This window comes from Ralstonia sp. 22111 (genome assembly GCF_052045895.1).
GTDB lineage: Bacteria > Pseudomonadota > Gammaproteobacteria > Burkholderiales > Burkholderiaceae > Ralstonia > Ralstonia wenshanensis.
Window position 1 is genome coordinate 1 of record NZ_JBQEPR010000008.1, and the last position, 55749, is coordinate 55749.

Annotated in this window: 54 protein-coding genes (1 of these 54 only partly in view); 28 read left to right on the forward strand and 26 right to left on the reverse strand. The window is 64.0% G+C overall.

The window, feature by feature from the left end; genetic code table 11:
* Positions 1-31: 31 nt before the first annotated feature.
* The 4 genes from ACTJK4_RS19080 to ACTJK4_RS19095 form a co-directional block, all read right to left on the reverse strand.
* On the reverse strand, positions 32-580 hold the full coding sequence (locus tag ACTJK4_RS19080; protein ID WP_440818050.1) for a hypothetical protein: 549 nt from the start codon (positions 578-580) through the stop codon (positions 32-34).
* Positions 581-772: 192 nt separating this feature from the next.
* The gene (locus ACTJK4_RS19085; RefSeq protein ID WP_440818049.1) at positions 773-1114 is read right to left on the reverse strand and encodes a hypothetical protein; all 342 of its coding nucleotides are present in this window, start codon (positions 1112-1114) and stop codon (positions 773-775) included.
* Between the two features lie 929 nt (positions 1115-2043).
* Positions 2044-2520: a GCN5 family acetyltransferase gene (locus ACTJK4_RS19090; RefSeq protein ID WP_440818672.1), complete on the reverse strand. Its 477-nt coding sequence runs from the start codon at positions 2518-2520 to the stop codon at positions 2044-2046.
* An 89-nt stretch (positions 2521-2609) separates the two neighbouring features.
* On the reverse strand, positions 2610-2972 hold the full coding sequence (locus ACTJK4_RS19095; protein ID WP_440818673.1) for a hypothetical protein: 363 nt from the start codon (positions 2970-2972) through the stop codon (positions 2610-2612).
* A gap of 395 nt (positions 2973-3367) precedes the next feature.
* On the opposite strand from ACTJK4_RS19095, the gene ACTJK4_RS19100 reads away from it, so the two are divergent.
* Positions 3368-4006, forward strand: a complete 639-nt coding sequence (locus ACTJK4_RS19100) for a BRO-N domain-containing protein (RefSeq protein ID WP_440818674.1) — start codon at positions 3368-3370, stop codon at positions 4004-4006.
* Positions 4007-4548: 542 nt separating this feature from the next.
* Here ACTJK4_RS19100 and ACTJK4_RS19105 read toward each other — a convergent pair.
* The 3 genes from ACTJK4_RS19105 to ACTJK4_RS19115 all read right to left on the reverse strand — a co-directional run bounded on the left by ACTJK4_RS19105 (position 4549) and on the right by ACTJK4_RS19115 (position 6527).
* Positions 4549-5064, reverse strand: a complete 516-nt coding sequence (locus ACTJK4_RS19105) for a hypothetical protein (protein WP_440818675.1) — start codon at positions 5062-5064, stop codon at positions 4549-4551.
* 8 nt (positions 5065-5072) lie between these two features.
* Entirely contained in the window at positions 5073-5789 is a 717-nt protein-coding gene (locus ACTJK4_RS19110; protein WP_440818676.1) for a DUF5343 domain-containing protein, read from the reverse strand.
* 216 nt (positions 5790-6005) lie between these two features.
* Positions 6006-6527 (reverse strand): lysis system i-spanin subunit Rz, encoded by a 522-nt coding sequence (locus ACTJK4_RS19115; RefSeq protein WP_440818677.1) that lies wholly within the window; start codon positions 6525-6527, stop codon positions 6006-6008.
* An 18-nt stretch (positions 6528-6545) separates the two neighbouring features.
* On the opposite strand from ACTJK4_RS19115, the gene ACTJK4_RS19120 reads away from it, so the two are divergent.
* From ACTJK4_RS19120 to ACTJK4_RS19135, 4 genes are all read left to right on the forward strand, one after another.
* On the forward strand, positions 6546-6710 hold the full coding sequence (locus tag ACTJK4_RS19120; RefSeq protein ID WP_440818678.1) for a hypothetical protein: 165 nt from the start codon (positions 6546-6548) through the stop codon (positions 6708-6710).
* 67 nt (positions 6711-6777) lie between these two features.
* On the forward strand, positions 6778-7374 hold the full coding sequence (locus tag ACTJK4_RS19125; RefSeq protein WP_440818679.1) for a TetR/AcrR family transcriptional regulator: 597 nt from the start codon (positions 6778-6780) through the stop codon (positions 7372-7374).
* Positions 7375-7422: 48 nt separating this feature from the next.
* Complete coding sequence (locus tag ACTJK4_RS19130) at positions 7423-8898, forward strand: MFS transporter (RefSeq protein ID WP_440818680.1); 1476 nt, start codon at positions 7423-7425, stop codon at positions 8896-8898.
* A 116-nt stretch (positions 8899-9014) separates the two neighbouring features.
* Complete coding sequence (locus tag ACTJK4_RS19135; RefSeq protein WP_440818681.1) at positions 9015-9980, forward strand: MBL fold metallo-hydrolase; 966 nt, start codon at positions 9015-9017, stop codon at positions 9978-9980.
* Positions 9981-10020: 40 nt separating this feature from the next.
* On the opposite strand, the gene gcvA is transcribed toward ACTJK4_RS19135, so the two are convergent.
* Complete coding sequence (gene gcvA / locus ACTJK4_RS19140; RefSeq protein ID WP_440818682.1) at positions 10021-10941, reverse strand: transcriptional regulator GcvA; 921 nt, start codon at positions 10939-10941, stop codon at positions 10021-10023.
* Between the two features lie 135 nt (positions 10942-11076).
* Here gcvA and hglS point away from each other — a divergent pair, with 135 nt between their 5' ends.
* Genes hglS through ACTJK4_RS19155 form a run of 3 tightly spaced genes read left to right on the forward strand, consistent with a single transcriptional unit; the run spans position 11077 to position 15211 of the window.
* Positions 11077-12486, forward strand: a complete 1410-nt coding sequence (gene hglS / locus ACTJK4_RS19145; protein ID WP_440818683.1) for a 2-oxoadipate dioxygenase/decarboxylase HglS — start codon at positions 11077-11079, stop codon at positions 12484-12486.
* A complete protein-coding gene (locus ACTJK4_RS19150; RefSeq protein WP_440818684.1) occupies positions 12483-13733 on the forward strand; it encodes a PLP-dependent aminotransferase family protein in 1251 nt (416 codons plus the stop codon). The genes hglS and ACTJK4_RS19150 overlap by 4 nt, the downstream gene beginning before the upstream one ends.
* Positions 13734-13771: 38 nt before the next feature.
* The gene (locus ACTJK4_RS19155; protein WP_316869076.1) at positions 13772-15211 is read left to right on the forward strand and encodes an FAD-binding oxidoreductase; all 1440 of its coding nucleotides are present in this window, start codon (positions 13772-13774) and stop codon (positions 15209-15211) included.
* Here ACTJK4_RS19155 and ACTJK4_RS19160 read toward each other — a convergent pair.
* Complete coding sequence (locus ACTJK4_RS19160; protein ID WP_232039000.1) at positions 15196-16038, reverse strand: IclR family transcriptional regulator; 843 nt, start codon at positions 16036-16038, stop codon at positions 15196-15198. The genes ACTJK4_RS19155 and ACTJK4_RS19160 overlap by 16 nt on opposite strands.
* A 187-nt stretch (positions 16039-16225) precedes the next feature.
* Here ACTJK4_RS19160 and ACTJK4_RS19165 point away from each other — a divergent pair, with 187 nt between their 5' ends.
* The 8 genes from ACTJK4_RS19165 (at position 16226) to amaB (ending at position 24536) form a co-directional block, all read left to right on the forward strand.
* On the forward strand, positions 16226-17290 hold the full coding sequence (locus tag ACTJK4_RS19165) for an ABC transporter ATP-binding protein (protein ID WP_440818685.1): 1065 nt from the start codon (positions 16226-16228) through the stop codon (positions 17288-17290).
* Positions 17287-18144 (forward strand): ABC transporter permease, encoded by an 858-nt coding sequence (locus ACTJK4_RS19170; RefSeq protein WP_440818686.1) that lies wholly within the window; start codon positions 17287-17289, stop codon positions 18142-18144. The genes ACTJK4_RS19165 and ACTJK4_RS19170 overlap by 4 nt, the downstream gene beginning before the upstream one ends.
* Positions 18145-18154: 10 nt before the next feature.
* Positions 18155-18949 (forward strand): ABC transporter permease, encoded by a 795-nt coding sequence (locus tag ACTJK4_RS19175; RefSeq protein ID WP_440818687.1) that lies wholly within the window; start codon positions 18155-18157, stop codon positions 18947-18949.
* 13 nt (positions 18950-18962) lie between these two features.
* Positions 18963-19289, forward strand: a complete 327-nt coding sequence (locus ACTJK4_RS19180) for a (2Fe-2S)-binding protein (RefSeq protein ID WP_440818688.1) — start codon at positions 18963-18965, stop codon at positions 19287-19289.
* Positions 19289-20719 carry an FAD-dependent oxidoreductase gene (locus ACTJK4_RS19185; protein ID WP_440818689.1) on the forward strand — a complete coding sequence of 477 codons (1431 nt, stop codon included), beginning with the start codon at positions 19289-19291 and terminating at the stop codon, positions 20717-20719. The genes ACTJK4_RS19180 and ACTJK4_RS19185 overlap by 1 nt, the downstream gene beginning before the upstream one ends.
* Entirely contained in the window at positions 20712-21845 is a 1134-nt protein-coding gene (locus tag ACTJK4_RS19190; protein ID WP_433868299.1) for an NAD(P)/FAD-dependent oxidoreductase, read from the forward strand. Before ACTJK4_RS19185 ends, ACTJK4_RS19190 begins: the two co-directional genes overlap by 8 nt.
* A 26-nt stretch (positions 21846-21871) precedes the next feature.
* Positions 21872-22936 (forward strand): ABC transporter substrate-binding protein, encoded by a 1065-nt coding sequence (locus ACTJK4_RS19195; protein ID WP_232038994.1) that lies wholly within the window; start codon positions 21872-21874, stop codon positions 22934-22936.
* Positions 22937-23003: 67 nt separating this feature from the next.
* Positions 23004-24536 carry an L-piperidine-6-carboxylate dehydrogenase gene (amaB, locus tag ACTJK4_RS19200; protein ID WP_440818690.1) on the forward strand — a complete coding sequence of 511 codons (1533 nt, stop codon included), beginning with the start codon at positions 23004-23006 and terminating at the stop codon, positions 24534-24536.
* Between the two features lie 71 nt (positions 24537-24607).
* Here amaB and ACTJK4_RS19205 read toward each other — a convergent pair whose 3' ends face one another.
* A complete protein-coding gene (locus ACTJK4_RS19205; protein WP_440818691.1) occupies positions 24608-25873 on the reverse strand; it encodes a serine hydrolase domain-containing protein in 1266 nt (421 codons plus the stop codon).
* Positions 25874-26057: 184 nt separating this feature from the next.
* Between ACTJK4_RS19205 and ACTJK4_RS19210 the strand changes: the two genes are divergently transcribed.
* Positions 26058-26975, forward strand: coding sequence for a LysR family transcriptional regulator (locus ACTJK4_RS19210; RefSeq protein ID WP_232038991.1), 918 nt, complete (start codon positions 26058-26060; stop codon positions 26973-26975).
* A 9-nt stretch (positions 26976-26984) separates the two neighbouring features.
* On the opposite strand, the gene ACTJK4_RS19215 is transcribed toward ACTJK4_RS19210, so the two are convergent.
* Positions 26985-27893, reverse strand: a complete 909-nt coding sequence (locus ACTJK4_RS19215; protein WP_440818692.1) for an alpha/beta fold hydrolase — start codon at positions 27891-27893, stop codon at positions 26985-26987.
* Between the two features lie 171 nt (positions 27894-28064).
* Positions 28065-29135, reverse strand: coding sequence for an NAD(P)H-dependent flavin oxidoreductase (locus ACTJK4_RS19220; protein ID WP_440818693.1), 1071 nt, complete (start codon positions 29133-29135; stop codon positions 28065-28067).
* Between the two features lie 147 nt (positions 29136-29282).
* Here ACTJK4_RS19220 and ACTJK4_RS19225 point away from each other — a divergent pair, with 147 nt between their 5' ends.
* Both ACTJK4_RS19225 and ACTJK4_RS19230 read left to right on the forward strand, forming a co-directional pair.
* Entirely contained in the window at positions 29283-29864 is a 582-nt protein-coding gene (locus tag ACTJK4_RS19225; protein WP_440818694.1) for a CGNR zinc finger domain-containing protein, read from the forward strand.
* A 116-nt stretch (positions 29865-29980) separates the two neighbouring features.
* Positions 29981-30754, forward strand: coding sequence for an SDR family NAD(P)-dependent oxidoreductase (locus ACTJK4_RS19230; RefSeq protein ID WP_440818695.1), 774 nt, complete (start codon positions 29981-29983; stop codon positions 30752-30754).
* 328 nt (positions 30755-31082) lie between these two features.
* Here ACTJK4_RS19230 and ACTJK4_RS19235 read toward each other — a convergent pair whose 3' ends face one another.
* The 5 genes from ACTJK4_RS19235 to ACTJK4_RS19255 form a co-directional block, all read right to left on the reverse strand.
* Entirely contained in the window at positions 31083-32519 is a 1437-nt protein-coding gene (locus ACTJK4_RS19235) for a M20/M25/M40 family metallo-hydrolase (protein WP_260803413.1), read from the reverse strand.
* Positions 32520-32710: 191 nt separating this feature from the next.
* Positions 32711-34258, reverse strand: a complete 1548-nt coding sequence (locus tag ACTJK4_RS19240) for a methyl-accepting chemotaxis protein (protein ID WP_440818696.1) — start codon at positions 34256-34258, stop codon at positions 32711-32713.
* Positions 34259-34433: 175 nt separating this feature from the next.
* Positions 34434-34946 (reverse strand): GNAT family N-acetyltransferase, encoded by a 513-nt coding sequence (locus ACTJK4_RS19245; RefSeq protein ID WP_440818697.1) that lies wholly within the window; start codon positions 34944-34946, stop codon positions 34434-34436.
* A complete protein-coding gene (locus ACTJK4_RS19250) occupies positions 34943-36349 on the reverse strand; it encodes an alkaline phosphatase family protein (protein WP_440818698.1) in 1407 nt (468 codons plus the stop codon). Before ACTJK4_RS19250 ends, ACTJK4_RS19245 begins: the two co-directional genes overlap by 4 nt.
* A gap of 104 nt (positions 36350-36453) precedes the next feature.
* Positions 36454-37713 (reverse strand): MFS transporter, encoded by a 1260-nt coding sequence (locus tag ACTJK4_RS19255; RefSeq protein ID WP_440818699.1) that lies wholly within the window; start codon positions 37711-37713, stop codon positions 36454-36456.
* Between the two features lie 89 nt (positions 37714-37802).
* Here ACTJK4_RS19255 and ACTJK4_RS19260 point away from each other — a divergent pair, with 89 nt between their 5' ends.
* The 3 genes from ACTJK4_RS19260 to ACTJK4_RS19270 are packed head-to-tail and all read left to right on the forward strand — an operon-like array spanning position 37803 to position 40388.
* A complete protein-coding gene (locus tag ACTJK4_RS19260; protein ID WP_440818700.1) occupies positions 37803-38804 on the forward strand; it encodes a GlxA family transcriptional regulator in 1002 nt (333 codons plus the stop codon).
* Between the two features lie 25 nt (positions 38805-38829).
* Positions 38830-39495 (forward strand): glutathione S-transferase, encoded by a 666-nt coding sequence (locus tag ACTJK4_RS19265; protein ID WP_440477420.1) that lies wholly within the window; start codon positions 38830-38832, stop codon positions 39493-39495.
* Positions 39496-39527: 32 nt separating this feature from the next.
* Positions 39528-40388: a class I SAM-dependent methyltransferase gene (locus tag ACTJK4_RS19270; RefSeq protein WP_414563091.1), complete on the forward strand. Its 861-nt coding sequence runs from the start codon at positions 39528-39530 to the stop codon at positions 40386-40388.
* A 12-nt stretch (positions 40389-40400) separates the two neighbouring features.
* On the opposite strand, the gene ACTJK4_RS19275 is transcribed toward ACTJK4_RS19270, so the two are convergent.
* The 5 genes from ACTJK4_RS19275 to ACTJK4_RS19295 all read right to left on the reverse strand — a co-directional run bounded on the left by ACTJK4_RS19275 (position 40401) and on the right by ACTJK4_RS19295 (position 44893).
* Positions 40401-40733: a hypothetical protein gene (locus ACTJK4_RS19275; protein WP_147217811.1), complete on the reverse strand. Its 333-nt coding sequence runs from the start codon at positions 40731-40733 to the stop codon at positions 40401-40403.
* 119 nt (positions 40734-40852) lie between these two features.
* Positions 40853-41218: a response regulator gene (locus ACTJK4_RS19280; RefSeq protein WP_440818701.1), complete on the reverse strand. Its 366-nt coding sequence runs from the start codon at positions 41216-41218 to the stop codon at positions 40853-40855.
* A gap of 29 nt (positions 41219-41247) precedes the next feature.
* Positions 41248-41781 (reverse strand): hypothetical protein, encoded by a 534-nt coding sequence (locus ACTJK4_RS19285; RefSeq protein WP_440818702.1) that lies wholly within the window; start codon positions 41779-41781, stop codon positions 41248-41250.
* 11 nt (positions 41782-41792) lie between these two features.
* Positions 41793-42509: a methyl-accepting chemotaxis protein gene (locus tag ACTJK4_RS19290; protein ID WP_343621284.1), complete on the reverse strand. Its 717-nt coding sequence runs from the start codon at positions 42507-42509 to the stop codon at positions 41793-41795.
* Positions 42509-44893, reverse strand: a complete 2385-nt coding sequence (locus ACTJK4_RS19295; RefSeq protein ID WP_440818703.1) for an ATP-binding protein — start codon at positions 44891-44893, stop codon at positions 42509-42511. Before ACTJK4_RS19295 ends, ACTJK4_RS19290 begins: the two co-directional genes overlap by 1 nt.
* A gap of 457 nt (positions 44894-45350) precedes the next feature.
* Here ACTJK4_RS19295 and ACTJK4_RS19300 point away from each other — a divergent pair, with 457 nt between their 5' ends.
* From ACTJK4_RS19300 to ACTJK4_RS19310, 3 genes are all read left to right on the forward strand, one after another.
* Positions 45351-45746: a DUF1801 domain-containing protein gene (locus ACTJK4_RS19300; protein ID WP_260803425.1), complete on the forward strand. Its 396-nt coding sequence runs from the start codon at positions 45351-45353 to the stop codon at positions 45744-45746.
* A 77-nt stretch (positions 45747-45823) separates the two neighbouring features.
* Complete coding sequence (locus ACTJK4_RS19305; protein WP_116575053.1) at positions 45824-46153, forward strand: DUF2322 family protein; 330 nt, start codon at positions 45824-45826, stop codon at positions 46151-46153.
* Between the two features lie 159 nt (positions 46154-46312).
* Positions 46313-51235 (forward strand): NAD-glutamate dehydrogenase, encoded by a 4923-nt coding sequence (locus ACTJK4_RS19310; protein ID WP_440818704.1) that lies wholly within the window; start codon positions 46313-46315, stop codon positions 51233-51235.
* On the opposite strand, the gene ACTJK4_RS19315 is transcribed toward ACTJK4_RS19310, so the two are convergent.
* Positions 51236-52513 (reverse strand): phosphatidylserine decarboxylase family protein, encoded by a 1278-nt coding sequence (locus ACTJK4_RS19315; protein ID WP_440818705.1) that lies wholly within the window; start codon positions 52511-52513, stop codon positions 51236-51238. It lies immediately after the preceding gene.
* An 84-nt stretch (positions 52514-52597) separates the two neighbouring features.
* Between ACTJK4_RS19315 and ACTJK4_RS19320 the strand changes: the two genes are divergently transcribed.
* Genes ACTJK4_RS19320 through ACTJK4_RS19330 form a run of 3 tightly spaced genes read left to right on the forward strand, consistent with a single transcriptional unit; the run spans position 52598 to position 53905 of the window.
* Complete coding sequence (locus ACTJK4_RS19320) at positions 52598-53230, forward strand: UdgX family uracil-DNA binding protein (protein WP_440818706.1); 633 nt, start codon at positions 52598-52600, stop codon at positions 53228-53230.
* Positions 53231-53287: 57 nt separating this feature from the next.
* Positions 53288-53671: a hypothetical protein gene (locus ACTJK4_RS19325; protein ID WP_440818707.1), complete on the forward strand. Its 384-nt coding sequence runs from the start codon at positions 53288-53290 to the stop codon at positions 53669-53671.
* Positions 53672-53710: 39 nt separating this feature from the next.
* Positions 53711-53905 carry a hypothetical protein gene (locus ACTJK4_RS19330; protein ID WP_253540313.1) on the forward strand — a complete coding sequence of 65 codons (195 nt, stop codon included), beginning with the start codon at positions 53711-53713 and terminating at the stop codon, positions 53903-53905.
* Positions 53906-54016: 111 nt separating this feature from the next.
* On the opposite strand, the gene ACTJK4_RS19335 is transcribed toward ACTJK4_RS19330, so the two are convergent.
* From ACTJK4_RS19335 to pgaC, 3 genes are all read right to left on the reverse strand, one after another.
* A complete protein-coding gene (locus ACTJK4_RS19335) occupies positions 54017-54247 on the reverse strand; it encodes a hypothetical protein (RefSeq protein ID WP_232038967.1) in 231 nt (76 codons plus the stop codon).
* A gap of 381 nt (positions 54248-54628) precedes the next feature.
* Positions 54629-55645: a poly-beta-1,6-N-acetyl-D-glucosamine biosynthesis protein PgaD gene (locus tag ACTJK4_RS19340; RefSeq protein WP_322018026.1), complete on the reverse strand. Its 1017-nt coding sequence runs from the start codon at positions 55643-55645 to the stop codon at positions 54629-54631.
* On the reverse strand, positions 55642-55749 hold the final stretch of the coding sequence (gene pgaC, locus ACTJK4_RS19345) for a poly-beta-1,6-N-acetyl-D-glucosamine synthase (RefSeq protein WP_232038965.1). The gene runs 1176 nt beyond the window's last position; only the last 108 of its 1284 coding nucleotides appear in the window; its start codon lies off the right edge, out of view; its stop codon occupies positions 55642-55644. Before pgaC ends, ACTJK4_RS19340 begins: the two co-directional genes overlap by 4 nt.

The following is a 55749-nucleotide window of genomic DNA, read 5'->3' on the forward strand; positions in this document are numbered from 1 at the left end:
TAAGGTGTCCGTTTCGATTGACCGCTTAAGCCTAAGCACGCCGCCCCCCGCCGCCGATTAGGTTCGGGAGCTTGCCGCCACGCGCGCCTTGAAGAAGCGCATATGCTTCATCTGAGCACCTTTCGCGCGGGACGTGTACGAGCACCAGGCGGGCAAACTCGGGCAGGCCCATCAACATGGTCGAAATGCGCGCGACATATCCGGAGCCGAGCTCAAGTTTGAACCACCCCATGTCTCGCGAGTAGCGCACGGTCCTCACTTCAGACCAAGCAAAGGTGCGGCGCGCCCCGAACATTTCCCCGTAGTCCATGCCGGAGTGGGAAACACGGTGGCGGCTCAAGTAGAAGCCCAAAATCAAGGGCATCGAAGCGATGGCAAATGCGCAAAAGAGCAGCGTCGTTCCGAGAGTGCTTGTGCTGTTCTTTCCTACTGTAATGGAGACGACCGCAAGGCCAAAAAAGAAGACGGCAGACACAACCCCGATAATAAGGATTGAAGTTGGTTGAACGAGAACGCCTGCTTGATATGGCGGGCGCGCACGGGAGCGGCTGCGAGATACCCAGCCCATCACCAAAGCCATGCCCACGACCCAAACGAGCCACTTGATGGCGGAAGCCAAAACGTGAGTTGACACTAGACCTCCTCCTGAAGCCTCAATGCAGCGCTGTGTGGGAGAGTGCGGCCGAGACGCGCGCGATCGGCTTCACCGTAGCATCGGACCGTGGCGGATGCCACACTTGCGAAGTGGGGTGCAGTACTCAAACATGGAGCCTTAGGTGATATGGCAGGCTGGAAGCACTTCGCGATACTCGTCTCGTTGTTGACGTTTGGGTTCGCAAATATCTTCATTCTGTTTGGGGGGCTGGTGTACGGATACGCCCTTCGAAACGTGCTCTTTCTCGGCTCCGCCGGATTCTTTCTGGGTGCAATCGGCGCGCCAGAAATTGAGCCAAAGTTGTTTCGATTCCCACGGCTTTGGCAGATTTTCTTCTCGATGCTTGGCTGCGTTCTTGTCGCAGTACATCTTCAGGCAGGTGCGCTCGGCTATTCCATTGCCGTGGTTGTGGGCCTGGCGCTTCGCTACCTGGCGCCTTTTTGGGTTGGTCACGTTCACCTCCCATGACTCATATCGGGGCGCCGAGCGTCCGCTACTGGCCGGAAACGGACGATGGAGGTTTCGCTATCCACCGGTTGCTGTCGACTCGCAGCGGCACTAGCCGCAATGGAAAGCGGACAGTCAGAAACTAGGTAAGTGGACTGCCACACCCAAGCGGCGGAGGAAGCTGAGGTGGGTGTTCGGCAGGTTCGCCTAAGTGGATTGTTGGGCAGATTTTGCCGTCGAGCTATTTTGCGCATTATCTTGCACTGAAGATAAGCAATCCAGTGAGGATGACTAAAATTGTTACGGCTATTTTGAAGCCCAGGCTCCACGCGCCGCGAAATCCCTGAGTCGTTGTGGAAATAGTTACGGCTTTCCGAGGGATTAGCTTCCCGGTGGACTGACTAATAAAGCATACAGAAAAAAATAAAACAAATAGCGCTGAAAATAAAACCATATGATTGTAGCGCGCGGCCCATGCGAGCAATATAACAATAGCAATCAAAAGTGTCGTGACGCCAATTAAAAATCTTCTCGGAATTTTCACGAAACATAGGCCGCCGCATGCGGGGCAGCAAATGCGAGCAGGCATGAGGAGGCGGCGAAAGTAATGAATAGATTCACCGCAATGAGGACAAGCGCTCGGATTCGATGGCATCACTTTGGGGCGCAGAAGAATTTTGAAGTGGGGAAATTTCTATCTGGCGGGCATCGTGCCGCAATTCAATTTGAATAGCAAGCGAGCCATTTTTCTAATGGAAACTGAGTGCTAACAGTTATTAGATGGACGCCGGGAAATCGCCTGGGACGTCCGCTATCGCGACCAATCATCAATGGCCGGTTGTGGCCGGTAGTGGCCAGTCAAACTTCTACGAAACAACCATTCGCGCCGACTATGAGGCAGTTCGACTAGCGCGGATGGTTACAGCTCCAGCACCCAGAGGCTATCCAGTACGGCCGCTTCTCGGGGCAAGGCCGCGAATGATATCGAGGCGGTTCGCAGGGGCATCCTCCGCAAGGAAAGCAGGAATAGTGTGTGGGTCACGCTTCGGTCTCCGTAGAAAGGCGACCGGCCACTCGGTGATGCGCTCCTCACGAACATGTACGTACTTTCCAGGTTCGGGCTCGTCGATATATTCTCGTTGCAGAACGAGGGCCAGCGGCTCTTCCGCGCCGACGCTTGTGCGAAAAAACGCTTCCGCGTCTTCATAACTACCGAAAGCGTAGTAGTAATCCGACCCATCCGCCTCGTCTGGCGCACCACGTTCCGGATGACACCACACCCGATATTCAAGGACGGCGTCCCAAACGAATCCACCGCCGGCCTTGGCCCCGGCAGGATATTCGCCGACCTTTGACAAATTCAGTACAGGCGGAAAATTCACGATAGAGGTCTCGCGCAATCTGATAGTCGATAGCATGACATGTCGCCGCTATGTCAATCGCCGCTCATGGAAGTCAACCGCCGGTTGAGGTCGATCGAATTAGGGTGTCCAAATGGACGTTCAATCTATGCAGTGAAAATGCACACGTCGCGCTCGAAGTCGGCATTCAGCTTGGGGATCCCAGCTGCGCTACGAATGGATGCCACCAAGTCTACAGAAGCAGGCGCCGCGGGCGTGGCAATCCGAACATAAGCCCGCCGACTATCGTCCCAGTCGTAAACATAGAGCCCCACGGCAGCGTAGCTCTGCCAGACCTCGTTCGTTCCCCAATTTGCAACTTCGATGTGACTGCCCAATGCGTCGTGAACATCCACGGACGCGAGAGCCTCAGGCGGAACTGGGCCTTCCCCACCCGTTGCAACAAGTGCAATACGGCCCTTCTGATCGGTGCAGAACCAGTCGAACTCCCTGCCTCGGACGTCGGTCATGACAACGGCTCCCCCTTTCTTTGCGGCGTCAGCGTATCCGCACATTATCAGCAGAAACGGCGCGGCACCTCCGAGAAATGGGTACGGTCGAGCGCGTCGAGCTGGTCGGTAAGCCGCCGGTTTGCACGTAACTGCAGCCCGCCGTATACTCGGCCGGTCGCCGGAAACACCGGCACACGGGCTTGGCGGCCCGGGATACTCGGGCGCACATTAGCCGCGCTTGCTTTCACGCGCGGCTTTTTGTTTGCGCACGTCTGGCACTCCCATGGGCGGGCCGGATAGGAGGGCTTCGGCCCTGCCGGTTCCTGAGTTCCGGTCCGCCAACCTGTTCGGTTCCGCCCCACCTCGCTTGGCGGCGAGGCGGCGGTCTACTCACCGCAACTCAGGGATCTGCTATGACTGGAAATCTCAGCAGCGCGTCCGCGCTCGCCTTCACCCCAAACACCTTTAATTTCGAATCGCACGCGGTGCGCGTTGTCATGCGCGACGACGAGCCGTGGTTTGTCGCGACCGACATCTGCGACGCGCTCAACATTCAAAACGCCTCCCAAGTCATTGCCCGGCTTGATCAAGATGAACGGTCTATGTTCAACATAGGTCGTCAGGGCGCAGCCCATATCGTCAGCGAATCCGGCATGTACACCCTCGTCCTGCGCTGCCGCGACGCCATGAAACCCGGCACCGTGCCACACCGCTTCCGCAAGTGGGTCACGTCCATCGTCCTGCCGGCCATCCGCAAGACCGGCCAGTTCACGGCACAACCGTGCATCGACGCCGCGCCCGCCACCGCCCGCACACCCGCCGACCTCGCCAGCCTCTACCCCGCCGACGTCGAGCGCGCGCTGCAACTGCTCAACAAACACATCTACCAGGCAGACCGCTACACCGGCATGCTCATCGTCCTGCAGGACGACGAAGCCAAGGAACCCGTCGTCATCTCCGCCGGCAGCTATCGGCACAAGCGCGCCCGCGCGCTGACTGACTTCGCGCGGGCGTCGGTGCAGATTTCGGATTTGATTGAGGCGGGTGTGTAGAGCGGGTGGGATGGGACTCGCATCGCCGGCCGGGTTGGCGGTGGTGCGCGCGATCACCATGTCACGGGCCCGCCCCTTCAAAGGCAAAGGGTTCGATTGGCGAAAGGGACCAAGCCATGATCCTTCTGCCCAACTCGTTCAGTGACGCGGCCTCCGTTGGAACCGCAAACCGGACGGACGAAGAAGTCAGAGCATCGCCTCGCGATTCCGCCTTGAACTCAATTGCGCAATGGCCCACGCCGTCGTAGACGAACGCTCGCACTAGCAAGTAGTCAACGTACATTGGGTCCATTGAACCCAACTCCAGCTTGACTTCATCGGAGGTCGAGGTCGGGAAGCCTATTAGCGCCTGCCCGAACTCTGAGACGGCCTCTGGATAGCAGTAGGCTTCGCCCCAGGACTGGCGCTCGTTGCTCACCAAAGACACGCGCACCCGCATGAGGCCGTCATCGTCGGTCCAAACTGGCTTTATCTGTAGTTGCATTCGAAGGGGTCTAACGGCTCGACGCAGTGCCAAGGACGCTGACAAGATCCAGCGCTCATTATGGTTTTTTCAGGTTTGCCAGCGTCACGAGCTCCTGAATCACGACCCGTAGATCATCAATTAGCTTGTCAATGTCCTGCCGGTGGGCGACGAAATAGCGGCTATGGGCTGATTGGTCGCCTACATCCTTCAACCGAGGAAGCGCCGCCTTGGTGTTGCGCGTAAGATTCCAGCTCGGTTCGGCGATCAGCGCGCTAATCAGATCTCGCAGATAAAGAAAGTCGCCTTTGGGATTCTTGATTTTCCCCGCGATCCCGCGCGCCTCAAATAGCTCGATGATCAGCGTTTCAACAAGACGACGGGTCATGACCGCCGAAGCGTCATACCAACCGCCCTCATATGAGCCGTTTATCTGGTGAACAATCTTTTCCAAGTAAGGCCGCGTCCCCCTCACCAGCGAAAAATAGACCACGGGTTCGGCTGAGCTCGGCTCTCCTTCCTCTGCAGGCGGGTTTTTCTCCCGCACCGCGTCACGCAGTTGCTTCGCAACTTGGAGCGTCTTGGCAATATCCATACTCTTGCTCAGGAGCGGAAGTCCTTGAGGTGCTTCGCCATGCTTTCAAAAATCTTGTCGATTTGCTCGGGACTACTTTCAGGCGAAATATGAATCTGAACATCGATGTGCAGCTTGGGCGAAAAGGTATGGCCTTTTTCTCCTTCTGGCCGCTGCTGTGACAGAGGCGCGGCGCTCTCAAAGCCGTTGGCCACAACCGGAGCTGACGATTGGCTGCGTTTCGCCGATACAGCACTGGCCGGCGAAGGTGACGACTTAGATGCCGGCTTTCTCTTGGGATTCGTGCCTCCCTTAGCATTTTCCAGATTCGCCTCAAGCAACATCAAATACGTCGTCGCGTACATTCTTGCCGCAGCCTCGCCGACCTTCACGTCGCGCGCGAACCATGACGTAACCTTGTTGGGCTCGGCCTCCGGCGTGTGGAATAGGTCGCGAAGCTCTTGAGGATAAGTATTCTGCAAAATGATTGCGCAGACTTCGGAGTATTTCGCGTCATCGCGCCACTCGTATGCCAAGTCTGTGGGCTTGCCGCCGTCATCCACGAGCCCAAACGTCCTCAACGGCGTGATAACGTTCGAACTCGCTGAGGCGGGGCTCATATTCATCGCCGATGCCAGATAGTTTGGTGAGACTTCCGCTGGCACCTTCTGCTTGAACTTTTCACGAAGCCCAAACCAATTGTTTTTTGCGATCTTCGGATAGCTGCGCTTCTTTTCCTCTGCCACGTTACACCCCCGCTCGGTGGACGCTCATTTACCTGCCCGGCCGTGTTTGTTGTTAGACCACTGCGACCGGGCGCTCTCGATAGCGCTAAATAGTGACACAAAATAATACCGGCATGCAGGTGTAAAGAACTCGGGCACAAGTACGTCGTTTTCAGTAAGGCAGTAAGGAAGGGGGCCGGCCCGTCCGTGCATTCCCCTATTTTCGACAGCAGCCCATCACGGCAAAACACAAACACCCGCCACCTCCAGCATCCGCTCCCTCCCCTGCAAATACCTCAGTTTCTCCCCATCCCGCTCTGCCCCGGCGAAGAGATCGACAAGATCCGCTGCATCCTCTCCAGATAGCTCACATCGGCCGGGGGCTCCATCGCCCATGCCGGCGCCGGGCTGATCTTCACCTGCGCCGGCACGGGCGTCGGGCTGGCAACGGGCGCGCACTGACATCCGTACATCGCCAGCAGCAAGGGCGCGCTGCAGGCGCGTGTTTTCAGCGGTGGCACGTTGCATCTCCGAGAAATGGGTACGGTCGAGCGCGTCGAGCTGGTCGGTAAGCTGCTGGTGTTTGGCGATGCCAGCCTGCAGCGCGGTCACGACCGTATCGACGGCGGTCTGGCGCTCGATGGCGTGGTCGCGCTGGATCTGCGCGATGGCGGTTTCGTAGCGGTTGGCCTGCCAGCCCCACGCCGCTGCTGCAGCCACCGCTGCCACTGCCAGGAGCCGGACGGTTGCGAAGTTCATTGGCGTTGCCTTTTTTTTATGATGTACGTGACCCACAGCCCCGCCACCGCCAGCGCGCAATGCAGTTGCACGGTGGCGATGTCGTGGTTGGCGCCGAATGAGGCAGCCGCCGTTGACCGTGGCCGTCGCGCCGTACTGACGCGCAAGGCGGGTGATGAAGTGCATATCGTTTACGCGCGTTGACATCGGAACCGATCAGTCCATATAATCGACCGCACTTTCAAGCATGCATCGTTTGCGAAACAGATCGATGGCAAATTCGGCTGGCGTGGGTCGCCCCCGCGAATTCGAACTCGGCGATGCCGTGCGCGACGCCATGGATGTTTTTTGGGACCGCGGATATGAAGGCGCGTCCCTGCCGGATTTGATAGCCGGCACCGGCTTGTCGCGCGGCAGTCTCTACAAGGCATTTGGCGACAAGAAGACGCTGCTGCTGGCGGCGCTCGACCTGTACATGGCCGACGGGCTCAAGGCGACAGCGGACATCCTCTCGCAACCTGGCCCCGTAAAGGATGCAATTCGCGACTCGCTGCTGCGCTATGCGCGCCTGTCCGTCGGCGAAGAGGGCCGGCGCGGGTGCCTCGCAGTCGCGATGACCACCGAACTGGCCGCGCGCGACGCGGATGTCGCAGAGCGCACTGGGCGCATGTTCCGGCGCCTGCAGCAGCTCTATGCGGGCGCGATCGTCCGCGGGCAAGCGAGCGGCGAAATTTCCGAGCAGGACGAGCAGGTGCTGGCGCGTTTGCTTGTGTGCCAAGTCGAAGGCATGCGCGTGCTGGGGAAAACCGGTGTGCCAGAGCGCGACATGCTCGCGCTGGTCGACCGCACGATGCGCCTCCTCGACTAAATTTTTTTACTCAATTTGGAACTGCTTGGTTCCGTATTGGAGAGGTCCATGCTACGAAATGATCCCGTCTCACCCGACCCACGTCGCTGGGCCATGTTTTCCATCCTGCTCGTCGGCGCCTTCTTGCCACCGCTCGACTTCTTCATCATCAACGTCGCGCTGCCGTCGATCCGCACGGACCTTGGGGCCTCGTCATCGGCCGAGCAACTCGTCATTTCGTCATATGCCGGCCTGTACGCAGTGACGCTGATCACCGGCGGGCGGTTGGGCGACCTGTTCGGCCGAGGCCGCATGTTCTTTCTCGGGCTGATCGGATTTGCGACAGCCTCGATGCTATGCGGCTTTGCGAACTCGCCATGGACGCTCATCGTCGGTCGCGCGTTGCAGGGCGTGACCGCCGCGATCATGGCGCCGCAGGCGCTCGCTTCGATCCAGGCGATCTTCCCGGAAGCGGAAAAGCCGCGCGCGCTCAGCTTGTATGGCGCCGTGTTCGGCCTCGCCGCCGTGGTCGGCCAGGCGCTGGGCGGGGTCTTGATCTCGCTGAACCTGTTCAATCTGGGTTGGCGCACGATCTTCCTCGTCAACCTGCCGCTGGCAGTTCTGGTCGTGCTGTTCGGCGTTCCTCTGCTGAAGGAAACACGTGCGCAGCATGCGCGCAAGCTCGACCTCGGGGGCACCGCGCTATCGATGCTGACGCTGGGCGCGCTGATCGTGCCGCTCATCGAGGGGCGCGAAGCCGGCTGGCCCGTATGGGCATGGTTGTCGTTGATCGCGGTGCCGGTGCTCGCTGGGTTCTTCTGGCGCTACGAGCGCAGGCTAGGCAGCCGCGGAGGCGCCCCGCTGCTCGATCCGGCCGCGCTGCGTGCGCCGGGGCTGGGACGAGCCTTGCTGATCGCGCTGCTGCTATACGCGATCGGCGCATTCTTCCTGCTGTTCTCGGTGTATCTGCAGAATGCATTGCACGTTGACGCGCTGAGCGCAGGCCTCGTGTTCTTGCCGTTCGGCGTGGGGTTCCTGCTCGGGCCGTTGTCGACTCCGTTCTGTGCGCGGCTCATCGGCGCCTACGTCAACCCGTTCGGCATTGGGTTGGAGGTCGTGGGGCTCGTCAGCCTCGCATGGTTAATCGATGCTACGCCGATCGAGATGCCGCTCGCAGCCGTGCCGCTCGCCGCAGCACTGTTCATCATCGGGTTCGGGCAGGGGCTCGCGCTGCCCACGCTGATGCGCATGGTGACGGGGCGCGTCGCACCGGCGCTGTCCGGCATGATCGCCGGCATCGCCAGTTCGACCCTGCAGGTCAGCACGTCGCTCAGCGTCGCGATCATCGGCGGAATTTTCTATACGGTCCTCGGGACGCGCCAGGATCCGGCCGCCATTGCGCACGCGTTCGTCGTCGCGCTTTTCTCGATGTCGTTGTTCCTCGCCGCCGGCGCCGCGCTTGGCATCTCGCTCGCACGAGCGCCCGCCGTGCCTGGCACAAGCCGAGCGCCTCGCGCATCTAGCCCGAGTGGTACGCGCTCGTGATGGCCAGGGACAACGGCTGGGGCGTCATCAAGCCGGACTGCACTCCTGCAGCGCCGTACCGACGCCGAGACAGACACACCGATACAGAAGAGACAACCATGAGATATCGACATCCAATGACCAAGCTGTTTGCGCTCTGTAGCCTTCTGGCAATGTCCCTGCTGCTGCAGTGCGCAGCCCACGCTGCCGCACCTTTTGCACGTACCTCAGCACCAGGCTTCTACCGTTTCATGTTGGGTGGTTATGAAATCACCGCACTCAATGACGGCACACTGGACTTGCCCGTTGACCAGTTTCTAACGAACACCACATCGCAAAAGGTCAACGAAGCGCTGGCCCAGAATGACCTGCAAAGTCCGCTCGAAACGTCCTACAACGCGTTCCTCATCAATACTGGCGCCAAACTGCTTCTGGTCGATACCGGCGCAGGCAACATCTTCGGCCCGCAACTGGGGCGGCTGTCAGCCAACATGAAGACCTCCGGTTACACGCCGTCGCAGGTCGATGAAATCTACATCACGCATATGCACGCAGACCACATTGGCGGGCTGACAACGGATGGAGAGATGCGCTTTCCCAATGCGATCATCCGCATCAATCGTCGTGAACTGGATTACTGGCTGAGCGAAGCGAACATGGCCAAGGCGCCGGAGGGCAATCGCGGCGACCAAAAGGGCACCTATCGTCGCGCCATGACGATCATGGAGCCCTACATCAAAGCGGGCCGCGTACAGCCCTTTGATGGCGAGCAAGAGCTGAGCCCCGGCATCCATGCGTACCAGAGCGCCGGACATACACCCGGGCACGTGGGCTACATGATCGAGAGCCAGGGAAATCGCTTGATGGTGGTAGGCGACATCGTTCATGTCGCGGCCGTCCAGTTTGAGGATCCGACAGTTACCGTTTCGTTCGATAGCGACAGCCAGTTGGCTGAACAGGAACGCATCAAGGAATTCAACCGCATCGCCAAGGACAAGATGCTCTTCGCCGCCGCGCATGTGCCTTTTCCGGGACTGGGACGCTTGCAGCCGGATAAGCATGGCTTCCGCTGGATTCCGGTCAACTACTCGGCGGGGAAATAAGCGCCAACGCGTTTCTACCCCTTCGCGAAAACACCGCACCTCACTCGGCGCCCTGCGTTGGCATGAAATCCTGTGCCGCCTTGACCAACCATGTCCGCAGCGCCTGGAGCGGCGGATAGTCAGCGCGGCTCGTGGGCCAGGCGAGGTAGTAACGCTCCGCGCTCTCCATCTCGGGTACATGCGGCAACGCCTGCACCAGGTCGCCTTGCTGCAGCTCGTGGGTGATCAGAAAACGCGGCAGTAACGCCACGCCCAGGCCCGCAACGGCAGCTTGCGCGGCGGTGGCAAATTGGTCGAACAGCATGCCCTGGGGTTCTGCCCCTGTTACCTGATGACTGGCCAGCCAGCGCGGCCAGGCATCGGGGCGCGAGGCCAGGTGCAACAGCGGCGCGTGCAGCAGATCGCGCGGCTGCGCAAAGTCGTAGCGGGCCAGCAGCGCCGGGCTGCAAGCGGGTACGACGGTTTCGCTCATCAGCAAGGCCAGTTCTGCCCCCGGCCAGTGCGGCGTACCGAAGTGAATGGCCGCATCCACCGCTTCCAGTTGAAAGTCGAACTGCGACAGCCGCGTCGTCAAATTGATGGTGATGCCGGGGTGCTCGTCGAAAAAAGCCGGCAGGCGCGGTGCCAGCCAGCGGGTGCCGAACGTCGGCAGGATGGCCAGATTCAAGCTGCCGCCCTGCGGATTGGCTCGGAACCCAACCGTGGCGCTGGAGATGCGCATCAACGCGGCGCGTATTTCCTCCGCATACGCCTGACCCGCCGCGCTCAGGCGCACGGTCTGGCGTTCGCGCACGAACAGTTCTGCACCCAGGCGGTCTTCCAGCGCGCGGATCTGGCGACTGACGGCACTTTGCGTGAGATGCAGTTCAGCGGCGGCAGCCGTGAAGCTCTGGTGCCGCGCGGCGGCCTCAAACGCGCATAGCAGGGACATCGGCGGCAGAAAGCGGCGGGACAGGAACATGGGAGCGCAGAAATTGTGCGATGCGAAAGTCGCCAAGTCATTCTCGATTGGAATGACCTACGCCCGGATTATCGTTTGACCGGGCTTCATTGGCCACCCTAGCATCGCTTTGCCCCTGCCAAACTGAACCCAGTCATGAGTGCTTTGCATCAACCTTCGGCGTTCCACTTCGTCAACGCCAACGAAATACGCTCGCGCTTTTCGCGTGCCATGTCCGCCATGTATCGCGAGGAGGTGCCGCAGTACGGCACCCTGGTCGAGTTGGTGGCTGACATCAACGCTCGCACGCTGGACGCCCAGCCCGCACAGCGCGCGCAGATGGCGCAGTCCGGCGAGTTGGAGCGGCTGGACGTCGAGCGCCACGGCGCCATCCGCGTCGGCACGGCCGCCGAGCTGGCCACGCTGCGCCGGCTGTTTGCCGTCATGGGCATGGAACCGGTGGGCTACTACGATCTGTCGGTGGCTGGGGTGCCAGTGCATTCGACGGCGTTCCGCCCGGTGGGCGATGCCGCGTTGCTGGCCAACCCGTTCCGCGTGTTCACGTCGTTGCTGCGGCTTGAGCTGATTGCCGACGCTGCCCTGCGCGAGAAGGCCGCTGCCATCCTGGCGCGTCGGCAGATCTTTACGCCGCGCGTGCTGGAACTGATGGCCCAATGCGAAGCCGACGGCGGCCTTGCCGACGCAGATGCTGACGCGTTCGTACGCGAGGCGCTGGAGACCTTCCGCTGGCACAGCACCGCCACGGTCGACGCCGAGACGTATCGCGCGCTGCAAGCCGCCCACCGCTTGGTGGCCGACGTGGTGTGCTTCCGCGGCCCTCACATCAACCACCTCACACCACGCACGCTCGACATCGACGCCGCCCAGGCCGCGATGCCCACACGCGGCATGGACGCCAAGGATGTGGTGGAAGGTCCGCCGCGCCGCGACTGCCCCATCCTGCTGCGCCAGACCAGCTTCAAGGCACTGCAAGAAGCGGTGCGCTTTACTGACGATGCAGGCGCCCACACGGCGCGCTTTGGCGAAATCGAGCAGCGCGGCGTGGCCCTGACGCGCAAGGGTCGCGCGCTATACGACCAACTGCTCGCCGAAGTGCGCAACATGGGCAATGCCGGCAGTGCCGCACCCGACTACGGAAGCCGGTTGGCCCAGGCATTCCGCGCCTTTCCCGACAGCCATGACGTGCTGCGTGCGCAAGGGCTGGCGTTCTATCGATACACCCTCACGCCATTGGGCCAGGCACACGCCGACACCGCAGCGGCGGCCGAAGCGTCATTGGATGAACTGCTGGCCAAGGGCTGGGTGCAAGCGGACCCCATCACCTATGAAGATTTCTTGCCGGTCAGCGCGGCCGGCATCTTCCAGTCCAACCTGGGCGGCGAGGAGCAGAAGCAATATCAGGCGCACGCCGCGCAGCAGGCCTTCGAGGCCGCACTGGGCGCGCGCGTGCACGACGAAATCGCGCTGTACGAAGCGGCGCAGCAACGCTCCATCGATCAGGTGCGCGCCGTGCTGCGCGGCACGCCCGTGGTGGATGCCGTATGACCGGCCTGCACACACCAGCCGCCATGCCGGGCTTTGCCGCCCCGTTTGCAAACCCCGCCGGCTCTCCCATCCGTGAACTGTTTCCGTACCTCAGCCAGCCGGGGATGATCTCGCTGGCGGGCGGTTACCCGTCGCCCAGCCTGTTCGACGCCGAAGGGCTGGCGCACGCCACCGCCCAAGCCATGGCGGGCGACGCCCAGGCCTTGCAGTACGGCGCGACTGAAGGACTGCCTATCCTGCGCTCGGCGCTCGCGGCATTGATGGATGCGCGCGGCATCCAGGCCAGCGCTGAACAGATGATGGTCACCACAGGCTCGCAGCAAGCGTTCGACCTGCTGGTGCGTACGTTGATCGAACCGGGGGATACGGTGCTGGTGGAGGTGCCCGCCTACCCTGCCACGCTGCAAGCCTTGCGCCTGGCGCAGGCCCGCATCGTGCCCGTGCCGATGGACGAACACGGCCTGCAAACCGATGCGCTGGCCGACCTGCTGCATCAGTTGCCCGCCACGCAGCGCCCCAAGCTGCTCTACACCGTCCCGAATTTTTCCAACCCGCGCGGCACGCTGCTCGCTGCCCAGCGGCGCGAAGCCCTGGTGCAGTTGGCCTGCACGCACGGCTTTCGGGTGGTGGAAGACGATCCCTACGGCGAGCTGCGCTTTGATACGGCAGGGGGCGACGCCTCTGCCATGCCACCCACGCTGCGCGCAGTGGGTGATCGGCTTGCCGCAGGCGGCATGAACCCGGTGGTGTATCTCTCCAGCCTATCCAAGACCGTCGCGCCTGCACTGCGGATCGGCTGGATGCTGGCCGACAGCAGCCTGCTGCGCCGCTGCGCCATCGCCAAGCAGACGGTGGATTTGTGTACGTCTCCGCTGGCGCAGATGGTGGCCGCGCGCTATCTGGAAAGCGGCCGCTATCCGGCCACGGTGCGGCGCGCACGCATCGAGTATCAGCGGCGCATGCAGGCCCTGGTGCAAGGTATCGCTACGCAGTTGAATGGCTATGTGCAGTGCGCCACGCCGGCGGGCGGCATGTTTGTCTGGGCCACGTTCGCGCCGTCGATCGACCCGCAGGCGCTTTTCGAGGCCGCCGTGTCGCAGCAGGTGCTCTATGTGCCGGGCAAGGCGTTCTACCCGGACAACGCGCAACTCAACACCATGCGCCTGTCGTTTGCCGCGCCCGAGGTGCCGCAAATCGAGCAGGCCGTGCAGCGGCTGGCGGCCGCCGTGGCGCTGGCCATGCGTTGACGCCGCCTCTGATAGAGACAACCTTCATCGCAATCGCCATGACACCCGACAACCTGATTCCGGCCTTGCGCGACATCGTGGGGCCCGCCCATGTTCTGACCGGCGATGACTGCGCCGAATACGAATCCGACTGGCGCCAACGCGTGCGCGGCAAGGCGCTGTGCGTGGTGCGGCCGGGCCGCACGGCGGAGGTGGCCGCGGTCGTGCGTGCGTGCGCTCAAGCGGGTGCATCCATCGTGCCGCAGGGTGGCAATACGGGCCTGGTGGAAGGCTCGGTGCCCGATGCCAGCGGCGAGCAGATCATCGTGAGCCTGCGCCGCATGCAAGCCGTGCGCGCCATCGACACCGCCAACTTGACGATGACGGTGGAAGCCGGTTGCGTACTCCAATCGCTGCAGGACGTTGCGCGCGAAGCCGGCATGCTGTTCCCGCTGAGTCTGGGTGCGGAAGGCAGTTGCACCATCGGCGGCAATCTGGCGACCAATGCCGGCGGCACGCAGGTGCTGCGCTATGGCAATGCGCGCGAGCTGTGCCTGGGGCTCGAAGTCGTGCTGGCCGACGGGCAAATCTGGGAGAGCCTGCAAGGCCTGCGCAAGGACAACACCGGCTATGACCTGCGCAATCTGTTCATCGGCAGCGAGGGCACGCTGGGCATCATCACGGCGGCCACGCTGCGGCTGTATCCGCAACCGGCCGCGCAATTGACGGCGTGGGCCGCCGTGCCTTCGCTGCAAGCCGCCACGGCGTTGCTGGCCTTGTCGCACCGGCATCTGTCTGCGGCGCTCACGGGTTTTGAGGTCATGAGCCAGGAAGGGCTCAGGCTGGTCGACACGCATTATCCGCAGTTGCGCGTGCCGATGTGGCGCGAAACGATGTGGTGCGTGCTGCTGGAAGCGTCCGACAGTGAATCCGAAGCGCACGCCCGGGCGCAGTTTGAGCACTTGCTGGAAACCGCGATGGAAGACGGCATCGTGACCGACGCGATCATCGCCGAGAACATGCGGCAGGCGCACGACTTGTGGCACATCCGCGAGAGCATCACCCTGGCCCAGGCCGCCGAAGGTCCCAACATCAAACACGATGTCTCGGTGCCGATCTCACGCATTCCCGAGTTTGTGGCGCAGACCGATGCACAACTGCAGGCGCTTGCGCCCGGGCTGAGGCTCATCAACTTCGGGCACCTGGGCGATGGGAACCTGCACTACAACGTGCAGCCGCCAGCGGGTGCGGACGCGGCTGCGTTCGTTGCCGCGCATGAGGCTGCGATTGGCGATGCGGTGTACCAGTCCGTCCACCGCTTTGGCGGCTCGATCTCGGCTGAGCATGGCATCGGCGCGCTCAAGCGCGACCACCTTCCGCACTACAAGGCGCCGGTGGCCCTGCACTTGATGCGCACCATCAAACAGGCGCTCGACCCGAAATGCCTGCTGAACCCGGGACGCGTGCTCGAACGGCCGCCGGGTCAGATGGCGCGATAGGTATCGCTCACGGCCATCGATTGCATCGGGCGACGCAGCGTCGGATCGAACGGGTTGATCTGCGTGGTCAGGCGATTCGCTTCGCGCAGCAGCATGTCGTAGACGATGGGCAGGCGCTCGGGGCTCAGGCGGTTGGCGAGCGTGCCGACGGAAAGCGCGGCGACGACGTTGCCATTGCGATCGAACACGGGCACCGCAATGCCCGCCATGCCTTCGAGCAGCCCGTCCGTCTTGGCGCTGTAGCCGCGCTCGCGTGCCTTCCTGACCTCGGAGCGCAGATAGACCTCGTCGTAGACGCTGTAGTGCCGGATGCGCGGCAGGTTGTAGCGCAGCACCTCCTCCTGCTCGGCGTCGGGCAGGTGCGCGAGGATCACCAGCGCGCCCTGGCCGACACCGAGTTCGATGCGTCCGCCCACATCGCCGGTGAAGGTGCGAATTGGGTACTGCCCTTCCACGCGATCCAGACACACGGCGTCGAAACCCGAGCGCACCAGCAGCAGCACGGTGTCGCCCAGGCTGGCGTTCAGGCGCAAGAGCGCCGGCCGGGCGACGGAGCGCAAGTCGTTCACCGCGCCCGCCTGGGCCGCCAGGCAGAAAAGATCCAGGCTGAGCCGGTACAGCTTGTTCTGCTGATCCTGCTCGACCATGCCCTCCTGCGTCAGCCCCTGCAGCAGGCGGTGTGTGGTGGCGGGCGTCATGCCCAGCGTCTTGGCCAGGTAGGTGACGCGCACACCTTGGTGCTGCTGCTCCGCCATGGTGCGCAGGATCTGGAAAGTGCGGTGCATGGCGCTGCGCTGATGCGCATCGTCGTCGGAATCTACGGACATAAAGCTGGAATGGACTGAATTTGGTGGATCGATTGTATTCCGCCAGACGGAATAAATACGATAAAAATTCCAATCACAGCGTATACACCTAGGATTGATCGATGTTTTGGCACACCTGTTGCAATAGCATAGCCATATTGTTCAATTGGAAGAGTCTGGCGACGCCCCCGATCGCAAAGGATCACCGATGAGTTTTCTGCGCCTGAACCATGTCTCCAAGCAGTACGGCGACCTACGGGTCGTACAGGACTTCAACCTGAACGTGCACAAGGGCGAGTTTGTCTCGCTGCTGGGTCCGTCGGGCTGCGGCAAGACGACGACGCTGCAGATGATTGCGGGCTTCGCGGAGGTGACCGAGGGTTCGATCGAGCTGGACGGCAAGGACATAACCCGTGCGAAAGCCAACGCGCGCGGCCTGGGCATCGTGTTCCAGACCTACGCGCTGTTTCCGCACATGACGGTGCGCGAGAACGTGGAGTTCGGGCTGGAGATGCGCAAGTGCCCGCCGGCCGAACGCCGCGAGCGCGCCCTGCAGACGCTGGCGCTCGTGCATCTGGACAAGCACGTTGACCGCTACCCGCGCGAGCTGTCGGGCGGCCAGCGCCAGCGCGTCGCCCTGGCACGCGCGCTGGTCATCAAGCCGCCGGTGCTTCTGCTGGACGAGCCGCTGTCGAACCTGGACGCCAAGCTGCGCGAAGAGATGCAGTTCGAGCTGCGTGAGATCCAGCGCAAGGTGGGCACGACCACCATCATGGTCACCCACGACCAAGCCGAAGCCATGTCGATCAGCGACCGCGTGGTCGTCATGGAAGCCGGCCGCATCACGCAGGTGGATACGCCGCTGGCGGTGTACGAGCACCCGCGCAATGCGTTCATCTCCACCTTTGTCGGCAAGGCCAACCTGCTGCATGCGGCAGTGGTGTCCGGCGCTGACGGCGAGCTTCGTGCATCGGTCGGGTCCGTGCAACTCGCGCTGCCGCCGGGCACGCCGGTGGGCAGCAAAGTTGTGCTGGCGCTGCGCCCCGAAAAGATGACGTGCACCGCCGACGGTGGCGGCCGCTGCGAAGGCCGCGTGACCGAACGCTTCTTTCTCGGCAACCAGTGGATGTACACCGTCGACACGCCGCTTGGCGCGATGCTGGTCTCTGCCGTCAACGATGGCGACGCCCCATGCGACGTGGGCCAGACCGTCGGCGTGGATTGGCAAGACCGCTATGTGCGCGTGATCGGTACCGAGGGGGCCGCAGCATGAGCCGCAGACCGATCTGGGTGCCGTGGAGCATGACCGGCCCGGCGCTGGCGCTCTTCGGCGTGATGCTGTTCGTGCCGCTCGCGCTGAGTGTGATGCTGTCGTTCAACGCGTTCGACGCCGACAAGGGCCCGATTGCGGGCACCTTCACGTTTGCGCACTACCTGCATGTGGTGCAAGACCCGTACTACTACGAAATCTTCTGGCGCACGCTGCGCGTCTCGGCGCTCGTGACGCTGATCTGCATCCTGATCGGCGCGCCGGAGGCCTACATCCTGAGCCGGATGCGCAAACCCTGGCGCTCGATTTTCCTGCTCATCATCCTGGCGCCGCTGCTGATCTCCGTTGTGGTGCGCGCATTCGGCTGGAGCATGCTGCTCGGGCCCGAAGGCTTGGTCAACGCCGTGTTCAAGGCGGTCGGCATCGGCCCGGTCAAGCTGCTGTACAACGAGACGGCCGTGGTGATTGCGCTGGTGCACGTGATGCTGCCGTTCATGGTGATTCCTGTGTGGACCTCACTGCAAAAGCTCGACCCGTGGGTGGAAAACGCCGCGCTGTCGTTGTCCGCGTCGCACTTCACCACGTTGCGCCGCGTGGTGCTGCCGCAAGTCATGCCGGGCATTCTGTCGGGCAGCCTGATCGTGTTTGGGCTGGCGGCCAGCTCATTCGCCATTCCGGGCCTGCTCGGCGGGCGCCGCGTGAAGATGGTCGCCACGCTCATCTACGACGAATACCTGAACGAACTGAACTGGCCGCTGGGCGCAGCCATCGCGCTGATTCTGCTGGCGGCCAACCTCGTCATCATGCTGGGCTGGAACCGCATGATCGAAGGCCGCTACAAGAAGACGTTGGGCTGAAGGAGCGCACATGCAAAAGAACGGACCGCTCGCGCTCATCTTCAACGCGCTCGTCATCACCTTCATGGTGGCACCGCTGGTGATCGTGTGCATCGTCGCCTTCACGCCCGAAGAAACGCTCACGCTGCCGACCCACCATTTCTCGCTGCGCTGGTTCGACCAGGTGCTGCATCACCCCGACTTCGTGCAGTCGTTCTGGAACAGCCTTTGGCTGGGCCTCGCGGCGGCCACGCTGTCGACCGCGCTGGCGGTGCCGGCTGCCATGGCCATCGTGCGCTACCGCGCGCCGGGGCTGCAGTATCTGCAAGGCGTGTTTCTGTCGCCGCTGATCATTCCGCACCTTGTGCTGGGCGTGGCGCTGCTGCGCATGTTCTCGCTGGTGGGTGGCCAAGGCAGCTTCGGCTGGTTGATCTTCGCGCACGCGCTGATCGTCACGCCGTACACGATGCGGCTGGTGATGGCGGCGCTGGTGGGCTTTGACCACTCGGTCGAGCATGCTGCTTATTCGCTGGGCGCAAGCAGCTTTACGGTGTTCCGCCGCATGACGCTGCCGATGATCCTGCCGGGCATCACGGGCGGCTGGCTGCTGGCCTTCATCAACAGCTTTGATGAGCTGACGATGTCGATCTTCGTGGTGTCGCCCGCCACCGTCACGCTGCCGGTGCGCATGTACATGTACGCCACGGAATCGCTCGACCCGATGATGGCCGCCGTCTCGGCGCTGATCGTCTTCCTCACGCTCGCGCTGATGCTGCTGCTGGACAAGGTCTATGGCCTGGACCGAATTCTGATCGGCAAGCATTGAGACAGAGATCACGATGAATGCTCCTGCAAACCGCTCTGCCCGCGCGCAGCTCCAGCGCCTCAAAGAGCGCAATCGCCCCACGGTGGCCTTTGTGCTGGACGGCCACCCCGCCGAAGCGCTGGCCGGCGATACCGTTCTGACGGCCGTGCTCACGCACACACGCCAGTTGCGAATCAACGAATTCAGCCAGCAGCCGCGCGCCGGCTTCTGCCTGATGGGCGCGTGCCAGGACTGCTGGGTGCGCCTGGCCGACGGCAGATCGCTGCGCGCCTGCCAGACCATGATCGAACCGGGCATGCACATCTGCACGCAACCGGCCGGCAGTGAGGGCGCCGCGTGATGACGCAACCCGCCCCCACACTGCAGCGGCAATCGCAACAGGACCTGCAGCCCGTCATCATCGGTGCCGGCCCGGCAGGCGTGCGCGCGGCGCAAACCTTGCTGGCACATGGCCTCAAACCCATCGTGCTGGATGAGGCGCCGCGCTCGGGCGGCCAGATCTATCGCCGCCAGCCGGATGGCTTTAGCCGCAGCGCCGCTGATCTGTACGGCACCGAAGCCGAGCGCGCTCAGGCCATACACCGCACCTTCGACCAGCTCCAACTGCAGATCGATTACCACCCGCAGACCCTGGTCTGGAATGCCCAGCCCGATCTGCTCGACCTGCTGCATGTGCCAACGCGCGCGGTCAGCAGCCTGCCCTGGCGCGATGTGATCGTCGCCACCGGCGCCACCGACCGCGTGCTGCCCATCCCGGGTTGGACGCTGCCTGGCGTCTATACGCTGGGCGGCGCGCAAGTCGCGCTCAAGTACCAGGGCTGCGCGATTGGCGATGCCGTCGTGTTTGCCGGCACCGGCCCGCTGCTGTATCTGGTGGCCTGCCAGTACGCCAAGGCCGGCGCGAACGTTGTGGCGGTGCTCGACAGCGCGCCTGCCTCCGCGCGCTACAAGGCGGCGCCTGCCATGCTGGGCCAGCCCGCCGTCATGGCCAAGGGGTTGGCACTGGTCGGCTGGCTCAAGCTACATGGCATTCCGATGCACCACGGCGTGCGATTGCTGCGCGCCGAAGGCGATGCGGCGGTGGAACAACTCGTGTGGCAAGACAGCGCCGGCCGCGAGCAGCACACTGCATGTTCCGCCGTGGGCATGGGTTACGCGCTGCGGCCGGAAACACAGCTCGCCGATCTGCTGAGCTGCGCGTTCGAGTTTTCTGCACTGCACCGCTGCCACGTGCCGCGCATCGACGCCATGCGGCGCAGCTCGGTCGCTGGCGTCTATCTGGCAGGCGATGGCGCGGGCATCATGGGCGCCGATGCAGCCGAGTGCTCCGGTGAATTGGCCGCGCTCGCCTTGTTGCAGGACCGGCAAATCACCGTCGAAGACGATCGCTTGGCTGCGCTACGCCAGCGCCTGCAGAAGATCGAGCGGTTCCGCCACGCGCTGGAAGTCGCCTTCCCGTTTCCAGATGACTGGGCCGTGCACGCCAGCGACGACCTGGTGGTGTGCCGCTGCGAAAACGTCACCGCGGGCACCCTGCGCCAGACGGCAGCCGAATGCGGCGTGCACGAGCTGAACCGGCTCAAGGCGCTGTGCCGGGTCGGCATGGGCCGCTGCCAGGGCCGGATGTGCGGCGCGGCGGCGGCGGAAATTTTGGCGCACGCGCAGTCCGTGCCGCTGGAACAGGTGGGCCGATTGCGCGGGCAGGCACCGATCAAGCCGCTGCCGCTGGATGTGACCGAGGTGATCGAACCGGAGGGCCACCATGCGTGAGCAGCTTGCATGCGACGTGGCCATCATCGGCGGCGGCATCATGGGCAGCGCCACGGCGCTGTTCTTGCGACGGCGCGGGCTGGCCGTCACCTTGCTCGAGCGCGACCTGTGCGGATCGCGCTCCAGCGGCGTCAACTTTGGCGGTGTGCGCCGCCAGGGGCGGTCCATTGAGCAATTGCCGCTAGCGCAGCGTTCGCACCAGATCTGGGGGCGCCTGACCGAGCTGATCGGCACCGAGGCCGAGTACGAGCGCAGCGGGCACTTCAAGATCGCGCGCAGCGTGGCCGACATGGAATCGCTGGCCGGCTACGCCGCGCGCAGCGAGGGCTTTGGCCTGGGGCTGCAGCTCATCGAGGGCCGGGCTGCGCTGCAGAAGTATTTTCCGATGGGCGGCGATCAGATCGTCGGCGGCTCGCTGTGCCCGGAAGACGGACAGGCCAATCCGCGCCTGCTGTCGCCCGCATTTGCACGCGCCGCGCAGGCTGCCGGTGCCGATGTGCGCGAGCACGCGCCGGTGCAATCGGTCGAACACGATGGCGCACGCTTTGTTGTCCATGCACGGCAGCATGACCGCGATCTGGAGGTCAAAGCCTCTGCGCTGGTCAACTGTGCCGGGGCGTGGGCCGCCCAGTTTGCCGCGCAATGGGGCGAGCCCGTGCCCATGTTCACCATCCCGCCCACCATGGGCGTGACCGAGCCGCTGCCGTTCTTCCTGCCCTGGAGCCTGGGCGTGGAAGGCGGCGGCATCTATTGCCGCCAGGTGCGGCGCGGCAATGTGGTGTTCGGCGGCGGGCGCGGCTACGTGCTCGACGACCAGCGCGCACGCTCGTCGCACGTGGCGATCCTGCGCCAGCTGCCGCAATTGGCGGCCCTGCTGCCGCAACTCACGGGCGCGCACATCATCCGCACCTGGAGCGGCACCGAAGGCAACCTGCCCGACGACCAACCCGTGATTGGCCCCAGTGCCCGCCGCCCCGGCCTGTTCCACGCGTTCGGCTTTGCCGGCGCGGGATTCCAGCTCGGCCCCGGTGTGGGCGATGTCATGGCCGAACTGATTGCCGAAGGCCGCACCACCACACCGATCGAACCCTTTTCCATCCAACGCTTTCTGCCACCCGCAGCTTGATGCACTTGATGCCCCAGGAGACCACCATGCTTGTGAAACACGCGAAAACATCGTTCACGTCCGTCATTGCTGCGGCTGCCGGTATGGCGCTGCTCGCCGCGGGCACCGCCCACGCCGACACCAAGACGCTGTACATCGGCATGAACGGCGGCAACATGGAACGCACCTACACGCAGTTCGTATTCCCGCCGTTCGAGAAGGCCAACAACGTCAAGGTCGTTGTCGTGCCCGGCACCTCGACCGACATCCTCGCCAAGGCGCAGGCCACCAAGGGCCGCGCACAGATGCACGTGATGACGCTGGACGACGGCGTGATGTTCCGCGCTATCGGCATGGGGCTGTGCGAAAAGCTCAAGCCCTCTGCCAACCTGTCGACCGTGCCGGCCATTGCGCACCTCAAGGGTGACTACGCGGTGGGCTTGTCGATGGGCCTGACGGGCCTGGCCTACAGCACCAAGATCTTTGCCGACAAGGGCTGGACGCCGCCCACCTCGTGGGGCGACCTGGCTGACCCGAAATACAAGGGCAAGGTGGTCGTGCAATCCATGCCGGCTTCGTCGTTCGGGCTGGACGCCTTCCTGATGTTCAACCGCCTCAAGGGCGGCACGGAAAAGAACGTCGAACCGGCCTTCAAGGCATGGCCGACCACCATCGGCCCGAACGTGGTCGAGTACATCCCCAACTCGTCGAAGGTGGTGGAGATGATGCAGGCCGGCGATGCAGCGCTGTTCCCGTACACGCTCACGCAGGTGGAGCTGATGAAGTCCAAGGGCATCCCGATGGAATTCGTCGCGCCCAAGGAAGGCGCTGTGGTCCTGCTGACGGCGCAATGCGTGCTGGCCAACAACCCAGATGCCGACCTGGCGCAGAAGCTCGTGGATTACCTGATCAGCCCCGAGGCACAGGCGCTCGCCATGGAAAACGGCTCCTACAATCCAGTCAACCCCAAGGCCCCGCTCAAGGGCAAGGCGGCCGAAGAGCAGAACAAGATGAACACCATCCTGAAGACGGCCGTTGCGCTGGACTGGGATGTGATCAACGCCGAGCGCCCCGAGTGGAGCAAGCGCTGGAACCGCGTCGTCGAGCGTTGAGCGTTACACATCACCGCACCGCAACAGTTTTTCGATTGAACACGAGAGAAGAGCAAGGATTCACGCCATGTCAGATTCACGAACACGATTGCAGACCGTACTGAAGGCCCTCGGCCTGGACCTGAAGGCATACGAAGGGCCGGACTGGACAAGCCGCGCCCCGCGCGACGGAGCGGTACTGGCGACCGTGAAATCGCATACCGCCAGCGAGGCCGAGGCTGCCATCCAGAACGCGCATCAGGCGTATCTGGCATGGCGCATCGTGCCGGCGCCCGTGCGCGGCGAACTCGTGCGCCGCCTGGGCGAGGTTCTGCGCACGCACAAAGCGGCGCTTGGCGAACTGGTGTCGTTGGAGGCCGGCAAGATCACCTCCGAAGGCCTGGGCGAAGTACAGGAGATGATCGACATCTGCGACTTTGCCGTCGGCCTGTCGCGGCAACTGCATGGCCTGACCATCGCCAGCGAGCGCCCTGGGCACCGGATGATGGAAACGTGGCATCCGATGGGCGTGGTGGGCATTATTTCGGCGTTCAACTTTCCGGTGGCGGTGTGGTCGTGGAACGCCGCGCTCGCCCTCGTGTGCGGCAACGCCATCGTGTGGAAGCCGTCGGAGAAAACGCCGCTCACCGCCATCGCTTGTCAGCATCTGATGCAACAGGTGGTCGACGCGTTCAATGCCGAAAAGCCGGGGGCGATTCCTGCTGGTCTGAGCCAGTTGCTGATCGGCGGGCGCGACGTGGGCGAAGCGCTGGTGGCCAGCCACCTTGTGCCGGTGGTCAGCGCCACGGGCTCGACGCGCATGGGCCGCCAGGTGGGCGTGAAGGTGGCGGAGCGCTTCGGCCGCTCGATCCTGGAGCTGGGCGGCAACAACGCGATGATCGTCACGCCCTCGGCGGACCTGGAATTGGCGGCGCGCGCCATCACGTTTGCGGCCGTCGGCACCGCGGGCCAACGCTGCACGTCGTTGCGCCGCCTGATCGTGCACCGCTCGGTGGCCGACACGCTGCTGGCTCGTCTGGAAAAGATTTATCAGAGCATTGCGATTGGCGACCCGCTGGCCGACGGCACGCTGGTCGGCCCGTTGATCGACCAGGCTGCCTTCGACGGCATGCAGCAGGCACTCGCGCAGGCGCGCGCTGAAGGCGGCGAAGTGCTGGGTGGCGAGCGCGTGCGTGAAGACCTGGGCGCCGATGCCTGGTACGTGCGCCCTGCGCTGGTCAAGATGCCGAAGCCGACGAAGGTAATGGAAAGCGAGACCTTCGCGCCCATCCTCTATGTCGTGACGTATGACGGCGACACCGAGCAGGCCATCGCGATCCAGAACGGCGTGCCGCAGGGCCTGTCGTCTGCGATCTTCACGGCCAACCTGAGCGATGCCGAACGCTTCATGTCGTCAGCAGGCAGCGACTGCGGCATCGCCAACGTCAACATCGGCACGTCGGGCGCCGAGATCGGCGGCGCATTCGGCGGCGAGAAGGAAACCGGCGGCGGGCGGGAATCCGGCTCGGACGCATGGAAGGGCTACATGCGCCGCGCCACCAACACTGTCAACTACAGCGGCGCGCTGCCGCTGGCGCAGGGCGTCCGGTTCGACGTTTGATCGCACTTGATCCACGTGTTGATCAGGGCGGCGGCGCGCGATGCTCCGCCGCCTTGATGGTCAACACACGCTCAACGCGCCGCGCCACCCACATCCGTGATCGCGCTGTAGACCAGCGTGCGCAACTGCCGGCGCACGGGGTAGGCGGACGAAGGCAGCACCTGCGTCAGGAACAGGCCGATCAGGTCTTCCTGCGGATCCACCCAGAAGAACGTGCCGGCCGCGCCGCCCCAGAAGAAGTCTCCCGTGCTGCCGGGAATCAACGTAGCGGCTTGCGAGATCGTGGTCGCGAAACCCAACCCAAATCCGACGCCGTCATACGCGGCCTCGCTGAACATCGAAGGCGACGAAAGGCTCGACATGTCCCGCCCGCACGGCAGATGGTTGGCCGTCATCAGCGCCAGCGTTTTGGGCCCCAGCAGGCGCACGCCGTCCAGCTCGCCACCCTGCAGGAGCATGCGTGAAAAGCGCAGGTAATCCGCCGCAGTAGAAACCAAACCACCGCCACCAGAAATGAAGCTGGGCGGCTTCAGATAGGGGCTCGCGCGCGGATCGTCCTGCAAGACCGGCCCACGGTCGGACACCACCTTAGAGCCCATCGCGCCCACGGCATAGCACGCACAGAAGCGAGACGCCTTCTCTTCCGGCACATGAAAGGCCGTATCGACCATGCCCAACGGATCGAAAATCCGTTCCTTCAGGAACGTCTCGAACGGCATGCCGCTGATCTTGCCGACCAGGTAGCCGAGCACATCGGTGGAAACGGAGTAGTTCCACGCGTCGCCCGGCGAGAACTCCAGCGGCACGCCGGCCAGCTTTTCGATCATCTCGTCGAGCGTGCCGTCGGTGGCAATGTCGCCCAGCTTGAGCCGGCGGTACGCTGCGTCGACATTCGTGTTCTGGTGGAAGCCATAGGTCAGCCCGGAGGTGTGGCGCAGCAGGTCGACCATGCGCATGGGGCGCTTGACCGGGCGCGACTGGAAGCCCTCCATGAAGCCGCCGGCGTGCACGCCCAGGTTCGCCCACGCGGGGATGAACTTGCTGACCGGATCGTCCAGCGCAACCTTGCATTCCTCCACCAGCATCATGAACGCCACCGACGTGATGGGCTTGGTCATCGAGTAGATGCGGAAGATCGAATCTTCAGCCAGCGGCACCTGGCGCTCGCGGTCGGCCAAGCCCAGCACGGAGTTCAAGGCCAGTTCGCCGCGCCGCCACACCTGGACGAGCGCGCCGGGTAGCTTGCCGGTCGCAATGTAGGCGTCATCGATGAAGCGCTCGACCCGTTCCAGCCGATCACGGGACATCCCCTGCGTTTGCGTGCCTTGCCTGTCCATGCCTTCTCCTTGCATTGATGCCCGCGCGAGCGGCGCAGGCGTGCCAGACTCCGATCCGGTCTGCACGGTATTCCGACGCGCGCAAACCGGCCCTGCGACACTGTACAGCGCTGATCCATTGCACGCGACAATGTCCGGCCCGCGCCTATGCTTCAATGCGGTTCGACCGCAACCCCGACCGAATATGAAGCGCTTCGACGACCTGTACCTCTTCACACGCGTGGTGGAAGCCGGTGGCTTTTCCGCCGCCGAGCGCGCCACGGGCATTCCCAAGTCGCGTTTGAGCCGGCGCATTGCCGAACTGGAGGTTCAGCTCGGCACGCGGCTGCTGCAGCGATCGAGCCATCGCGTATCGGTCACGCCCGTGGGTGAAGCGGTCTACCGGCATGCCCGCGACATGGCCGACGCATCTGCCGCCATTGAAGCGCTGGCCGGCGCAGCACGCAGCGAACCGGCCGGCGTGCTGCGCGTCGGCACATCGCCGTTGCTGGCGGAAACGCTGGTCGCCGGCTGGCTGGCCGAGTTTGCCGATGCGCATCCGAAGCTGCGCATCGAGCTGGATTTGTCCAATACGTACGTCGATCTGATCGAGCAGCGCATTGACGTGGCGATCCGAGCGGCCACGGGGCCACTGCCCTCGCGCGATGTGGTGGCGCGGCATCTGGCTGTCTCGCCGCGCGTTCTGGTGGCCAGCCCCGCATTGATTGCCCGTGTGGGCGAGCCGGACACCCCCGCCGCGCTGGAAGATTTCCCTTGCCTGGGGCAAGGCTCGCTCACCCGCAGCCGCGATTGGGTGCTGCAGGATGCGCGTAGGCACCGGATCTCGCTGCCGATTCGCCCGCGCTTTGCCAGCGACAACATCATCGCCCTGCGCGAAGCGGCCATCGCAGGGCTCGGGCTAGCTATCCTGCCGCTGCACTGCTGTCATGCGGCGCTTGTCAGCGGCCGCCTGCGTACGGTGCTGCCAGGCTGGACCCCCGAGCCGGCAGACCTGCACGCACTCTATCCGTCGCGCGCAGGCGTGCCGCCTTCGGTGAAGGCGCTGGTGGCGTTCCTGCGGGAGCGCTTTGTCGCCGAAGCCACCATGCAGCCGATGCCCTGACGCCGCGCGCTACTTCACCACGCGGCCAAGAAAGTCGAGCATGCGCGCACCAATTTCCGCATGGTGCGTCTCCAGCGCAAAGTGGCCGCTGTCGACAAAGTGGATCTCCGCATCCGGCAGGTCGCGCTTGAAAGCCTCCGCACCCGACGGAATGAAGATGGTGTCATTGCGACCCCACACCGCCAGCAGCGGCGGGCGATGCGTGCGGAAGTACGCATGCAGCGCCGGATACAGCGCCACATTGCTCGCGTAATCCAGGAACAGATCCATCTGAATGTCGAGCTGGCCCGGACGGCTCAGAAAATACTGATCCAGCAGGTAGCCATCCGGCGCGACGCGCGTCGGGTCTGGCACGCCATCCAGGTATTGCCACTGCGTCATCTCATCCGACACGATCGCATGCAGCTCGCGACGATGCGCTTCGTCCGGGTTGTTCCAATACGCCTTGATTGGCGCCCACGGACCTTCGCCCAGGCCTTCCTCATAGCCGTTGCCGTTCTGCGTGACGATGGCGCTGATGCGCTCCGGATGGGCCATCGCCAGGCGCCAGCCAACCGGCGCGCCGTAGTCGAACACGTAGATCGCATACCGCGACAGGCCGATCGCCTGCGTGAAGCCGTCGACCACATGCGCGAGGTTGTCGAACGTGTAGCGGAAGCCGCTCGGCACCTGCGTCAGGCCAAAGCCGGGAAAGTCCGGTGCCACCACGTGATAGCGCGCAGCCAACTGCGGAATCAGGTTGCGGAACATATGCGATGCGCTGGGAAAGCCGTGCAGCAACAGCACGGTCGGCGCATCGGCCGAGCCGGCCTCCCGATAGAACACGCGCGCACCTTCGACATCCACCGTGCGATGACGTACAGCGGTGGGGGCATACGCATCGACAACCAGATCAGCGGCGCGGACAGGCGCGTTCATGGCAAGACTCCGGATGGGTTTCGAGAAAGCAGCGAAACCATAGTAACCCCATAAACAATGTTTTTCAAGTTACATAAAATTTTCCCATTGCTCGCATGCCGATTTGTGATGCGAAACAAAACGGGCACGCCGTCTGGCGTGCCCGCGCGGGAAACGATGCAGCAGGAAAACTCAGGTGAGCCGCTCGAGCGCCTGGGCGGCAATGCGCCGCGTGATGGTTTCGGCCGACTCTTCGGTGGCCAGCCGGCTGGCCTGACCTGACCACAGGTTGATGAAATCACCCGAGCCAGTCGGCTCCGTCTTGGCGCGCAGCGGCGCCAACGCGCCGCCGGCTGTCGGAAAGGCCGGTGCAAACGGGCTCATGGGGCCGATCTCGCGCATCAGCCGGTTGACGATGCCGCGCGCCGGTCGGCCGGTGAACAGGTTGGTGAGCGCGGTGTCGGCATCGGTTGCCTGCTTGAGCGCTGCGCGATGAATGGCCGAGGTCTTGGCCTCCGGCGACAACATGTAGGCCGTGCCGATCTGCACCGCCGATGCCCCCAGCGCCAACGCCGCCACCACACCGCGTGCATCGCCAATGCCGCCGGCTGCAATGATCGGCAGCTTCACCGCATCGGCCACCTGGGGCACCAGCGCGAACGTGCCGACCTGCGATTCGATCGTCTTGGCGAGGAACATGCCGCGATGGCCGCCCGCCTCGTTCCCCATGGCGATGATGGCGTCGACCCCGCGTGCTTCCAGCCACCGCGCCTCTTCCACCGTGGTGGCGGCGGAGATGACTTTCGCCCCCGCGGCCTCCACGCGGGCCTGCAATTCCGGCGCGGGCAATCCGAAGTGGAAGCTCACCACCTCCGGCTTCAGTTCCTCCACCAGCGCGCAGGTCGCTTCGTCGAACGGGGCGCGGTTGACGGCCGGCGCTTGCGCGTTCAAATCGATACCGAACTCGGCGTAGTACGGGGCCAGATGGGCACGCCATTTGGCATCGCGCTCGGGGTCCGGGCGCGGCGGCGTGTGGCAGAAGAAATTCAAGTTGATGGGGCCGCGCACGGCCGCCCGAAACTGCTCGACCTGCTGGCGAATCTGCTCGACATTCAGCATTGCGCACGGCAACGAGCCGAGGCCACCGCCGCGCGCCACGGCAATCGCCAGCTCCACGCCGGCCACCCCCGCCATCGGCCCCAGCACGATGGGCACCTCGATATTGAACAGTTCCAGCACGCGTGCATCGGGCCATGCGCTCATGATCGTCTCCGGCAAGTTACTTGGATGACACATGGTAATGCGGCGGACTTTTCACCGGATTGATCCATTGAAACGCATGCGCAACAAGTAACTGGCATAGACCATTAAATTGGTTACAATTCAAGCTACCTCTTTTTGAACACCACCATGCCCGCCCCCGCTGCTACCGCCGATGCTCCCCTGCTGATCGCCGACGATCCGGTGCTGGACATGCTCAACACCGTCGCCAACGTCAACGGCGAGCCGCACGATTTCTGGCAGAACGACGCCGATGTCTCCGATTGGCTGGTTCGCGCCGGCTGGCTTGCGGAGCCCGTGGCAGGCCGCTATCCGCCCGGCGTGCTGCTGGCGGTGGCGCGGCACCTGCGCGAAGTGATTCGCACATTGGTGGAGGCGCGCAAGTCGGGCCGTGCTGCCAGCGCCGATGCGCTCAATGTGTTCCTGCGGCAAGCGCCCAGCCATCCCGTATTGGTCTGGGAAAACGGCACCCCGCGCGTCGAACGCCTGCGCCCCACCGATTCGGTCGAGCAATGCCTGGCGCCGCTGGCCGAAGCCGCCGCGCATCTGCTCGCCGAAGGCGATTTCCAGCTCGTGCGCGTGTGCGAACACCCCGAATGCACGCTGTGGTTTTACGACCGCACCAAGTCGCACAAGCGCCGCTGGTGCAGCATGGCCGTCTGCGGCAACCGGCACAAGGTGGCGGAATACCGCAAGCGCCAGCAGGGCTGATCGGCCTTCCGTCGTTCCAATGCTGGAACGCCGCGTCGCGGCCAAACGGGCTGCGCGCACGTCTGCTGGTTCGTAAGCTGTTCTCCCGAAACATCGCACCCAATCAGGAGAACAGCATGTCCACAACGCAAGCCACCCCATCCACGATCACGCAACGCCTCGCAGGCCGCACCGCCATCGTCACCGGCGGCTCGCGCGGCATCGGCGCCGCCGTGGCGCATCGGCTGGCCGCTGACGGCGCGCGCGTGGCCGTGGTCTATCGCAGCAATGCCGCAGAAGCCGACGCGGTGGTCAACACCATCCGCAGCACCGGCGCGCAAGCCATTGCCGTGCAAGCCGATGTGAGCGATGTCGTGTCCGTTGACGCAATGGTGAGCACCGTGCGAGAGGCCTTCGGCGCCATCGACATCCTCGTCAACAACGCCGGCATCCTGGAAAACCAGCCGGTGGGCCGCATCGATCTCGCATCGTTCGACGCGCAGTTCCGCACCAATGCCTTCTCCACGATTCTCGTGACGCAAGCGGTGCTGCCGCATGTGCCGGCACGCGGCGGGCATATCGTGAACGTGTCGTCGAGCCTGGTGTACCGCCCACGCGCAGGGTTGGCGGTGTATGCAGCAAGCAAGGCCGCCGTCAGCGCCCTCACCCACGCATTTGCGGTGGAACTGGGCGCGCGCAACATCACGGTCAACGCCGTGGCACCCGCCCTCACGCGCACCGACATGACCGCGCCGATCCCCGATGAAGTCAAGGCGCGCATGCGCGAATCGACACCGATGGGCCGGCTGGCAGAGCCGGACGACATCGCCGACGCCATCGCCTTCCTGGCCTCCGACGACGCCCGCTGGATTACGGGCCGCACGCTGATGACCGACGGCGGCTTCATCTGAGAGGAAACCGCCTAAAAACCGCGTGCCGCGCCGCCAACCCAGGTACACGGACGGTGTGGCAGTACCCTGCCCTATGCGGCGCCTTGAATTTTTGTGAGCGGGCGGAAAAAGGAAGGAGGCTGTCTGAGCGCAGCGAGTTTGCCTCCTTCCCCGCACGGTCACGGAAATTCAAGGAAGGGGTCGCCGCATCGGGCGCGCCTTTCTTTGCTTACCTTTCTTTGGCAAGACAAAGAAAGTAAGTCGGCCCCGCCAGGGGCCGAAACCCAACAAAAAAACCAGCACCAACAAGCCGCGCCCGATGACAAACACGAGCGCAGCGCCCAACAATTTACTCAGCCAACTGCTTCACAAGCCGATAAAGAAACTCCCGCCCGTCATACAACCGCGCAATCTCGATACGCTCATCCAGACCATGCGTGCGCAGGTCTGCCGGCTCGGTAAACAACCCCGACACGCCATACATCGGAATACCGGCATTGCGCATGAACCGGCTGTCGGTCGCCCCGGTGCTCATCGCCGGAATCACCGGCACATTCCACATCTGCTGCGTCAGCGCCTCCACCGTTTTCACCAGATCGCCATTGAGCGGCGACGCGGGGCTCGCCAGCGGCTTGTTGACGTAGCGCACGCTGATCTTCTCGTTGCCGATCACCTGCTTCAACTGGCGATCGATATCGGCCGGATCATCGTGCGGCAGGATGCGGCAATTGACGGTGGCCTTGGCCGATTGCGGCAGCGCATTTTCGGCATGGCCGGCGTTGACCATGGTGGCCACGCACGTCGTGCGCAACTGCGCGTTGTAGAACGGGATGGCCGAAAGCCGATCAATCGCAGCTTGGTCCGGCTTGCCGGTGCCGACCGAACGCATGTCGTCGGCCAGTTGCCCCGTGGCCAGCGGTGCGCTGCGCGCGAAGTAAGTTTGCGTCACGTCGGCCAGCTTGACGGGAAACTGATACGCCCCCAGCCGATCCAGCGCGGCTGATAACGCATAGATCGGGTTCGTCTTCGTCGGCACCGAACTGTGGCCGCCCACGTCGCGCACTTCCAGCTCGTACGTCGTGTACATCTTCTCGGCCACCTGAATGCGGTGGAGCACCGGCTTGCCGTTGCGCAACTCGCCACCGCCACCTTCGTTGATGCCGAACTCGGCCTTCACCAGCTCAGGCTTGTTGTTGACGATCCAGTACGCGCCGTTGGTCGGCACATCGCCGCGTTCCTCGTCGGTGGTCAACGCCAGGATGATGTCGCGCGACGGCTTGAAGCCTTCCTGTTTGAGTTGACCCAGCACGGACACGAAGGCCGAGGCCATCGCCTTGTCGTCAATCGCACCGCGCGCGGTGAAGTAGCCATCCGTCTCCTGCAGCTTGAAGGGGTCGGTCTTCCAGTCTTCACGCTTGGCTTCCACCACGTCAATGTGCGCAAGCAGCAGCATCGGCTTCTTGGCGCCCGTGCCCTTGAAGCGCAGCACCAGATTGCCCTTTTTCGGAAAGGGCTCCAGCACCTGCATGTCGGCTGCGGCAAAGCCCGCGTCGCGCAGGCGCTTTTCCATTGCATGCGCGGCTTTGGTCGTATCACCCGCCGAATGCGTCGTGTTGATCTCGACCAGCTCCTTATAGATGTCGTGGTAGCGCTGCTGCTCGGGCGTGAGCGTGGTGGGCGCGGGCTTGCTGGCGGGGATGGTCTGGGCGAATGCGCCGGCGCTGCATGCCAACACGGCGGCAGACACCAAGACGCGAACGGAAACACGACGACACTGGAAACGCATGACACCTCCGGATAATCGTTATGTGAACCGGCTCATGGCTCGTAGCGAGTGGCTCGGGGGGCGTGGCAGGACCATGAGCGGCTTCTGGATGCACCGCATAAAGCAAAGCGGGGCCGACCCGAAGGCCGACCCCGCAGTGTAGCGCCGCGGCAGCCATTTAGCTGCCACGGCAACCCATCAGGAAACGTGCTTTACATCGCCACGCGGAACACCGCCACAGCGCGGCGCAGTTCGTCCGCTTGTTCCTCCAGCGCCTGCGCAGCGGCAGCCGCTTCTTCCACCAGCGCGGCGTTCTGCTGCGTCACGTCGTCCATCTGCGTGACGGCTTCGTTGATCTGCTCGATGCCGGTACTTTGCTCAGCCGAGCCCGCGCTGATCTCGCCCATGATGTCCGTCACGCGCTTCACGGCCACAACGATCTCTTCCATCGTCTTGCCCGCACGCGCCACCAGCGTCGAACCGGATTCCACACGCGCGGCGGAGTCTTCGATCAACGATTTGATCTCCTTGGCGGCACCCGCGCTGCGCTGTGCCAGCGTGCGCACTTCACCGGCCACCACGGCGAAGCCGCGGCCCTGTTCACCGGCACGCGCCGCTTCCACCGCGGCGTTGAGCGCCAGGATGTTGGTCTGGAACGCAATGCCTTCGATGACAGCGATGATGTCGGTGATCTTGCGCGACGATTCGCTGATTTCGCCCATCGTGGTCACCACGTCTTGCACCACGGCACCGCCCTGCACGGCAATGTCGGAGGCGTTCACTGCCAGCGTGCTTGCCTGACGGGCGTTGTCGGCGTTCTGCTTCACGATGCTCGTCAGCTCTTCCATGCTGGATGCGGTTTCCTCCAGCGAGCTGGCCTGCTCTTCGGTGCGTTGCGACAGATTGGTGTTGCCCGCGGCGATCTGCTGCGTGGCGGACGCAATCGACTCGCTGCCGCGACGCACCGTCACCACGGTCTCCTTCAGCTTGGCTTGCATCTGCTGCAGGCCTTCCATCAGCAGGCCCATCTCGTCACGCGAGTGGATGCGCACGTCGGTGGTCAGGTTACCGCCCGAAATTTCATGGAAGTGCACGAGCATCTCTGCGAGTGGGCGAGAGATCGCGCGCGACAGCACCAGGTAGCAGGCGGCGGCCAGCGCAATACCCACGGCAATCACGATGATGAACGCCCAAACCAGACCGTCGAAGAACGACTGCGCCTTGCTGTAAGCCGACGCGGCAATTTCTGCTTGAATGGCGTTCAGGCGATCGGCCTTGATGGCGTAAGGCACGAACAGTTCGTACAGCTTGTCGAGCACCAACGGACGCGCGGCTGCGTAGTCGTGACGGTCAAACGCTGCCAGAGCCGGCTTCAAACCATCGTTGAAGAACGCATCGCGCAGGCGCTTGGCCTCGCCAGCGGTCTGCTCTTCTTCAGGCGTGGCGAACGGCAGCGCGTTGTAGGCATTCCAGCCATCGTCGCTGGCCTTGACCTGCTCGCGGGCGGCCTTCACCAAGTCTGCGATCTTGGCGTCGTCCGTTTCATAGACGGCACGATCCAGCGCCGTACGGACCTGCACCAGCCTCGAAATGGCCTGACCCAGTGCGCGCGTGGAGGCGAGCTGATTCGAATAGGTTTCCTTCAGCGCCTTGTTGGAGCGCATGTTGCCGTACAGCCCCAGCGCGCCGACGCCCGCAAGGAATACAGCCAGAACAAACAGGACCAGCGCCAGCCGAGCCTTGATGGAGAGCGTCTTCATATCTGCCGTGGATTGCTAAGGACGAAACGTCGCGACTGCCCGTGGGGGCGCCGACGTTAGCCAAAGTAACGACAGATAGTCCGTAATCTTTAATCAAGATCTAATGGTTTGTACTGAATATACGGCGCGTACCACACTTAGTTAAACGCGCTTCACACGCTGCACATCCATGCGTTCAACGTGTGAAACACGCGGCCTGAGTTCGCGCCATCAGCGCGTTATCGAGCAGGACACCGCGCACCGTGACGCGTTGGCGTGCAAGCACTCCAAACCCGTTGCGAGCAAAGAAGGGTTCTGCGCTCAAACTCACATGCGCCTGCACGCTCGGCACGTCACGCTGCGCTGCCAACTCGAGGATGTGACTCATGAGCTGTTGCCCGACACCTCTTCGCGCGTGCACGGCCGATACGAAGAAGTGATCGATATAGCCGTTGGTCTGCAAATCGGCATAGGCCACGGGCTGCCCGTTGCGTTCCGCCACGAAGGGCTGGATGCGGCGGATGCGCTCATTCCATTGTGCGACGTCGTAGTGGGTCGGGGCCCACGCTTCGCACTGCTGCGACGTATATTGCGCGGCGGCCAGACCGTGCACGGCGGAATGGAAGACCGCATGCAACAGGGGCTCGTCACCGGGTCTGAAGGCGCGGATGACAACGGTCGATTGTTCAAGCGGTGCGTTCATGATCATTGCCCCGCATGCGGCAGGTCCATCGACGCAAGCACATCCTTGATGTGCTGCGCGGCCTGCTGGGCGTTCTGCGCGGCGGGCACAGGCGGCTGTTGATCGGTCGACAGGTTGCGCACGTGGTCATCAATGCTGATGCCGGTGCCGAGTGGCGCGAGCATCGCCGCCGATTCGTGCATGGCCCACTGGAAGTCATTGAGCGGCGCGTTGCGGGCGGCCTGCAAACCGGCTGGGTTCGCCGCCATGGCGCGGGCGGCGACTGGGTCGCGGTTGTCATCTGGCGCAATCAATTCCAAGACCTGCCCCAGGTCGGGTGCGCTGGCATCGCGCGCAGTGAGCGGCGTCCGGATGTTGTAGCGCATGCGCAGCGTCTTGATGATGGCGGTGTGATCGTACGGCTGCGCCACGGTCGAGCGGAAGATCGTGCCCTTGGGAATCCATGGCGACACCACCACCGCCGGCACGCGCACACCCAACCGGTCAAATGCGAAGAGCTGCCCGGGCTGCGGCGGGCTCGGCGGCACCACGGCAGGCGGCGGCACGTGGTCGAAACAGCCGCCGTGCTCATCGAAGGTGATGATGAGCATGGTCTGGTGCCACTGCGGCGAACTGCGCAGCGCGTTGTACACCTGCGCGACGAGCGCGTCGCCGTAGCCGACGTCATGCGGCGGGTGCATATCGTTGGGCCAGTCGAGGTCGGCAAAGTAGCGCGGCTCGATAAAGCTGTACGAGGGCAGCTTGCCGCTGGACGCATCGTCGAGAAAACCGTCGAACAGGTGGAAGTGGTCCAGATGCAGCCACAGCCGCGTGAGCGTGAGCGACTGCGCGAAGTCGTGGTAATAGACGGCCCAGTCGTTGGGCGCCACGCCGTCGAGCACATTGAACAGCGTCGGCATCAAGTACGGAAAGTGCACCGGCGAGTTGTTCGGATAACCGTGCGCGGTGCCGGTGTGCACGAAAAACCGGTTGGGCCACGTCTGGCACGGCGCCGAGGCAAACCACGCATCGCACACGGCGTAATTGCGCGCCAGCGTGCTGAGCGCGGGCACTTGGTCCGGCGTGAAGAAATGCATGATGTCGCGCGGGTCGCCACCGTTCTTGGCGTAGTTGGTGGTGAAGCCCTGCATGGTGGGCGTCTGCCCCAGCGGCATCTGCTGGCCGAAGAGCTGCTGGTTGATGTCGGTAAAGAGTTCGCCCGGGTCGGGATTGGGCAGCGTCATCACGTTGGCCGGCGCGGGCGTCGTCCACACGCGGATGGGCTGGCCGCCGCCGTCGGGGTTGGTTTCTTCGCCCGACAGGCCGTCGAACTCCGCGCTCTTTGAATACAGCGTGCCGAACAGGTTGTCGAACGACCGGTTCTCCAACATCAGCACGACCACGTGCTCGATTGCGCCCAAGCCTGCCATGGTGGCCCCCTCGTTTCGTTGCGCTGCTTCGTTTTACGGAGCCGCACCGGGCGGCGCCTGCGGCTCACTATAGGAAGAAACAAGGGGATTGGCGTTGCGTGCGGCTACGGACGGGCCGCCGGCAGCACACGCCACGCAATCAGCGCGCTGCCTGCCGCCACGAGCCACACCACCGGCCATGACGACCAGGCCAGCACCTGCGGCAAACACAGCGATGTCAGCCCCAGCGCCGCAAACGCGCCCGTGTTGCCCAAACCCAGCGCCGTGCCGGCACGCTGCGCACCGGCCAGCGTCGCCAGCTCGGTGTAGCCCACGCCATGCCACGCCGATACGCAGATACCGCCGGCCACCACGGCCGCCACCAGCGCCACGCGCATGATCGACAGATCGATCGACAGCGCCGACGTCATCCATGCCACGCCGGCCAGCACGACGAACAGCGCAACGCTCAACCGTGCACACGCGAGCAGATAAGCGCGGCGATTGCCGTGACGGTCGGTCCAGCGGCCGCTCCACACGCGCATGACGGCCGCCCCGCCCTGCACCGCTGCCATGGTCAGGCTGAGCGTGAGCACATTGGCGTGTGCAAAGTCGCGCAGGAACACCGTGGCGAAGGCCACCACCGCGCCTTGCGGCACGCACAGCAGCCCAATGGCCAGGGCCATGCGCAACAGCGTCGGATCGCGCAGCGGGCCCGTACCGCCAGGCGCTACGGTTTGTGCTGCCGCATTCACTGTGGCCGGCGCGTCATGCACCCACAGCCACGTGAGCGCCGCAGTCAACGCACACGCTGCCGCCAGCACCCCATACACGGCGGCAAACCCGGCGTGCGCGGCCAGGCTCGGCAGCACGAGCGCACCAACGCCGCCGCCCAGCGGTACGGCGGTCTGGCGGATGCTCATGGCCAATCCGCGCTCGCCTTCGCGAAACCAGCCCATGACCGCGCGGCCGCTCGAACCATTCACGCTACCGCCCAGCAGGCCGACGCTCAGCATGCCGCCGACCAGCCACGCGAGCGGCGGCACATTGCCATGCAGCGGCACCACGCAACATGCCATCACAAACAGGGCCAGTGCGGTCAGACCAAGCCCCGTCAGCAGCACGGTGCGATCGCCCCAGCGATCAGTCAGCAAGCCCCACGGCAATTCGCTGATGGCGATGCCCAGCCCCAGCGCGCCCAGCGCCACGCCCAGCTCCGCATTGCCCAGGTGATACGCCGAGCGGATGAACACGGCGGTCGTCGGGATGCCCGAGAACGCTGCCGAAAAACTCGCATTGGCCGCCACACCCACGCCCAGCACCTTCCAGCGGTGATGGCGCGACAGGGGCATTGAAGTGGCCGGCAGGCCCATCGCGGTTGTCATGATCGTCTCTCCAGAAATGCGTTTGACAGCAGCAGTCTGGCGGAGCAACATCAGGCCTAAATGACGTTAATCCCTCATTTCAAGACATCATGCGCAGAATCGGCTTCTTGGTGTTTCCGGGCTGCAGCCTGCTCGATTTCACCGGCCCGCTGACGGCCTTTGACGTGGCGAACCGGCTCATGCGCCAGCCGGCGTATCGCATCGACGTGCTGTCCGAAGGCGGCACGCTGGTCCAAAGCGCGCCGGGCCTCGTCATGCAGACGCAAGGCCTGGACGATCCGGCCTTTGATACGTTGATCATCTCGGGCGGCAACGGCCCGCGTGAAGATGCATTCTCGCCCCGACTGATCGCCTTCGTGCGGGAAGCGGCGCAGCATTCACGGCGAATGACGAGCGTATGTTCCGGCGCCTTTGCGCTGGCGGCGGCGGGCCTGCTCGATGGCCGCCGCGCCACCACGCACTGGCGCATGGCGGCACTGCTGCAGCGGCGGTATCCGCGCGTACAGGTACAGAGCGACCACATCTTCATCCACGACGGGCCGGTGTGGACGTCGGCCGGCATCTCGTCAGGCATCGATCTGGCGCTGGCGCTCATCGAGGAAGACCTGGGCGTCGACGTGTCGCGCGCCGTGGCTCGCGAACTGGTGGTCTATCACCGGCGGCCCGGCGGGCAATCGCAGTTCTCGACCTTGCTGGAACTGGACCCGGCATCGAGCCGCATCGCGCGTGCGCTGGGCTATGCGCGCGAGCACCTGCACGAAGCGCTGGACGTCGACCGCCTGGCCGAAGTCGCGCACCTGAGCCGCCGCCAGTTTGACCGCGCCTTTGTGGCCGAGACGGGCCAGACGCCCGCCAAGGCCATCGAAAAACTCCGTGCCGAAATCGCCCGGCCACGCGTGGAAGCCGGTGATGAATCGCTGGAACAAGTCGCGCGCGCCGTGGGCTTTGCTGACCCCGAACGCATGCGGCGCGCGTTCATCCGCGTGTTCGGGCAGCCGCCGCAATCGGTGCGGCGCTCGGGCCGATCCGGGCACACACGCCTGGTGGTCCAGCCCGCCGCGCCCGTGAATCCGCTACCCTCACGCGCCTGAAATCCGTAGCCCCGCATTCGTACCGATGTCCGACACACCAGCCCTGCCCCTGCTCTACAGCTATCGCCGCTGCCCCTATGCCATGCGCGCGCGCCTGGCGATGCTGCAAGCCCATCGCCGCTTCCAAACGTTTGAGATCGTCATGCGCGACAAGCCTGCCGAACTGTTGGCGCTGTCTCCCAAGGGCACCGTTCCTGTCTTGCATCTGACAGACGGCGGCGTGCTGGAAGAGAGCCTCGACATCATGCGCTGGGCATTTGAAGCTCGCGACCCGGAAGGCTGGTGGCGCCGCGCGCAATCCGACGACAACCTCGCCCTGCTGCGCGCCAACGATGGCGAGTTCAAGCGCCAGCTCGATCGCTACAAATACCCCGACCGCTATCCGCAAGAGACCACGCCGCGTGAGACAGCCCGTGCCCGGGCAACAGAAACCCTGCTGATACCGCTGGAATCACGCTTGCTGGATCAACGCTATCTTGGCGGCTCGACGCCGTGCGCGACGGACTTGGCGATCTTCCCGTTCGTGCGGCAGTTTGCAGCGGTGGAGCCGGACTGGTTTGCCGGCCAGCCGCTGCCCGCTGTGCAGGCCTGGCTTGCCGAGTGGCTCTCCAGCCGCCTGTTCGAGGTCTGCATGACGAAGCAGCCCGTGCAGGCCGTTGCCGTGTTTCCCGAGTATCAGCATCCCAATTGACTGGCTGGTCTACCGATGGAGGCGTGTGTGCAATGAACGAACCACAGACAGCATCCCCCGACAGCACCGCGGCGCGCGTCGCGTTGTGGCGCGCCTTGCATGTGCACAGCGATGCACCGCCGCACGTGCTGGAAGACGAAGTGGGCCTCAAGCTGCTCGACCCCCAACCCGACTGGCAACAACGCGGCGACATGGACCCGCAGTTCACGCGTCCGTTTCGTGCGTCCATTGTGGCCCGCGCACGCTTTATCGAAGACCTCGTCATCGAACAAGCGGGCCGTGGCTTGAGCCAGTATGTGATTCTCGGGGCGGGGCTCGACAGCTTTGCGCAACGCCGGCCTGATGTGGCATCGCGCATGACGGTGTTTGAAGTCGATCAGCCCAGCCCGCAAGCCTGGAAGCGCCAGCGTCTGGAAGCGGTGGGCTTCGGCATTCCACATTGGTTGCGCTTCGTGCCGGTGGATTTCGAGGCGCGCGAATCCTGGCAGGATGCGCTGGTCGCGGCCGGGTTTGATGTGAGCCAACCGGCCATCGTGGTGTCCACGGGCGTGAGCATGTATCTGTCGAAAGAAGCGAATGCGGCCACGCTACGGCAGGTGGCGTCACTTGCACCGGGCTCGATGCTGGCGATGACGTTCCTGCTGCCGCTGGAGATGGCGGACCCGGACGTCCGGCCCGGCCTTGAGATGGCGGAGAAAGGTGCACGCGCGAGCGGCTCCCCGTTCATCAGCTTCTTCACGCCGCCCGACATGCTTGCACTCGCCCGCGAAAACGGCTTTCGCGACGCCCAGCACATCTCGGCAGACATGTTGACGGAGCGCTATTTCGCTGGCCGCACCGATGGGCTGCGTCCGCCCCGCAATGCCGAAGAGCTGCTGGTGGCGACGGTCTAGCCGCGCGCCCGCCTACCGCTCGCGCAGCGGCCCGGGCAGTGCCTTCAGGCCAATCCACAACACACCGATGACCACGTTGACGGGTACGCTCAACGCGCTGGGCACGTAGAACAGTACCGACAGGCCCGGCGTGTTGAGCCCCAGTTCCAACACGCCGCCCAGTGCGTAGCAAAGCAACCCGCACCAGAGCCAGCGGCGCATATAAGCGAGCAACCAGTGCGCATGCGCCTGGTTGAAACGCCACGCGGCAGACCGCTCGAACAGGTTGCCCCGGCTGGCATCCTTGAACAGCCAGCCGAAGAAGAAGTAGCGGTACAGCAGCGTGCGAAAGGCGAGCTCTTGCATGATGGCTCCCTCGGTCAAACCAGCCTTCAAGCGAGCAAGTTTGGCTCCAAAATCGCGCGGGCGCCATGCCCTGCAGCGCCGGGTTGATCATGGCGCACCCGGCTGCGCTGCTTCGTCTTTCAGCCTGCCAGCTTCTTGAAGGTTTCAAGCACTGCGTCGCCCTTGAACGGTTTGACGATCCAGCCCTTGACCCCCGCGGCCTTGCCGCGGTCTTTCATGGCAGGGCTGCTTTCGGTGGTGAGCATGATGACGTTGACCGTCTTGTTGCCCAGCTCGCCGCGCACCTTTTCGACCATGGTCAGGCCGTCCATGATGGGCATGTTCACATCACTGATGACGAGTCTGACGCCGGGGTTGGCCTTGATCTTCGCCAGGCCGTCCTTGCCGTCCACGGCGGTTTCCACCGCCAGACCATGCTTCTTCAGGAAACCGGCCACCTCATTGCGGACGGTGCTCGAATCGTCGACAACCAGAATCTTGCTCATAGCGCTTTCCTCGCTCTCAATCTTTCCAATCAAAACAATTCCAACTCCCCGCCGGATTCCACTTCGTCGCTCACATCGGCCACGAAATCCAGCGGGGCGTGGGTACACACGCACACGGCGGCGCTCACGCGCACGGTGTCGTTGATGGTGACCGTGTAGGCGGCCACGTAGCCCGGCTTGAGCACGTCCAGATACGGCAGGCAGCGCGCGCTCACCACATAGGGCGTGGACATGCCAAGGTCGGGAAACACCTGCAGCAGCTCCTGGTTGAGCGCGCCGCAGCACAGGTTGCCGATTTCCAGACGCGCTTCTTCAAACGATCGCCCCGTACCTTCACCAGTGAAGTAGGCGCGCGTGGCGTCGGACTCATCAAAGCGCAGCACCAGCAGCAAGCGGAAGGCGATGGACGAGATGGTGAGGATCAAGGCCTCCTCACCGCTGATGGTGTCGCCTTCGGCCTCGGTGCTGATGTGGCAGGTGTCTTCCGGCTGCCGCGCAAGCCGCGTACGGGCGGCCTTGCGGAAGATGCGATCGAAACTCTCTTTTGCGTTGCTGCGGATCACGTCAGGCCTGCCTAGTGAAGCTGGTGTTGAAACTGGCTCGCCAGCGCCTCAACGCTCGACAGCGACGCGGTGATCATCTTGCCGCCCGCCTGGATGTCCTGGAACGTGGCGGTGGTGGTCAGGTCGTTCAGGTGCAGGCTGTTGCGATAGCTTTTCGACAGTTCTTCGGAACGTGCTGCCAGCGCGCGCACCTCGCTGGCCACCACGGCAAAACCCCGGCCCGCCGTGCCCGCACGCGCCGCCTCGATGGACGCATTGAGCGAGACGATCACCACATGCCTCACGATGGACTGCAGCTCCTGGTTCTTCGTGTGCATGTCGTGGTTCTGCTCCATGAGCGAGATCATCTGCTCATGCCAGCGCTCGAACGTCAGTGCCAGGCCGCGCAGGCGTGCGGCTTCTTCGGCAATCTGTCTGGCGCGGCTCGCCCACTGTTCCTTGGCTGCCGTGGCCGACTGCAACTCGGTCCGCAGTTGCTCGATCACTTCCAGTTGGTCGGCAGCGGCATCGCGCATCTGGGCGACAGTGGTTTCCATTGCGGCCACCTCGCGCATGCCCGTATCCACCAGCGCAGCGTGCTTCGCCAGATCAGCCGACAGATCGGCGATGCGGCCATCGGCATCGCCCAAGGTGCGCGCCATCGCATTCACCTTCCGTTGCCGGATCAGCCACACCAGCACACCGGCCACCAAGCCGCCCGTGATGACGGCCAGAACAATCGTCCCCATCACGATGCTTCCTTATCCAAGTCCATGCGCACTGCCCGTTGCGCGCCGAGCGCGGCGTTCACGCTGTCGACCGCAAGACGTTCGGGCAGGCACACCACCGTCTGGAACTGGCGAAACGCAGCACCCTTGTTGTCGTCGGTAAAGCGCAGTTCGATGCGGCCATGCTCACGCTTGAGGAACTCCTGCACGGCATCCATGCCGACGCCGCGTCCGGACACTGCCGTCACCTTGTCGGCAGTCGAGAAGCCGGGGCGGAAAATGCACTGCGCGATGTCTTCGTCACTGGCGGGTTGGTCGGCGCCGATCCAGCCGCGCTCCGCCGCGATGCTGCGGATGCGGTCGAGCGCCAGGCCTCGGCCGTCGTCGCACAGCGTGATCTGCAGCATGCCCTGATCAACGCCCACTTCGATGTCGATCGTGCCGGCTGCAGGCTTGCCGTGTGCAATGCGCTCAGCAGCGGGTTCAATGCCGTGGTCGATCGAGTTGCGCAGCAGGTGCATGAACACGTTCTGCAGGATGCCTCGGGCCTCCGTGCGCACGCGGTAGCCGTTGTCGTCGATGCGCACGGCAACGGGCTCCTTGCCCAGTTCCTGCGCCAGCGACGGCAGCGATTGCAATGCGCCGGACAACAGCGCGTCCACCGTCTCGCTGCCTAGCAGGCGCAACTGCTCATAAATGGAATCGCGCATCGCAACCAGTTCGTGCAGGCTGCCTGGGTTGACCCTCTCTAGCAGGCGCAAGCTTTCCTGAATGCCTGCCATCACATCAGGGGCGGCCTGTATGGTATTGCCCGATACCGCATCGCCCTTGCGGCCAAGCTTCACCTCGTTGATGCGGGCGTAGTTCTCGATGGCCTCGCGCACGCGCGTCAGCTCTTCCATCAGCCAGTCCTGGTCCCACGTGTGCTCGCTGTCGGGCTCGCGCAGCGCGTGGTAGGTCTGCTCGGTCTCGTGCACCACGTTGGTCAAATGCTGCAGGTTGTACGTGCGCGCATTGCCCTTGATGGTGTGCATGTTGCGGAACAGCGCCGCAATGGCCGCGCTGTCGGCCTGCGAATACTGGCGGATGATCCGCTCGTTCTCGTGCACAAAGGTCGTGGAGCTGTCGATGAAGTGCTGGAACTTCTCCTGGCTCACCGCCAGGATCTCGCCGATCATCTCCAGGTTGCGGCGCTGCTCGCTGGCCTCGGCCGCCAGCTTGCGCAGTTCGGTCACATCGCGCACGCACAGCATCAGGCGCAGGATCGTGTCGCTCTCGTCGGTAATGGCCGACCACGACAGGTCGAGCGTCTTCACGCGCCCATCCGGCATGCGCTTCTCCACCTCGCTCGCAAGCAGATGCTGGTTGAACGCGAAGTTGATGATGTCCTGCCCCAGGCATGCATCGACCGCCGCATCCACCTGCGACAGCGCATCGGCGCCCAGGCTGGTATCGGCAAAGATCAGCTCCATGAACTTGCGGCCTGCAATCTCCTGCGTCTCAAAGATCGATTCGAGGTAGACCGAATATTCCTCGTGCACCACGCCGCCATCGACCACGGTCAGGATGCCCTGCTGCATGTTCTGCAGCATCGCCTGGATGTCGGCCGTCTTCTGTTTGAGCAGCGCGGCGTTCTCCTGGATCTTCTCGATCATCCGGTTGAACGCGACGACCGAGTGGCCAATCTCGTCCATGCGGCCCACCGGCACACGGCGCGTAAAGTCCTGGCTGGTGGCGATCTCGCTCATCTCGGCCTGCATACGCGTCAGCGGCCGGGTGATCTGCCGATAGAGCAGCATGCCGATGGCCGTGAGCAGCACGATGGCCACGCCGCTCACCACGCCAATGGTGGTGGCTGTGCTCGCAAGCTTGCCGTTCAGGCCGGCAATGGCTTCGTCCTTCTCGCGGTTCTTCTCGATGCGCAACGTCTCGACAATCTTTTCCAGCACGTCGCGGTAGCTGGCGACGTTGGCAAACAGGAAAGCCTGCGCCAGTTCATCCTTGCCCGCCAGCTTCATGTCGGTGGTCTGCTGGATGGCCTCGACGTAGCTGTCGATGGTCTCCTTGGCCTGCGCGACCAGGCCTTTCTGTGCTTGGCTGTTGGCGCGCTTGGCCTGTACATCCAATGCAGTGCGAAGCGCCGCTTCCTTGGCCTTCAGGTCGTCTCGGGCCTGTGCAACGATGTTGCCGTCTGGCGCATACACCAGCACCATCGTCGCAAGCTGCACGTCCTTGACGAGCGATACGAGGTCAGCCGACGCCAGAGCACTCGGCACCACGCCCTCCGTCACCTGGCGGACCTCCGCAGCGCTGCCGCGGGTCTGGTAGACCGCGTATCCGCCGATGGCCGCCAATGCGGCAAACATCAGCACCACGAGCAATGTAATGCGATGACGAATGGTCATTTGAAATTCTCTCGATTCAGCCCCCCTGAAAGAAGGGGTGCTTCAATATGTTTTCCTGAACACCGGAGGCGCAATTATTGAAGCCGAAAGATGACCAATCGATGACCGTCGCATCAACCATCCGGGCATTGCGGTATTGAATTTTCGTGCGCAGGCATTGCACCGCATACCCGCGCGGCACTTGGGTTTCCGGCGAAATCGTTTGGCTCCCCCACTCAAGTAGGGGAATTGCACGAAAGCGCTAAAGTTATTTTTCTTGTCGCCGTTAACTCAGCGCCTTCTTGTTTTCTCTTTTATTTCGGGCATTATTTTTCGCCTTGATTCCAATAGCAGAAAAAAGGCGTTTCTCATTTTCCCGGCGCAACCTGATGGCGTATCTCGCCCACCGTTGCCAAGTGGCTACCGGCCCATGTTCCTGCCAGAATGTTCTGCTTGGGCCCACCACGGAGGCAGACACATGAAGAAGAGCACGCAGGACACCGCCGCACCCGCGTCCGAGCTGATCGACGCACGCATTGCAGAGCTGGACGACTGGCGCGGCGACATGCTCGCCCGCCTGCGCGCCATCGTCCGGGCGGCCGACCCCGACGTAGTGGAGGAATGGAAATGGAGCGTGCCCGTGTGGTCGCACCATGGCCTGATCTGCACCGGCGAGGCCTACAAGCAGACGGTGAAGATGACGTTTGCCAAGGGCGCCTCTGTGCCCGACCCCGCCGGTCTCTTCAATTCGAGCCTGGACGGCAACACGCGCCGCGCCATCGATTTCCGTGAGGGCGACAAGGTGAACGAGAAAGCGCTGAAGGCGCTCATCCAGGCGGCCATTGCCGTGAACAAGGCTGGCGCCAAACGCTGAAGAACGCACAAGCTCGCGTGGGCAGGGCCGGAGCCGTTAACATACGGCCCGCCTGATCAACCAACGGAGCAACCGCAGTGATTCAACCGACCAGCGTATTCAAGGACAACCTCGCCCAACTGCCCGCCATTGACGGCATCGAGCGCATCGATCTGGTCGATGGCCAGGGCGCCGTGGTGGCCGACATCGAAAACAAGCCCGGCAAGCAAGGTTCGGTGGCGGTGTATCACTACCTGCAGCAGACGTTCGGCCAGCTCGACGCCACGGCCGCCGAGCACGGCCTGGCCGTGTTTGCCGAGCACACCATCGACGCACGCAACCGCCCCGGCGCCCATCCGAATGTAGACCGCCTGCTGGCCATCGCGGCAGGTGAGCCGGCACTGCGCATCAACGTCGTCAAGGCTTGATGACGCCTCGCTGATGCGCGCAGCAAGTAGCGAGTGAACCACCTGTTCTCTCGCTGCACTGCACACACCGGTATCAGGAAAACTGTGCACGGCGCACGCTGATTGCCAGCCATGGGCACGCGGCGTAGCATGAGGCAGCCCTTCTTCGGGAGCCGCCTCATGTCTGCCCAGCACGAAGACAAGGTCCGCCAGCACATGGCGGATGCAGTGGCCCTGGCGCGCGAACGTGCGCCCGATATTGCCGACCTGTTCGAGCCGTTCCTGCGGCATTACTACGGTCTGGCAGACCCCGAAGACGTGATCTCGCGCAGCGTTGCCGACCTCTACGGCGCGGCCATGGCGCACTGGCAACTGGGCCAGAAATTCGTGTCGGGGCAACCGCGCGTACGCGTCTACAACCCAAGCCTCGAACAGCACGGCTGGTACTGCGGCCACACGGTCGTTGAAATCGTCAACGACGACATGCCGTTCCTGTTCGACTCCGTGACCATGGAGATCAACCGGCAAGGGCTGGCGCTGCATTCCGCCTTCCACCCGGTCTACCGCGTACAGCGCGACGCAGCCGGCATGCGCGTAGCGGTTTCGGCGGGCGGCGGCGTCCAGCGCCCGGCGGCACTCGCGGGCGACATGCCCGACACACCCGCCGATGCCGACAGGGAAACACACGGCGTTGCGCGCTTCGAATCAACCATCCACATCGAAGTCGATCGGTTCTCCGAGCCCGAACGCCTACAGGCATTGCACGACGGCCTGATGCGAGTGTTGGGCGACGTGCGCGCCACGGTGGAAGACTGGAAGCCGATGCAGGCCGCAGCCCACGCCGCCATCGACGCACTGGCCGTACGCGCCGCACAGCCCTCCACCGGTGACGTGGAACGCGCCGAGATCACCGAAACACAGGCCTTCCTCAGCTGGATGCTTGAGCGGCATTTCACCTTCCTCGGCTATCGTGATTACGAACTGATCACGCAAGACGACGGCCATTACCTGCGCGGCATACCCGGCACCGGCCTGGGCGTGCTGCGTGAAGCGCTGCGCGACACCTCCACGCCGGACACGACGCGCCTGGCACCGGGCGCGGCCAAGTTCATCGGCGCCCCCGAGCCCATCTTCCTCACCAAGGCCAATTCGCGCGCCACTGTGCACCGACCCGGATATCTCGACTACGTCGGCATCAAGCTGTTCGACGCCGAGGGCCGCGTCTGTGGGCAGCGGCGCTTCCTGGGGATGTACACGTCGAACGTCTACATGGTGCCGGCCGAAGACATTCCGCTTGTGCGCCGCAAGGTGGCTGACGTGATCCGGCGCACAGGCTTCCTTCCCGACGGGCATCTGGCCAAGACGCTGGTCACGATCCTGGAGCAATACCCGCGCGATGAGCTGTTCCAGATGGATGCCGAAGCGCTGCACGACATCGCACTCGGCATCCTGCGGTTGCAGGAGCGCCAGCGCACGCGCCTGTTCGTGCGCCGTGATCCGTTTGACCGTTTCGTGTCGTGCCTCGTGTTCGTGCCGCGCGAAAAATTCAACACCGACCTGCGCGTGCGCATCCAGAGCCTGCTGCAGGCCGCGTATCACGGCACCGCCGTGGAGTTCACGCCGCAGTTGTCGGAATCAATGCTCGCGCGCATCCATATCACCGTGCGCACGCAGCCGGGCAACGTGCCCGACGTGGACGTTGCCGAACTCGAAGACCGCATCGTGCAGGCGGCGCGGCGCTGGCAGGACGACCTGGCCGACGCGCTGCTCGAACGCGGCGGCGAAGAGCGCGGCAACCGTCTGCTGCGCCGCTATGCGGGCGCCTTTCCAGCGGGTTTTCGCGAGGACTACGCCGCCCGCCTTGCCGTGCGCGACATCGAACTGATGGAGCCGCTGCTCGCCGCAAACGCCGCGGACAACGTGCTGACCATGCAGCTCTACCGGCCGCTCGAAGCGCCGCCCGGGGCGCTGCGTTTCAAGATCTACCGCGCGGGGCAGCCGACATCGCTGTCGCACAGCCTGCCGATGCTTGAACACCTGGGCGTGCGCGTCAACGAAGAGCGCCCCTACTGCATCGAACCCGCAGATGCCGCCCCCATCTGGATGCACGACTTCGGCATGGAGACCATCGACGGCAGCGAGGTCGATCTGGACGAAGCCCGTGCGCGCTTTGAAGACGCTTTCGCGCGCATCTGGAGCGGCGAGCTGGAGAACGACGATCTCAACCGCCTCGTGCTGCAGGCTGGCCTGACCTGGCGCGAGGTGCGCATCCTGCGTGCGTATGCGCGCTACATCCGCCAGATCGGTTCGACCTTCAGCAACACGTATATGGAGAGCGCGCTGAACGGCAACCCGTCGATTGCGCGGGCGCTGGTGCGGCTGTTCCTGGTGCGATTCGACCCCGCCCTTGCCGAGGCCGAGCGTTCGCGCGCAAGCGAAACGCTGCGCAAGCAGATCGACGAGGCACTCGAAGACGTGCCCAACCTGGATGAAGACCGCATCCTGCGGCAGTTCCTGGGTGTGGTGGAAGCCACACTACGCACGAACTATTTCCAGAGCCTGCCGGATGCCGGGCAGGAGCAGCCCAAGCCCTATCTGTCGTTCAAGTTCGACCCGGCGCGCGTGCCCGGCCTGCCCGAACCCAAGCCGATGTTCGAGATCTGGGTGTATTCGCCGCGCGTGGAGGGCGTACACCTGCGCGGTGGCAAGGTTGCGCGGGGGGGCTTGCGCTGGTCTGACCGGCGCGAGGATTTCCGTACGGAGGTGCTGGGCCTGGTCAAGGCGCAGATGGTCAAGAACACGGTCATCGTCCCGGTGGGCTCCAAGGGCGGCTTTGTCGTCAAGCAACCGCCACCGGCCAGCGACCGCGATGCGTACCTGGCCGAAGGCGTGGCGTGCTACCAGACCTTCCTTCGCGGGCTGCTCGACCTGACCGATAACTACGTCGACGGCCGCGTCGTGCCGCCCCCCGATGTCGTGCGCTATGACGAAGACGACCCCTACCTGGTCGTTGCCGCCGACAAGGGCACGGCCACATTCTCTGACTACGCCAACGCCATCTCGGCCGAATACGGCTTCTGGCTCGGCGATGCATTCGCCTCCGGCGGCTCGGTGGGCTACGACCACAAGAAGATGGCCATCACCGCGCGCGGCGCCTGGGAATCGGTCAAGCGGCACTTCAGCGAGATGGGCGTCGACACGCAAACGCAGGATTTCACCGTCGTGGGCGTGGGCGACATGTCAGGCGATGTGTTCGGCAACGGCATGCTGCTCTCGCGCCATATCCGTCTGCTGGCGGCGTTCGACCATCGGCACATCTTTCTTGACCCGTCGCCCGATGCGGCCACGAGCTTTGCGGAGCGCGAGCGCCTGTTCAACCTGCCGCGTTCAAGCTGGGCCGATTACGACCGGGCGCTGATCAGCCCTGGCGGCGGCATCTTCCCGCGCACGGTCAAGTCGATCCCGCTCACGCCAGAGGTGCGCGCCATGCTTGATGTGACGGCCACCGAGATGGCGCCAAACGACCTGCTGCACGCCATCCTCAAGGCGCCCGCCGATCTGCTCTACAACGGCGGCATCGGCACCTACATCAAGGCCAGTACCGAAACGCATGCCCAGGTGGGTGACCGCGCCAACGATGGCCTGCGCGTGAACGGCGCAGAGCTGCGCTGCAAGGTCGTGGCCGAGGGTGGCAACCTGGGCTGCACGCAGCTCGGCCGCATCGAATACGCGCAGCATGGCGGACGCATCAACACCGATGCCATCGACAACTCCGCCGGCGTGGATTGCTCCGACCACGAGGTCAACATCAAGATCCTGCTGGGGCTGGTCGTGGCCGACGGCGAGATGACGCTCAAGCAGCGCAACACGCTGCTGGCCGAGATGACTGACGAGGTGGGCGAACTGGTGCTGCGCGACAACTACTTCCAGACGCAGGCGCTGTCACTGGCGCGCACGCGCACGGCGTTGTGGCTCGACCCAGAGGCGCGGCTGATGCGTTATCTGGAACGTGGCGGGCGCCTGAACCGCGCGATCGAATTCCTGCCCGCCGATGAAGAGATCGACGCCCGCCGGGCAAGTGGCGGCGGCCTGACCACCCCCGAACGCGCCGTGCTGATGGCCTACAGCAAGATGTGGCTGTACGACGTGCTGCTCGGTAGCGATCTGCCCGACCAGCCTTTCGTGGCCGACGGTCTGCCGGCGTATTTCCCGCAACCGCTGCACACGCGTTGCGCGACCTCGATCCCGCGGCACACGCTGCGTCGCGAGATTCTGGCGACGATGCACGCCAACGCGCTCGTCAACCGTGCCGGCGTGACCTTCGTGCACCGGATGGCAGAAGAAACCGGCGCAGAACCGATTGCCGTGGTGTGGGCGAGCCTCGTCGCGCGCGCGGTCTACCGGCTCGACGCGCTCTGGCAACAGGTCGATGCCCTGGATGCGCAGGTGCCGCACGAAACGCAAACCGCCCTGTTCACAGCGCTCGCGCAGTTGCACGAGCGCGCGACGCTGTGGTTCCTGCGGCGGCGCGTGGGGGACGTGCCGGCAGCGGTCGAGCACTTCCGGTCTGCGGTGGATGCGCTCGCACCCGAGATTGACGCGCTGCAACCGGAGGAATCTGCGCAAGCCGCCGCTCAGCAGCGGCAGGTCTTTACCGAAGCCGGTGTGCCGGAAGGACTGGCGCGCGTGGCAACTGGCGTGCCGGCGCGTGTGTCGTTGCTCGACATTGCGGAGGTCGCTACGGCCAGCGGCTGCGATGCGCGGCTCGCCGCACGCGTGTACTTTGCCCTCGACCAGCCACTGGGTTACGGGTGGCTGCAAGGCGGCATTCTCGGCCTGCCCACACAAACGCATTGGCAGATGCTGGCGCGCGCGACGCTGCTCGAAGAACTGGGGCAATTGCGGCGTCGGCTCACGCAGTCGGTGTTGCAAAATGCAGCCCCTGGCGCGAGCGCGGAAGCCCTCATCGACACATGGCGCGGTACGCGACAGGAAGCGCTGGCGCGCTACAACCGCGTGATTGCCGATCAGGTCGCCGCCGGCTCGGCCGATCTGGCGATGCTGTCGGTGGGCCTCAACGCGCTGGCCGAGGTCGACGCTTGATCAACGCCGCTCCCTGGCGCGCGCCAGTGCGGCGTTGACGCGCACTGGCAGCGTATCGTGCGAGAACGGCGGCTGCACGACGAAGGCATCCACCACGCCTGGCTGAAAGAACATGCAGTACGTCGAGCCTCCGTACTGGAAGTAGCCAAGCTCCTCGCCCTTGCAAACGTGCTGGCCCGGTGTCACGTCGACCATGCACGAAGACACCTCTGCCATGCCGATGAACACGCAACCCACGGTGCCCACGGCAGGATCGTCGCAAGCAATGGTGATGACCGCGCGTGCGGCCATGGCTGCGCTGTAGCCTTGCGAATCGTTCAGCCCTTCCGGGTCAGCGCCTTCCGATTCCACGCACGAGTAGTACGTGCCATCTACGTGAAAGGTATCGACGATGGTGCCGGCGACGGGCGCATGCCAGCGGTGGTAGTTGTAGGCACTCAGGAAGGCCTGGTAGACACTGCCGCCCGAAAACAGCTCGGCGAGGTGCGTCTTGCCCGGTCCGAAGATGTCGCGCAATGAATAGGGCTGCGCCTTGATCCAGAACGCGTCTTCATCGCGCGCATCGTGGCTGATGTTGTAGGGGGCGGCCTCGCAAGCGCTGACGATCAACTTGTTGTCGTCCTCGCCCGCGACGGGTCGCATGCCGGCACGAAAGCGGCGCGTAAAGAAGTCATTCCAAGAGGTAAAGCCCCAGTACGGTTGCGACGGATCGCACAAGAACTGCTCCATGCCGATACGCCGTGTCGCTTCGGGGCTGAACCAGCCGTCGGGCTCGCGCGTGTTCAGATAGGCACGCGAATGCGGGCCGCTGAGAAATGCGCTCCAGCCATTGAGCACGGCCTCGAGCGCATCGTTGAAGCGGCGGTCACGAAACAGCGCGTAGCCCGATGGCATGCACATCGGCCAATCGAGCAATGCATTGAGCGGACAGACCACCAGCGCCTTCTCGCTAAAACGCGGCGCGCACGTGACGACATGGTCGATGGCGAGCAGCAGTTCTGCGCTGTCCTGGTAGCCGAGTTCGTATCCGCGCTCCTTCGCTTCGTCGATGGCGCGCGCGAGGTGCATGCGCAGTGCGGGCTCGCCATCAATGAGATTGGCGAGCGCACGCACGGCAGCCACTGAGGGAGTCTTTGACGGACGAGACAGCGCTTGCGCAACCAGCTCGGTGCGAAACGCTGCAAGTTGTGCCTCGCCTTCCGGCAGCCAGTTGCCGAGCCGGCGGCGCCGGTCCAACGGAACATTCGATGCAGCTTCCAAAGTGGTCTCCTCATCCATGCGGGGAGGCCAAGCAACGTGCGTTCCACATGGGCGCAGTGGCATTCGGGTTGCTTTGTCGTTGCTGTTCTCATTTGCCTGCCCATGAAGAAGCCCCCTCCCGCCTCCCCGCCCGCCAGCAGCGAGACCGACCCCGACCAACAGCCGGACTCGCTCGACGCGTGCCGCCGTTGCGATCTATGGCGGCATGCCACGCAGGCCGTACCGGGGGAGGGCAAGCGGCGCGCCCGCATCATGCTCGTTGGCGAGCAGCCCGGTGACGGCGAAGACCTGGCCGGCAAGCCGTTTATGGGCCCTGCCGGGAAACTGCTCGACCGCGCGCTGGAAGACGCCGGCATCCCGCGTGACGAGGTGTTCATCACCAACGCGGTCAAGCACTTCAAATGGGAACTGCGCGGCAAGCGGCGTCTGCACAAGACGCCTGGCCAGCGCGAGGTGCAAGCCTGCATGTACTGGCTGGAGCGCGAGCTGCAGCAGGAAGCGCCGGCGGTGGTGGTGGCGTTGGGTGCGACTGCGTTGAAGGCGTTGCTCGACGATGCGCATGCGCGCCTGCAAGAGCATTTCAATCAGCCGCTGCGCCATGAAGGCCGTACGGTGTTGGCGACATGGCACCCGTCATATGCGCTGCGCGCGCCAGAGCAGGCGGCGCGTGAGAGCGCCTATCTCGACATCGTGACCGCACTCAAACATGCGCGGCGGCTTGCTGCCGGCAAGTAGCTGCGCGGGCGCGCGAGTTGCGTCGGTGGAACCGACACGGACACTTCACCGGAGCAGATGATGATTCGCACGCAACATCCCGCACGCACGTTCTGCGCAGCGGCAGCACTGTTCGTTGCCCTGGGCAGCGGCAACGCGTTCGCGCAAGCAACAGGTGCACAGTCCGGCAGCAGCGACAACGCACCCGCCGCCAATGCAAACAGCACGACCGCAACGGGCACCACAAGCCGCACCGATCGCCCCACCGGGCGTGACGCCACGCGCAACCGGACTCGTACCGACAGGGCCAATCCTTCCGGCGAGTACGTGCCGCGAACGGGTTCCAGTTCGCATCAGGACAAAAACGGCAACGTGGTCAAGGACAGATCAATCGGCGGCAGCCCGCACGGCCGCGAGCGTCCGCCCGCGACCCCGCCGAACATTCCGGCCACGCACCCTTGAAGCAACACATACCGACTCGCGCGCATTCAGGAGCACCTCATGAACAACGAAAACCCCATCCCTGGCACGCCTCCTGCGCCCGTCGCACCCGGCGACGAAGCGGCGCCCGGGGCACCCAGCAGCGGCGAGGCAGTCTGCCCTGTGTGCAACGGCACCGGTCAGCGCGACGATGGCAGCCCCTGCCCCATGTGCGAGGGCAGCGGCAAGATCATTCAAGGGATTGGTGGAGGCTGATGCGCCCCGCGTTCCGCGCTAGCCGCCGGGCGGGGACATCGCAGACACGTCACTCGCCCCTGGACTCAGGCCCAGGCAACGACTGGCTGCATGCAATGAAGAAAGGTGCGCTTAGTGGGACACGGCCATCGAACGGCGGCCGTTGGTGCGAACGTGTCCGGAAGCCTTGAGCAGGACGTAGCCCTGGAGGGTTACCCGGGCATAGCAGTGATCGGGGCCACGGCGCTCCAGCGTAACGAGCTGTCGCTCGATGAGCGCTTCGACATCCGCACGATCCAGGTCGTCGGATTCAGCGCCGTCGTTGACGAGAAGCAAAACGGCAAATTCATGGGGACTCAGCACAGTTGTCTCCAGCTTGTCTATTGGTCACGGCATGCGACGCGTGACTGGGGTGGGCTTGGTTTTCACTGACACCATGAGCACTGCAAGAGCCGCCAAGAACACCGGGAGAGAGCAGCTGGGCTTGCAGGAGAAGCCAGCATAGGCACGCGCGCAGCCGCATTCAAGAGTGCAAATCGGTGCGTTGCCCACTGGAGGCATGTCACCCAATGGTCGATGATGGGGCACCAACCGTTTGCCGTGCAGTACAGCGCACGGGCGGTAACGATTGCGCAGTGCAGGGAACGCCGCCCTCCTCCGTTTGCGCTAAGTCAATTGCACAAAAGAATGCGCCCCGGTGACTCGCATCACCGGGGCGCTGCACGCTGCGCTGGAGCGTTGACCTTACACGTCGTCGGCGACGATGTTGGCGCGTCGGCCAAAGCCGTGCAGCGGGTCAATGCGTTCGACGCGTTGGAGTCGCGCGTAAGGATCGTCCAGTTGTGCATGCGCACCAAATGCATGCAGCGCGCGATGGCGTTCTGTGGCTCGGTCCGCTGCGTGCACTGCAGCACGGCCGTGCACCACTGCGGTCACGCTGCCGTAATGGCGGGCCATGCCGGGCCGCATCGCGTACGTCTGCACAGGGGACGCAGCCGATTCGGGCGCTTGCGGCTCGACCCAATCGTTGCGGCCCAGACGCCCGCGGTAGCCGAAGCGATGGAAGCCCGAGGCCTCTGCTGTCACCGCCTCCACGGCCTTCACCACGTCGCGCGGTTGTTGTGCAGGTGCATCAACGCGCGCCAGCGAAGGCTCTTCCCGATCGAGGTTCTCCAGCACGATCGCCTCGCTGACGGGGCGGGCGCCCAGTACCGGCTCTTCCGGGTCGTATTCCGGGCTGCGGGTGAAGGGTGTGGGCGGCGTGGCGGTGCCGGCAGGTGCAGGGCGGCCCGCCCACTCCTGCCATGAGCGCACATGGGTGATATCGCCGTCGTCGTCGTGATCGACCACCAGCAGGCGCGTGTTGCGCGGACGCTGCCACGCGGGCTGCTGCGCATGCAACGCCCCGCGCGACGCGCGAGCGGCGGCCCCGGCGGATGGAGCCGGCATTGCCGGCGCACGCACGAGCCTGCGGCGAATGGCACGATCCAGCCGCGACAGAACCATCCACACCACGAGCACCCCACCCATGCCGGCGATGATGTTGCCGTACATGCGCAGTTGCTCGAATGGCAGGCCGCTGGGGCCCACACTGCTGATGGAGTAGCCCACGTACAGGCCCAGCAGGCCCCAGATCGAGATCACGAGCACCGGACGGAAGATGCGGAACCACAGCACATGGTGCAAGGTCCCGACGACACCCTTGTCCGAGAACGACTGTCGGATCGAGTTTCGCGAAACATCAATGACGAGCATGGTCATGGCGAATTCCCCTGTTGTTGTTGGATGCCCCGGTCGGGGCTCGTCCAGCGGGCACGGGCACGGGTACGCTGGAAGGCGACGGCCGGAAAGCCGACCACCGTGGT

Excerpts from the sequence above, each read along its gene's own strand:
- ACTJK4_RS19165 (WP_440818685.1), top strand. The coding sequence starts at position 16,226 with ATGAGTTTTCTGCGCCTGAACCATGTCTCCAAGCAGTACGGCGACCTA.
- ACTJK4_RS19240 (WP_440818696.1), bottom strand. The coding sequence starts at position 34,258 with ATGAAGACGCTCTCCATCAAGGCTCGGCTGGCGCTGGTCCTGTTTGTT.
- ACTJK4_RS19150 (WP_440818684.1), top strand. The coding sequence starts at position 12,483 with ATGACCGGCCTGCACACACCAGCCGCCATGCCGGGCTTTGCCGCCCCG.
- ACTJK4_RS19205 (WP_440818691.1), bottom strand. The coding sequence starts at position 25,873 with ATGGACAGGCAAGGCACGCAAACGCAGGGGATGTCCCGTGATCGGCTG.
- ACTJK4_RS19275 (WP_147217811.1), bottom strand. The coding sequence starts at position 40,733 with ATGCAAGAGCTCGCCTTTCGCACGCTGCTGTACCGCTACTTCTTCTTC.
- ACTJK4_RS19300 (WP_260803425.1), top strand. The coding sequence starts at position 45,351 with ATGAAGAAGAGCACGCAGGACACCGCCGCACCCGCGTCCGAGCTGATC.
- ACTJK4_RS19180 (WP_440818688.1), top strand. The coding sequence starts at position 18,963 with ATGAATGCTCCTGCAAACCGCTCTGCCCGCGCGCAGCTCCAGCGCCTC.
- ACTJK4_RS19315 (WP_440818705.1), bottom strand. The coding sequence starts at position 52,513 with ATGGATGAGGAGACCACTTTGGAAGCTGCATCGAATGTTCCGTTGGAC.
- amaB (WP_440818690.1), top strand. The coding sequence starts at position 23,004 with ATGTCAGATTCACGAACACGATTGCAGACCGTACTGAAGGCCCTCGGC.
- ACTJK4_RS19090 (WP_440818672.1), bottom strand. The coding sequence starts at position 2,520 with ATGCTATCGACTATCAGATTGCGCGAGACCTCTATCGTGAATTTTCCG.
- ACTJK4_RS19250 (WP_440818698.1), bottom strand. The coding sequence starts at position 36,349 with ATGGCAGGCTTGGGCGCAATCGAGCACGTGGTCGTGCTGATGTTGGAG.
- ACTJK4_RS19125 (WP_440818679.1), top strand. The coding sequence starts at position 6,778 with ATGGCAAATTCGGCTGGCGTGGGTCGCCCCCGCGAATTCGAACTCGGC.
- ACTJK4_RS19220 (WP_440818693.1), bottom strand. The coding sequence starts at position 29,135 with ATGAGCGCATGGCCCGATGCACGCGTGCTGGAACTGTTCAATATCGAG.
- ACTJK4_RS19155 (WP_316869076.1), top strand. The coding sequence starts at position 13,772 with ATGACACCCGACAACCTGATTCCGGCCTTGCGCGACATCGTGGGGCCC.
- ACTJK4_RS19170 (WP_440818686.1), top strand. The coding sequence starts at position 17,287 with ATGAGCCGCAGACCGATCTGGGTGCCGTGGAGCATGACCGGCCCGGCG.
- ACTJK4_RS19210 (WP_232038991.1), top strand. The coding sequence starts at position 26,058 with ATGAAGCGCTTCGACGACCTGTACCTCTTCACACGCGTGGTGGAAGCC.
- ACTJK4_RS19215 (WP_440818692.1), bottom strand. The coding sequence starts at position 27,893 with ATGAACGCGCCTGTCCGCGCCGCTGATCTGGTTGTCGATGCGTATGCC.
- ACTJK4_RS19175 (WP_440818687.1), top strand. The coding sequence starts at position 18,155 with ATGCAAAAGAACGGACCGCTCGCGCTCATCTTCAACGCGCTCGTCATC.
- ACTJK4_RS19115 (WP_440818677.1), bottom strand. The coding sequence starts at position 6,527 with ATGAACTTCGCAACCGTCCGGCTCCTGGCAGTGGCAGCGGTGGCTGCA.
- ACTJK4_RS19195 (WP_232038994.1), top strand. The coding sequence starts at position 21,872 with ATGCTTGTGAAACACGCGAAAACATCGTTCACGTCCGTCATTGCTGCG.
- ACTJK4_RS19080 (WP_440818050.1), bottom strand. The coding sequence starts at position 580 with ATGGCTTTGGTGATGGGCTGGGTATCTCGCAGCCGCTCCCGTGCGCGC.
- ACTJK4_RS19280 (WP_440818701.1), bottom strand. The coding sequence starts at position 41,218 with ATGAGCAAGATTCTGGTTGTCGACGATTCGAGCACCGTCCGCAATGAG.
- ACTJK4_RS19265 (WP_440477420.1), top strand. The coding sequence starts at position 38,830 with ATGTCCGACACACCAGCCCTGCCCCTGCTCTACAGCTATCGCCGCTGC.
- ACTJK4_RS19225 (WP_440818694.1), top strand. The coding sequence starts at position 29,283 with ATGCCCGCCCCCGCTGCTACCGCCGATGCTCCCCTGCTGATCGCCGAC.
- ACTJK4_RS19120 (WP_440818678.1), top strand. The coding sequence starts at position 6,546 with ATGATGTACGTGACCCACAGCCCCGCCACCGCCAGCGCGCAATGCAGT.
- ACTJK4_RS19260 (WP_440818700.1), top strand. The coding sequence starts at position 37,803 with ATGCGCAGAATCGGCTTCTTGGTGTTTCCGGGCTGCAGCCTGCTCGAT.
- ACTJK4_RS19310 (WP_440818704.1), top strand. The coding sequence starts at position 46,313 with ATGTCTGCCCAGCACGAAGACAAGGTCCGCCAGCACATGGCGGATGCA.
- ACTJK4_RS19160 (WP_232039000.1), bottom strand. The coding sequence starts at position 16,038 with ATGTCCGTAGATTCCGACGACGATGCGCATCAGCGCAGCGCCATGCAC.
- hglS (WP_440818683.1), top strand. The coding sequence starts at position 11,077 with ATGAGTGCTTTGCATCAACCTTCGGCGTTCCACTTCGTCAACGCCAAC.
- ACTJK4_RS19235 (WP_260803413.1), bottom strand. The coding sequence starts at position 32,519 with ATGCGTTTCCAGTGTCGTCGTGTTTCCGTTCGCGTCTTGGTGTCTGCC.
- gcvA (WP_440818682.1), bottom strand. The coding sequence starts at position 10,941 with ATGTTCCTGTCCCGCCGCTTTCTGCCGCCGATGTCCCTGCTATGCGCG.
- ACTJK4_RS19320 (WP_440818706.1), top strand. The coding sequence starts at position 52,598 with ATGAAGAAGCCCCCTCCCGCCTCCCCGCCCGCCAGCAGCGAGACCGAC.
- ACTJK4_RS19095 (WP_440818673.1), bottom strand. The coding sequence starts at position 2,972 with ATGACCGACGTCCGAGGCAGGGAGTTCGACTGGTTCTGCACCGATCAG.
- ACTJK4_RS19270 (WP_414563091.1), top strand. The coding sequence starts at position 39,528 with ATGAACGAACCACAGACAGCATCCCCCGACAGCACCGCGGCGCGCGTC.
- ACTJK4_RS19325 (WP_440818707.1), top strand. The coding sequence starts at position 53,288 with ATGATGATTCGCACGCAACATCCCGCACGCACGTTCTGCGCAGCGGCA.
- ACTJK4_RS19130 (WP_440818680.1), top strand. The coding sequence starts at position 7,423 with ATGCTACGAAATGATCCCGTCTCACCCGACCCACGTCGCTGGGCCATG.
- ACTJK4_RS19295 (WP_440818703.1), bottom strand. The coding sequence starts at position 44,893 with ATGACCATTCGTCATCGCATTACATTGCTCGTGGTGCTGATGTTTGCC.
- ACTJK4_RS19230 (WP_440818695.1), top strand. The coding sequence starts at position 29,981 with ATGTCCACAACGCAAGCCACCCCATCCACGATCACGCAACGCCTCGCA.
- ACTJK4_RS19290 (WP_343621284.1), bottom strand. The coding sequence starts at position 42,509 with ATGGGGACGATTGTTCTGGCCGTCATCACGGGCGGCTTGGTGGCCGGT.
- ACTJK4_RS19340 (WP_322018026.1), bottom strand. The coding sequence starts at position 55,645 with ATGACCATGCTCGTCATTGATGTTTCGCGAAACTCGATCCGACAGTCG.
- ACTJK4_RS19185 (WP_440818689.1), top strand. The coding sequence starts at position 19,289 with ATGACGCAACCCGCCCCCACACTGCAGCGGCAATCGCAACAGGACCTG.
- ACTJK4_RS19105 (WP_440818675.1), bottom strand. The coding sequence starts at position 5,064 with ATGGATATTGCCAAGACGCTCCAAGTTGCGAAGCAACTGCGTGACGCG.
- ACTJK4_RS19255 (WP_440818699.1), bottom strand. The coding sequence starts at position 37,713 with ATGACAACCGCGATGGGCCTGCCGGCCACTTCAATGCCCCTGTCGCGC.
- ACTJK4_RS19245 (WP_440818697.1), bottom strand. The coding sequence starts at position 34,946 with ATGATCATGAACGCACCGCTTGAACAATCGACCGTTGTCATCCGCGCC.
- ACTJK4_RS19135 (WP_440818681.1), top strand. The coding sequence starts at position 9,015 with ATGACCAAGCTGTTTGCGCTCTGTAGCCTTCTGGCAATGTCCCTGCTG.
- ACTJK4_RS19100 (WP_440818674.1), top strand. The coding sequence starts at position 3,368 with ATGACTGGAAATCTCAGCAGCGCGTCCGCGCTCGCCTTCACCCCAAAC.
- ACTJK4_RS19330 (WP_253540313.1), top strand. The coding sequence starts at position 53,711 with ATGAACAACGAAAACCCCATCCCTGGCACGCCTCCTGCGCCCGTCGCA.
- ACTJK4_RS19190 (WP_433868299.1), top strand. The coding sequence starts at position 20,712 with ATGCGTGAGCAGCTTGCATGCGACGTGGCCATCATCGGCGGCGGCATC.